This is a genomic window from Sporacetigenium sp. TC11 (assembly GCF_058146105.1).
On sequence record NZ_JBYVNY010000007.1, the window covers coordinates 1 to 57,671 of the forward strand.

At 29.0% G+C, this 57,671-nt stretch carries 60 protein-coding genes and 1 pseudogene (1 of these 61 running past the window's edge); 16 read left to right on the plus strand and 45 right to left on the minus strand.

Annotated elements, in window-relative coordinates; genetic code table 11:
* Positions 1 to 273: 273 nt before the first annotated feature.
* Together ACUSRV_RS10945 and ACUSRV_RS10950 are read right to left on the minus strand one after the other, a co-directional pair.
* Positions 274 to 1,215 (minus strand): ABC transporter substrate-binding protein, encoded by a 942-nt coding sequence (locus ACUSRV_RS10945; RefSeq protein WP_490141997.1) that lies wholly within the window; start codon positions 1,213 to 1,215, stop codon positions 274 to 276.
* 20 nt (positions 1,216 to 1,235) lie between these two features.
* Positions 1,236 to 1,988: a polysaccharide deacetylase family protein gene (locus ACUSRV_RS10950; protein WP_490141998.1), complete on the minus strand. Its 753-nt coding sequence runs from the start codon at positions 1,986 to 1,988 to the stop codon at positions 1,236 to 1,238.
* 398 nt (positions 1,989 to 2,386) lie between these two features.
* Between ACUSRV_RS10950 and ACUSRV_RS10955 the strand changes: the two genes are divergently transcribed.
* Positions 2,387 to 3,061, plus strand: coding sequence for a CAP domain-containing protein (locus ACUSRV_RS10955; protein WP_490141999.1), 675 nt, complete (start codon positions 2,387 to 2,389; stop codon positions 3,059 to 3,061).
* A gap of 84 nt (positions 3,062 to 3,145) precedes the next feature.
* Here ACUSRV_RS10955 and ACUSRV_RS10960 read toward each other — a convergent pair whose 3' ends face one another.
* From ACUSRV_RS10960 to ACUSRV_RS10985, 6 genes are all read right to left on the minus strand, one after another.
* Positions 3,146 to 3,706, minus strand: coding sequence for a DUF2812 domain-containing protein (locus ACUSRV_RS10960; RefSeq protein ID WP_490142000.1), 561 nt, complete (start codon positions 3,704 to 3,706; stop codon positions 3,146 to 3,148).
* Complete coding sequence (locus ACUSRV_RS10965; RefSeq protein WP_490142001.1) at positions 3,703 to 4,032, minus strand: PadR family transcriptional regulator; 330 nt, start codon at positions 4,030 to 4,032, stop codon at positions 3,703 to 3,705. Before ACUSRV_RS10965 ends, ACUSRV_RS10960 begins: the two co-directional genes overlap by 4 nt.
* A gap of 168 nt (positions 4,033 to 4,200) precedes the next feature.
* The gene (locus ACUSRV_RS10970; protein ID WP_490142002.1) at positions 4,201 to 5,862 is read right to left on the minus strand and encodes a S8 family serine peptidase; all 1,662 of its coding nucleotides are present in this window, start codon (positions 5,860 to 5,862) and stop codon (positions 4,201 to 4,203) included.
* Between the two features lie 162 nt (positions 5,863 to 6,024).
* The gene (locus tag ACUSRV_RS10975) at positions 6,025 to 7,812 is read right to left on the minus strand and encodes an aminopeptidase P family protein (protein ID WP_490142003.1); all 1,788 of its coding nucleotides are present in this window, start codon (positions 7,810 to 7,812) and stop codon (positions 6,025 to 6,027) included.
* A gap of 261 nt (positions 7,813 to 8,073) precedes the next feature.
* Positions 8,074 to 9,453: a peptide MFS transporter gene (locus ACUSRV_RS10980; protein ID WP_490142004.1), complete on the minus strand. Its 1,380-nt coding sequence runs from the start codon at positions 9,451 to 9,453 to the stop codon at positions 8,074 to 8,076.
* Between the two features lie 524 nt (positions 9,454 to 9,977).
* Complete coding sequence (locus ACUSRV_RS10985; RefSeq protein ID WP_490142005.1) at positions 9,978 to 11,171, minus strand: glycosyltransferase; 1,194 nt, start codon at positions 11,169 to 11,171, stop codon at positions 9,978 to 9,980.
* Positions 11,172 to 11,364: 193 nt separating this feature from the next.
* Between ACUSRV_RS10985 and ACUSRV_RS10990 the strand changes: the two genes are divergently transcribed.
* Genes ACUSRV_RS10990 through ACUSRV_RS11000 form a run of 3 tightly spaced genes read left to right on the plus strand, consistent with a single transcriptional unit; the run spans position 11,365 to position 12,033 of the window.
* Entirely contained in the window at positions 11,365 to 11,583 is a 219-nt protein-coding gene (locus ACUSRV_RS10990; RefSeq protein ID WP_490142006.1) for a DUF1659 domain-containing protein, read from the plus strand.
* Between the two features lie 32 nt (positions 11,584 to 11,615).
* Positions 11,616 to 11,837 carry a DUF2922 domain-containing protein gene (locus ACUSRV_RS10995; protein ID WP_490142007.1) on the plus strand — a complete coding sequence of 74 codons (222 nt, stop codon included), beginning with the start codon at positions 11,616 to 11,618 and terminating at the stop codon, positions 11,835 to 11,837.
* Between the two features lie 52 nt (positions 11,838 to 11,889).
* Positions 11,890 to 12,033 (plus strand): YvrJ family protein, encoded by a 144-nt coding sequence (locus tag ACUSRV_RS11000; RefSeq protein ID WP_490142008.1) that lies wholly within the window; start codon positions 11,890 to 11,892, stop codon positions 12,031 to 12,033.
* 44 nt (positions 12,034 to 12,077) lie between these two features.
* Here ACUSRV_RS11000 and ACUSRV_RS11005 read toward each other — a convergent pair whose 3' ends face one another.
* From ACUSRV_RS11005 to ACUSRV_RS11015, 3 genes are all read right to left on the minus strand, one after another.
* Complete coding sequence (locus ACUSRV_RS11005) at positions 12,078 to 12,938, minus strand: hypothetical protein (RefSeq protein ID WP_490142009.1); 861 nt, start codon at positions 12,936 to 12,938, stop codon at positions 12,078 to 12,080.
* Between the two features lie 266 nt (positions 12,939 to 13,204).
* The gene (locus ACUSRV_RS11010; protein ID WP_490142010.1) at positions 13,205 to 13,417 is read right to left on the minus strand and encodes a hypothetical protein; all 213 of its coding nucleotides are present in this window, start codon (positions 13,415 to 13,417) and stop codon (positions 13,205 to 13,207) included.
* 157 nt (positions 13,418 to 13,574) lie between these two features.
* Entirely contained in the window at positions 13,575 to 13,790 is a 216-nt protein-coding gene (locus tag ACUSRV_RS11015; protein ID WP_490142011.1) for a winged helix-turn-helix transcriptional regulator, read from the minus strand.
* Positions 13,791 to 13,887: 97 nt separating this feature from the next.
* Here ACUSRV_RS11015 and ACUSRV_RS11020 point away from each other — a divergent pair, with 97 nt between their 5' ends.
* Together ACUSRV_RS11020 and ACUSRV_RS11025 are read left to right on the plus strand one after the other, a co-directional pair.
* On the plus strand, positions 13,888 to 14,247 hold the full coding sequence (locus tag ACUSRV_RS11020; protein ID WP_490142012.1) for a hypothetical protein: 360 nt from the start codon (positions 13,888 to 13,890) through the stop codon (positions 14,245 to 14,247).
* Positions 14,248 to 14,394: 147 nt separating this feature from the next.
* On the plus strand, positions 14,395 to 14,829 hold the full coding sequence (locus tag ACUSRV_RS11025; RefSeq protein ID WP_490142013.1) for a hypothetical protein: 435 nt from the start codon (positions 14,395 to 14,397) through the stop codon (positions 14,827 to 14,829).
* 190 nt (positions 14,830 to 15,019) lie between these two features.
* Here the strand turns inward: ACUSRV_RS11025 and ACUSRV_RS11030 are convergent, their stop codons facing one another.
* A complete protein-coding gene (locus ACUSRV_RS11030) occupies positions 15,020 to 15,397 on the minus strand; it encodes a winged helix-turn-helix transcriptional regulator (protein ID WP_490142014.1) in 378 nt (125 codons plus the stop codon).
* 109 nt (positions 15,398 to 15,506) lie between these two features.
* Here ACUSRV_RS11030 and ACUSRV_RS11035 point away from each other — a divergent pair, with 109 nt between their 5' ends.
* Positions 15,507 to 16,148 carry a lactate utilization protein gene (locus tag ACUSRV_RS11035; RefSeq protein ID WP_490142015.1) on the plus strand — a complete coding sequence of 214 codons (642 nt, stop codon included), beginning with the start codon at positions 15,507 to 15,509 and terminating at the stop codon, positions 16,146 to 16,148.
* A 141-nt stretch (positions 16,149 to 16,289) separates the two neighbouring features.
* Here ACUSRV_RS11035 and ACUSRV_RS11040 read toward each other — a convergent pair whose 3' ends face one another.
* Positions 16,290 to 16,922: a manganese efflux pump MntP gene (locus ACUSRV_RS11040; protein ID WP_490142016.1), complete on the minus strand. Its 633-nt coding sequence runs from the start codon at positions 16,920 to 16,922 to the stop codon at positions 16,290 to 16,292.
* An 872-nt stretch (positions 16,923 to 17,794) separates the two neighbouring features.
* Here ACUSRV_RS11040 and ACUSRV_RS11045 point away from each other — a divergent pair.
* Both ACUSRV_RS11045 and ACUSRV_RS11050 read left to right on the plus strand, forming a co-directional pair.
* A complete protein-coding gene (locus ACUSRV_RS11045) occupies positions 17,795 to 18,445 on the plus strand; it encodes a YidC/Oxa1 family membrane protein insertase (RefSeq protein ID WP_490142017.1) in 651 nt (216 codons plus the stop codon).
* A gap of 168 nt (positions 18,446 to 18,613) precedes the next feature.
* Positions 18,614 to 18,712: pseudogene (locus ACUSRV_RS11050) on the plus strand (IS3 family transposase); the annotation flags it as partial.
* 52 nt (positions 18,713 to 18,764) lie between these two features.
* Here the strand turns inward: ACUSRV_RS11050 and ACUSRV_RS11055 are convergent.
* The 13 genes from ACUSRV_RS11055 to ACUSRV_RS11115 all read right to left on the minus strand — a co-directional run bounded on the left by ACUSRV_RS11055 (position 18,765) and on the right by ACUSRV_RS11115 (position 29,985).
* Positions 18,765 to 20,075: a hemolysin family protein gene (locus ACUSRV_RS11055; protein WP_490142018.1), complete on the minus strand. Its 1,311-nt coding sequence runs from the start codon at positions 20,073 to 20,075 to the stop codon at positions 18,765 to 18,767.
* Between the two features lie 137 nt (positions 20,076 to 20,212).
* Complete coding sequence (locus ACUSRV_RS11060) at positions 20,213 to 20,500, minus strand: metal-sensing transcriptional repressor (RefSeq protein WP_490142019.1); 288 nt, start codon at positions 20,498 to 20,500, stop codon at positions 20,213 to 20,215.
* Between the two features lie 30 nt (positions 20,501 to 20,530).
* Complete coding sequence (locus ACUSRV_RS11065) at positions 20,531 to 21,859, minus strand: MATE family efflux transporter (RefSeq protein WP_490142020.1); 1,329 nt, start codon at positions 21,857 to 21,859, stop codon at positions 20,531 to 20,533.
* Positions 21,860 to 22,148: 289 nt separating this feature from the next.
* A complete protein-coding gene (locus tag ACUSRV_RS11070; RefSeq protein WP_490142021.1) occupies positions 22,149 to 23,111 on the minus strand; it encodes a glycerophosphodiester phosphodiesterase family protein in 963 nt (320 codons plus the stop codon).
* Positions 23,112 to 23,375: 264 nt separating this feature from the next.
* On the minus strand, positions 23,376 to 23,732 hold the full coding sequence (locus ACUSRV_RS11075) for a hypothetical protein (protein WP_490142022.1): 357 nt from the start codon (positions 23,730 to 23,732) through the stop codon (positions 23,376 to 23,378).
* Positions 23,733 to 23,835: 103 nt separating this feature from the next.
* Positions 23,836 to 24,204 carry a hypothetical protein gene (locus tag ACUSRV_RS11080; RefSeq protein ID WP_490142023.1) on the minus strand — a complete coding sequence of 123 codons (369 nt, stop codon included), beginning with the start codon at positions 24,202 to 24,204 and terminating at the stop codon, positions 23,836 to 23,838.
* 274 nt (positions 24,205 to 24,478) lie between these two features.
* A complete protein-coding gene (locus ACUSRV_RS11085) occupies positions 24,479 to 24,958 on the minus strand; it encodes a putative immunity protein (protein ID WP_490142024.1) in 480 nt (159 codons plus the stop codon).
* A 187-nt stretch (positions 24,959 to 25,145) separates the two neighbouring features.
* Positions 25,146 to 25,403 (minus strand): Mor transcription activator family protein, encoded by a 258-nt coding sequence (locus ACUSRV_RS11090; protein WP_490142025.1) that lies wholly within the window; start codon positions 25,401 to 25,403, stop codon positions 25,146 to 25,148.
* A 25-nt stretch (positions 25,404 to 25,428) separates the two neighbouring features.
* Positions 25,429 to 26,211 (minus strand): ATP-binding protein, encoded by a 783-nt coding sequence (locus ACUSRV_RS11095; RefSeq protein WP_490142143.1) that lies wholly within the window; start codon positions 26,209 to 26,211, stop codon positions 25,429 to 25,431.
* Complete coding sequence (locus ACUSRV_RS11100) at positions 26,102 to 27,031, minus strand: DnaD domain protein (RefSeq protein WP_490142026.1); 930 nt, start codon at positions 27,029 to 27,031, stop codon at positions 26,102 to 26,104. The genes ACUSRV_RS11095 and ACUSRV_RS11100 overlap by 110 nt, the downstream gene beginning before the upstream one ends.
* A 782-nt stretch (positions 27,032 to 27,813) precedes the next feature.
* Positions 27,814 to 28,077 carry an oleate hydratase gene (locus ACUSRV_RS11105; protein ID WP_490142027.1) on the minus strand — a complete coding sequence of 88 codons (264 nt, stop codon included), beginning with the start codon at positions 28,075 to 28,077 and terminating at the stop codon, positions 27,814 to 27,816.
* Positions 28,078 to 28,513: 436 nt separating this feature from the next.
* Entirely contained in the window at positions 28,514 to 29,023 is a 510-nt protein-coding gene (locus ACUSRV_RS11110; RefSeq protein ID WP_490142028.1) for a TDE2712 family protein, read from the minus strand.
* Positions 29,024 to 29,388: 365 nt separating this feature from the next.
* Entirely contained in the window at positions 29,389 to 29,985 is a 597-nt protein-coding gene (locus ACUSRV_RS11115) for a hypothetical protein (RefSeq protein WP_490142029.1), read from the minus strand.
* 441 nt (positions 29,986 to 30,426) lie between these two features.
* Here ACUSRV_RS11115 and ACUSRV_RS11120 point away from each other — a divergent pair, with 441 nt between their 5' ends.
* A complete protein-coding gene (locus tag ACUSRV_RS11120) occupies positions 30,427 to 31,089 on the plus strand; it encodes a DUF4397 domain-containing protein (RefSeq protein ID WP_490142144.1) in 663 nt (220 codons plus the stop codon).
* Between the two features lie 45 nt (positions 31,090 to 31,134).
* On the opposite strand, the gene ACUSRV_RS11125 is transcribed toward ACUSRV_RS11120, so the two are convergent.
* From ACUSRV_RS11125 to ACUSRV_RS11135, 3 genes are all read right to left on the minus strand, one after another.
* Positions 31,135 to 31,704: a hypothetical protein gene (locus ACUSRV_RS11125; protein ID WP_490142030.1), complete on the minus strand. Its 570-nt coding sequence runs from the start codon at positions 31,702 to 31,704 to the stop codon at positions 31,135 to 31,137.
* A gap of 58 nt (positions 31,705 to 31,762) precedes the next feature.
* A complete protein-coding gene (locus ACUSRV_RS11130; protein ID WP_490142031.1) occupies positions 31,763 to 31,960 on the minus strand; it encodes a hypothetical protein in 198 nt (65 codons plus the stop codon).
* Between the two features lie 259 nt (positions 31,961 to 32,219).
* The gene (locus ACUSRV_RS11135; protein WP_490142032.1) at positions 32,220 to 32,924 is read right to left on the minus strand and encodes a DUF6946 family protein; all 705 of its coding nucleotides are present in this window, start codon (positions 32,922 to 32,924) and stop codon (positions 32,220 to 32,222) included.
* A gap of 359 nt (positions 32,925 to 33,283) precedes the next feature.
* Between ACUSRV_RS11135 and ACUSRV_RS11140 the strand changes: the two genes are divergently transcribed.
* Positions 33,284 to 33,757 (plus strand): hypothetical protein, encoded by a 474-nt coding sequence (locus ACUSRV_RS11140; RefSeq protein WP_490142033.1) that lies wholly within the window; start codon positions 33,284 to 33,286, stop codon positions 33,755 to 33,757.
* A 279-nt stretch (positions 33,758 to 34,036) separates the two neighbouring features.
* Here the strand turns inward: ACUSRV_RS11140 and ACUSRV_RS11145 are convergent, their stop codons facing one another.
* The 4 genes from ACUSRV_RS11145 to ACUSRV_RS11160 all read right to left on the minus strand — a co-directional run bounded on the left by ACUSRV_RS11145 (position 34,037) and on the right by ACUSRV_RS11160 (position 40,551).
* Complete coding sequence (locus tag ACUSRV_RS11145; protein ID WP_490142034.1) at positions 34,037 to 35,149, minus strand: type I restriction endonuclease; 1,113 nt, start codon at positions 35,147 to 35,149, stop codon at positions 34,037 to 34,039.
* Positions 35,150 to 35,292: 143 nt separating this feature from the next.
* Entirely contained in the window at positions 35,293 to 36,405 is a 1,113-nt protein-coding gene (locus ACUSRV_RS11150; protein WP_490142035.1) for an SIR2 family protein, read from the minus strand.
* A 165-nt stretch (positions 36,406 to 36,570) separates the two neighbouring features.
* Positions 36,571 to 36,744, minus strand: coding sequence for a hypothetical protein (locus ACUSRV_RS11155; protein WP_490142036.1), 174 nt, complete (start codon positions 36,742 to 36,744; stop codon positions 36,571 to 36,573).
* Positions 36,745 to 37,203: 459 nt separating this feature from the next.
* Entirely contained in the window at positions 37,204 to 40,551 is a 3,348-nt protein-coding gene (locus tag ACUSRV_RS11160) for a DEAD/DEAH box helicase family protein (protein WP_490142037.1), read from the minus strand.
* A gap of 228 nt (positions 40,552 to 40,779) precedes the next feature.
* Between ACUSRV_RS11160 and ACUSRV_RS11165 the strand changes: the two genes are divergently transcribed.
* Positions 40,780 to 41,460 (plus strand): SIMPL domain-containing protein, encoded by a 681-nt coding sequence (locus ACUSRV_RS11165; protein ID WP_490142038.1) that lies wholly within the window; start codon positions 40,780 to 40,782, stop codon positions 41,458 to 41,460.
* A 149-nt stretch (positions 41,461 to 41,609) separates the two neighbouring features.
* Here ACUSRV_RS11165 and ACUSRV_RS11170 read toward each other — a convergent pair whose 3' ends face one another.
* The 4 genes from ACUSRV_RS11170 to ACUSRV_RS11185 form a co-directional block, all read right to left on the minus strand.
* The gene (locus ACUSRV_RS11170) at positions 41,610 to 42,788 is read right to left on the minus strand and encodes a restriction endonuclease subunit S (RefSeq protein ID WP_490142039.1); all 1,179 of its coding nucleotides are present in this window, start codon (positions 42,786 to 42,788) and stop codon (positions 41,610 to 41,612) included.
* 4 nt (positions 42,789 to 42,792) lie between these two features.
* Complete coding sequence (locus ACUSRV_RS11175) at positions 42,793 to 44,253, minus strand: type I restriction-modification system subunit M (protein WP_490142040.1); 1,461 nt, start codon at positions 44,251 to 44,253, stop codon at positions 42,793 to 42,795.
* Between the two features lie 141 nt (positions 44,254 to 44,394).
* Positions 44,395 to 47,595: a hypothetical protein gene (locus ACUSRV_RS11180; protein WP_490142041.1), complete on the minus strand. Its 3,201-nt coding sequence runs from the start codon at positions 47,593 to 47,595 to the stop codon at positions 44,395 to 44,397.
* A gap of 125 nt (positions 47,596 to 47,720) precedes the next feature.
* Positions 47,721 to 48,194 (minus strand): hypothetical protein, encoded by a 474-nt coding sequence (locus tag ACUSRV_RS11185; RefSeq protein ID WP_490142042.1) that lies wholly within the window; start codon positions 48,192 to 48,194, stop codon positions 47,721 to 47,723.
* A gap of 219 nt (positions 48,195 to 48,413) precedes the next feature.
* Here ACUSRV_RS11185 and ACUSRV_RS11190 point away from each other — a divergent pair, with 219 nt between their 5' ends.
* Positions 48,414 to 49,136, plus strand: coding sequence for a uracil-DNA glycosylase family protein (locus tag ACUSRV_RS11190; protein ID WP_490142043.1), 723 nt, complete (start codon positions 48,414 to 48,416; stop codon positions 49,134 to 49,136).
* Between the two features lie 51 nt (positions 49,137 to 49,187).
* On the opposite strand, the gene ACUSRV_RS11195 is transcribed toward ACUSRV_RS11190, so the two are convergent.
* The 6 genes from ACUSRV_RS11195 to ACUSRV_RS11220 form a co-directional block, all read right to left on the minus strand.
* On the minus strand, positions 49,188 to 50,051 hold the full coding sequence (locus tag ACUSRV_RS11195; RefSeq protein WP_490142044.1) for a DegV family protein: 864 nt from the start codon (positions 50,049 to 50,051) through the stop codon (positions 49,188 to 49,190).
* A gap of 139 nt (positions 50,052 to 50,190) precedes the next feature.
* Entirely contained in the window at positions 50,191 to 50,412 is a 222-nt protein-coding gene (locus tag ACUSRV_RS11200) for a YdbC family protein (RefSeq protein ID WP_490142045.1), read from the minus strand.
* Positions 50,413 to 50,476: 64 nt separating this feature from the next.
* Positions 50,477 to 51,016 carry a DUF1697 domain-containing protein gene (locus tag ACUSRV_RS11205; RefSeq protein WP_490142046.1) on the minus strand — a complete coding sequence of 180 codons (540 nt, stop codon included), beginning with the start codon at positions 51,014 to 51,016 and terminating at the stop codon, positions 50,477 to 50,479.
* 20 nt (positions 51,017 to 51,036) lie between these two features.
* The gene (locus ACUSRV_RS11210; protein WP_490142047.1) at positions 51,037 to 51,678 is read right to left on the minus strand and encodes a Vat family streptogramin A O-acetyltransferase; all 642 of its coding nucleotides are present in this window, start codon (positions 51,676 to 51,678) and stop codon (positions 51,037 to 51,039) included.
* A gap of 10 nt (positions 51,679 to 51,688) precedes the next feature.
* Positions 51,689 to 52,576, minus strand: a complete 888-nt coding sequence (locus tag ACUSRV_RS11215) for a Vgb family protein (protein ID WP_490142048.1) — start codon at positions 52,574 to 52,576, stop codon at positions 51,689 to 51,691.
* A gap of 357 nt (positions 52,577 to 52,933) precedes the next feature.
* Positions 52,934 to 53,341, minus strand: coding sequence for a DUF3221 domain-containing protein (locus ACUSRV_RS11220; protein WP_490142049.1), 408 nt, complete (start codon positions 53,339 to 53,341; stop codon positions 52,934 to 52,936).
* Between the two features lie 206 nt (positions 53,342 to 53,547).
* On the opposite strand from ACUSRV_RS11220, the gene ACUSRV_RS11225 reads away from it, so the two are divergent.
* Entirely contained in the window at positions 53,548 to 54,318 is a 771-nt protein-coding gene (locus tag ACUSRV_RS11225) for a class I SAM-dependent methyltransferase (protein ID WP_490142050.1), read from the plus strand.
* A 125-nt stretch (positions 54,319 to 54,443) separates the two neighbouring features.
* Here the strand turns inward: ACUSRV_RS11225 and ACUSRV_RS11230 are convergent, their stop codons facing one another.
* Complete coding sequence (locus ACUSRV_RS11230) at positions 54,444 to 55,151, minus strand: DUF4397 domain-containing protein (protein WP_490142051.1); 708 nt, start codon at positions 55,149 to 55,151, stop codon at positions 54,444 to 54,446.
* 277 nt (positions 55,152 to 55,428) lie between these two features.
* Here ACUSRV_RS11230 and ACUSRV_RS11235 point away from each other — a divergent pair, with 277 nt between their 5' ends.
* Positions 55,429 to 55,887, plus strand: coding sequence for a DUF2975 domain-containing protein (locus tag ACUSRV_RS11235; RefSeq protein WP_490142052.1), 459 nt, complete (start codon positions 55,429 to 55,431; stop codon positions 55,885 to 55,887).
* Between the two features lie 244 nt (positions 55,888 to 56,131).
* On the opposite strand, the gene ACUSRV_RS11240 is transcribed toward ACUSRV_RS11235, so the two are convergent.
* On the minus strand, positions 56,132 to 56,896 hold the full coding sequence (locus tag ACUSRV_RS11240) for an epoxyqueuosine reductase (RefSeq protein WP_490142053.1): 765 nt from the start codon (positions 56,894 to 56,896) through the stop codon (positions 56,132 to 56,134).
* A gap of 235 nt (positions 56,897 to 57,131) precedes the next feature.
* Here ACUSRV_RS11240 and ACUSRV_RS11245 point away from each other — a divergent pair, with 235 nt between their 5' ends.
* On the plus strand, positions 57,132 to 57,671 hold the beginning of the coding sequence (locus ACUSRV_RS11245; protein ID WP_490142054.1) for a Na+/H+ antiporter NhaC family protein. Its footprint extends 855 nt past the window's final position; only the first 540 of its 1,395 coding nucleotides appear in the window; it begins with the start codon at positions 57,132 to 57,134; its stop codon lies off the right edge, out of view.

The window sequence follows — 57,671 nt, forward strand, 5'->3', positions numbered from 1 at the left end:
TTGTTCACATTGATAACAGAACATTGGATTTGGCTCAACCTTTATTGGTGTAGCAGTTGTATTAGTTTCTTCTTTTTTATTTTTAAATAATCCAAACATTATTAAATTCCTCCCTGTTTTCTTTTTTTATTTGCTGTATCTTATGTTTATAATATATATCAAATTACAATGTTTTTCTGTAACGTAAGTTACAAATATACAATTTTTAGAAATTATCTATAAAAAATAATCCCCCAGACATCATTTGTCTGAGGGAATATATAATTGTTTAATTTACTTTATAAAAGAAAAGTTACTTACATCTTCTAATTTATAGTCCTTTTTAACTAAACCTTTTGATTTAGTCCATTTTAATACATCATTAAAGCCTTCATTTGTGATTTCTTCAGCCTTACTATATTCTACATCTCCACCTAAATATTTATCTATTCCTTCAGGGAAACCATATTGTTTTAAAACTTTACTATATTCACTAGGGTCAGCAGTATTAATATACTCTACGGCATTATTATAAGCTTTATAAAATGCTTTTACTTCCTCTGGATTATTACTTAAAGTTTTTTCATTGAATAAAAGTGTTCCTGCCTTTATACCATATTCTTCAGAAGATGCTAGAACATGAGCTCCTTTTGAAGCTAATAAAGTTGCTTGAGGTTCAGTAAAAATAACACCATCAATTTTATCAGCTAATAAAGCTTCTAATCTTGCATTAAATTGAGGAATGGAAACAACCTTATATTCTATATTATTTTTCTCTGCCATTTTGTCCATGATATACTCAAGTACAAAGTTTGGTACAATTGAAACGTCTTTACCATCAAGTTTTTCAAAGCTATCTATTCCTGAGTTTGGCGATGTTAATAATTTAAAATCTTCGTTAATATCTGATGTAATTTTCATATTTAATCCAGCCTCATGGAAAGCTAATGAAGTCATTATATCTCCTATAGTTGCGTCAATTTCACCAGCTTGTACAGCTATGTTGCGATCATTAGGAGCAAAGAAAGGCATTACTTCAACACTTACCCCTTCTTTTTCGAAAAATCCTTGCTCTTTAGCTATAATTATAGGAATAGCTGATTCAGCAGGTAACGTTCCAAACTTTAATGTATAATCTAATTTTTCTTTTGTAGCTTCCTCTTTTTTTGTTTGACACCCAACAGTTAAGCTTGCTATCATTGCTAAAATAATTGCTAGTACTAATGTTTTTTTCAATGTAATTCCTCCTATGTTTATTAATATTGAGTATTAAATATACTTTTAAACTTCTCAAGGTCATAATCTAATAAAACACCATTTCTATATAACTTATATGGATTTGTTTCTTTAGTATTTATTCCACCTTGAGTTGTAAAAGACAATAAAAAACCTATTTCCTTTAGCCATTCTATATTTTCTTCCTTATAGAATCCAAATGGATAAGCAAAAACATGCTTAGTATCAACGTACTCTTCGCACTCCTCAATATCCTTAATAAATGTGTCTTTATCTACACTATATAATGCTGTTATATTATCCTTTTTTGTATGTAGGGCCTTAGTGTGATTAGCAAATTCAAATACGTCTCTCATTTGGTCTAATTCTTCCATTGATAAACATACAGATTGATTATTTAAATTGTTTTGTACTTTATCAAATATCCAATCTTTTACCATAAAGCCTACTGCATGAAAATTGTACTTCTTTAATATAGGATAAGCATTAAGTAAAGCAGACTTGTACATATCATCAAAGGTAAGTAGTACAGATTTTTCAGGTAAAACCTTATCATTGTAATAAAAATCTATAACATCCTTTAGTGACAACGTCACATAACCCTCTTCATATAAGTATAGCATTTGCTTTTCAAAGTTCTCTAAATAAGCAAATAAAACAGGAGGCAAAACATCTTCATAGTCCTGCTGAACTTTAATACCCTTGTATGAAGCATAATCAAAGTCATTTCTACTAACGATTTCATGATACATTAAAACGGTAAATCCTTTCATAATATCCTCCTTCTTAAATCCTTCAATTGCCATAAAATCCCACATTCTATTTTATCATTATACCCTATTTCCTGAAAGCTTTTTCACCAAGAGACAATAATATACCAAACACTATTATCTCTTTATTCTTAAATATATCATATAGTATGGATTTGATGCGTCTTTGTAAATTAGTTAATTTGATTTTGTCTCACTTTTTCACCCCTTGGGCATTGATATATATAGATTTTATCTACTGGAAGAATTTGTGGGTTTGAAAATATAAAACCACATGCTATACTATGTCTATCGCAAAAGTTACAAAACGGTTACAAAATAACATTAAACAAAAAATTCTTAAATTAAATTATAGATATGAATTTATTCAATTAACTCTAAATCATAAGGAGGATACAACCATGATAAAAAGAGCTAAAAAAATATTATCATATACAATGTTAGGTATGTTATTAACACTTCCAATGGCAAACAGCGCAGACGCTTTATCTAATACAACAACTACTTCTTACAACACTTATTTACAACAATACTTCAGTAAATATTCTAAAACTCCTACTACAACTACAGTAAAGCAACCAACTACAACTACTAACACAACAACAACTTCTCCAGCACCAGCCCCTACTACTACAAACACTACTACAACTGCACCTACTACAACTACTACTACGGCTCCAACAGGTGACTTTAGTGCTTATCAACAAGAGGTATTAAATATAGTAAATAAAGAAAGAGCTTCAAAAGGATTAAGTGCTCTTAAGTTTAATGCTGAATTATCAAAAGTTGCTACTACAAAATCACAAGACATGATAGATAAAGGTTACTTTGATCATAATTCACCAACTTACGGTTCACCATTTGATATGATGAAAAAGTTTGGTATAACTTATAAAACTGCTGGTGAAAACATAGCTATGGGCCAAAAGACTCCACAAGAAGTTATGACTGCTTGGATGAACTCTGAAGGGCATAGAAAAAATATACTAAACTCAAGCTTTACTGAAATAGGTATAGGTATAGCTAAAGATAAAAACGGTAGATTATATTGGACTCAAATGTTTATAGGTAGATAATAATCATAGTTAAATATAAGTAACACAAAAAAGATAGGGTTTTTAATTAAAAACCCTATCTTTTTATTTATAGAAGTAAGTTTTTTACTCATTTAAAATTTTCTGTTTCTTTAATATTTTAATTTTTTTCCTTAAGCCTATTCCCAGTGATAATAACAAAAAGCCTAGTAAAATCACAATTATACCTAAGATAAGATTAGTATATTGAATTCCAAATCCTCCATAGTTTTGAATATTTGTCAAACCAATATGAACATTTGAAATACCTATAAAGAATTCAGCAAATGCAAGTATAAACCAAAACTTACTAATATTGTTGTAATGATCTATCTTTGAATCAGTATCAGTATAAAGTTCAAATTCTCCATCAGATGATTTTTTTCTAAGATAAACCCAACGCATATACTTTGCAACACACTCTATCCCAGTTTCATCTAAAAAGTTAAGGTATTTCATACTTTCAGGATGACTTGGAAGTTCCTTTAATAATTCAATTCTATAAATATACTCTCCTTTTTCAACATCTTCAAAAGTATATTTACACCATGAGTAATTTGTAAGCGCTAACCCCTTTGACGCCATTTCATTGAGCCATTTTTCTTCTTTTTCAAAATCAACATAGGCCTTTCTTATAATATGTTTCACTTAGTTATTCCCCCTGTAATTTTTTTGCCATTTATAATCAATTCCTCAAGACGAATCATTTCGTTTTCAACTGCATCTTTACCTAAAAGTGTAACAATATATTCTTTTTTGCGAGAATCGCCACTTTCATCGATTGGTTCTATCCAATTCTTTTTTAGGAGTGTGTTAATTGCTCCATATAATGTTCCTGCTCCAAGATTTACTCTACCATTACTTATTTCTTTAACATTTTGCATAATTCCATACCCATGTAATGGATTATACAAAGATAGTAAAATATAAAATACTACTTCTGTTAAAGGGGCTTTTTCTGTATTTGCTCCCATAACTTCCACCTCCGTATTACGCCAAACGATATATCGTTCTACGTAATATTATTATATCACTTCGCGATATATTTGTGCATAAAAAATAGAATTTTATTTAAAGGCTATGTTAGATAAAATTGTTTATATAGGCACAAAATAAAAAGGCTTACCTCTTGGTAGCCTCTTTTATCTAAATTGGTCAAACATTCCCCTAATATCCAATAATCCATAACCATAAGACACATTTGGATATGTTATATCTGGAAACTTTCTAGCTCCTTGCAACATAAATGATTTTATCTTTTGAACAAATGCTACATTAGGATTAGCTCCATCAACTAATATATATTGCAAAAATAATGCAACTGCTCCAGAAGCATGTGCTCCCGCTGCACTACTTCCTGTTATATTACTGTATCCTCCACCTGGATAAGTAGATATTATATTAACCCCTGGACCTACAATATCTGGCTTTAACTTTTCGAGTCTTGTTGGACCTCTAGATGAAGATTGCCATATACTGTTATTTACAGTATTATATGTTCCAACTGTAATCATTTCATTTGACGATGAAGGATAGTTAATCGTTCCAAAAGGGTCTGCTTCTGAAAATTTAGTTCCAGACTGTAATAGAGACCTATTTGGTAAATACATATCATAATGCCCATCAACTATATAGTCTCCACTTAATCTAATGGTCCATATTCCCGGTTTTATATCTCTTAAAGTTATTAGTGCTAACTGATCACCAGAGAAAAAATCAGGATATTGATAAAAAATTTCATATGTTGTAAGTTCATAATCAAATATTCCAGTAACTGTAAATAAGTCTCTAACTGTTGATGTTTCACTTATTTCTCCTGATGGTGATATTATTGATACAGATATCTTATCAGGTCTTTTTCCCCAAAATTGAATCTGTAAATCTCTTTCATTTGCTCCAACTTCTACTAATACATCTCTATTTTCCCCTTGTATTATAGTCCCTGAATAATGTGTTTGCGTATTCCCTTCATTTCCAGCTGCAGCTATAGTAGCTACACCTTTATCTTCATAAAATAGTAAATTCTCAAATATAGTTCTTCCAGATACCCCACCAAAATTACTTCCTAAAGATATATTAATAACTAATGGCCTTCCCAGTTCTAATGATTTAAAGTATGCATAGTATATCCCTGCCATTAAATCAACCTTACTATAATACCCATTAGTTTCTGTTAATTTTACTATTATTAATTCTGCACCTGGTGCTACACCTACATATTGAGGATTTACTCTGCCTCTTCCAGCTGTTATTCCAGCCACTAAGGTCCCATGTCCCTTTGTATCTTGTGATAAAGATGAATCATTATTTTCTATAGCTTGATTTATATCATTATTATTATATTCCGCTCCGAATAAAAATGGCTGTGGAGGATTTCCAGCTATTGTTTGGTCCCAAAGATAAGCTATTTTAGACGTTCCATCTTCATATATAAAGTCTGGATGTAGGTAATCTATTCCTGTATCTATAATTGCTATTAGTACTCCCTCACCAGTCAAAGGATTGTATGGATTATTATGAAAAAACAGCCCACCTATTTCTCCTATAACACTAACACCCGTAACTGTAGTTTCTTGTCTTTCTCCAAGTAAAACCATAGGTAAATCACTATCTACATAGTCTATCTCTCGTATTTGTAGTAAATCCCTAAGGCTCACTTCTGTTTCGGTATAAAGTATACCTACAATAGCACTTAATCTAACGAATCGATGGTTAACTCCAAGATTAGAAAGTCCTGCTTCTATATCCCCTGTGTAAGATATGAAGTACTTTGTAAGAGTAGGTACTATGTATCTCGATATCACTTTATCCCCCCTCTTCCATATATATCATATATTATATATATGTTTTTTTAGACACTATTATAATAAATAAACATATTATTAAGCTTTTTAATGTTTGTACAGAAGCTACATTTTAGTATAAACAAGTAAAAGCCAAGAGAATATACTCTCTCGGCTTTAATATTAAATTGCTCTAGTATATTTTTTAAGGAATTCTCTATCTTCATCACCTAAATAAGATGATAACTTCTCATATACAGTTTTATGATATGCATTTAGTTCATCTTTTTCTCTATCAGTTAAAAGTGTAACATCAATTGAATCAAGATCAAATGGTATATATGTTATAGATTCAAAGCAAAGGAATTGACCATACTCATTTTTTGTATGTTCTACAACTAAAATATCATTTTCTAATCTTATACCATGAGAACCTTCAATATATAATCCTGGTTCATTTGTCATAAGCATACCTGGTTTTAATGGAGTTATTGAATTAGGAATAAACTTCCAGTTAAAGCCAGCAGGTGGTTCATGTATATTTCCAAGATAACCTAATCCATGTCCTGTACCATGGTTGAAATTAAGTACTCTTTCCCAAAGTGGTTGTCTTGCTAATATATCTAAATTAGCACCACAGCATCCTTCTAAGAATATAGCTCTTGCAAGACCTAAATGACCTTTTAAAACTAAAGTGAAATCATGTTTTAACTCTTCGCTTACTTCTCCAATTGCATAAGTTCTAGTAATATCTGTTGAACCTTCCATATATCCTGCACCTGTATCAGATAAATAGAAATTTCCTGCTTCAAGTTTTAAATTAGTTTCTGGAGATGCTTCATAATGTGGCATTGCTGCATGTTTACCAAAACCACTTATAGGTGCAAACGATTGCCATAAATAGTTTGGTTGTTCCATGCGAAGTTCTTCAAGTTTGTCTTGTGCACTAAGTTCTGTTATTTCTGTGTTCAAAGCGTTTTCCTTTAGCCAACGCATAAACTTAACATGAACAATTGAATCCTTAAGCTGAGCTTCTTTTATGTTTTTAATTTCTATTTCATTTTTAATTGCTTTGAAAAGAATTGTAGGATTAGCTTTTTTTACAATCTTTACATTATCAGATATATTTGATACTAGTGCGTAATTAATTCTTTGATCGTCAATTAAAATAGTGTCTTCTTTTGAAAAACCTTTTACATCTTCATAAATATCATTATAAGGTTTAATTTCTACATTATTTTCTTTAAGCTTTTCCTTTATTTCATCACTAACTTTAGATTCTTCTATGTATAAAGTAGCTTTATCATTATATACAATAGAATAGCTAAGGATTAAAGGGAAGAACTTAACATCATTTCCTCTTATATTATAAAGCCATCCTATATCATCAAGAGTACCTATAATATGGGCAGTTGCTTTATTTTCTTTCATATATTCTCTAACTCTTTTTAGTTTAGATTCTGTAGATTCTCCTGAATATTTTTCATCAAGATAAAATACAGGTTCTTTTGAAATAGGAGGTCTATCAGCCCAAACTTCATTTACTAAATCAACATTATAAACTATCTTAGCATTTTTATCTTGAATAATTGATTCATAAGTATTTCCTTCGTTATAAGAAACAACTCTACCATCAAAACCTAAAACTCCATTTTCTGGAGTTGCCTTTTCTAAGTATTCGTTAATAGTAGGAACACCTGATTCTCCCATTTTTCTAAGTTCTACACCAGAATCCTTAAGTTGGCTTGCTGCTTGTATAAAGTATCTACCATCTGTCCAAAGACCATCTTCTTCTTGTGTAAAAATAGCTGTACCAGCTGAACCTGTAAAACCAGTTATGAAAGCTCTTGCTTTAAAATGTTCTCCTACATACTCACTTTGATGAAAGTCAGCAGTTGGAACAACATAAACATCAATATTATTTTCTTTCATAAATTCTCTAAGTTTAGAAACTCTTTTTGCTACATCCATTTTTTATCCCTCCAATTCACCATATAACAAGGAGCTTTTTAACTCCCTCTTAATACTAAAAATGTGATAGATTAATTCTAAGTATTGATAATTTATTATCAACGCTTATACTATACTACACTGTCAGTAGTTTATCAAATTAATTTTCCAAATTATTCTAATCTAAGAATCACTAAATGCCGCTAAACTAGGTAATTAAAAAAGACTACCGAAAACGGTAGTCTTTCTGTATAAAATTAATTAGTTAGGCTCAACTTCGCCTTATATGTTTTGAGGAGTTACTTCATCTTCTTCTACAAGTTTGTTTAGCTTCTTATCTAAACTCCATAATACAACACCACATCCAATTACTACAGCTGCAACTACAGAGTATGCAGGTGCAAATGAGAACTTTGATAAGTACTCATATAAATATCCATATGATTTACCAGCAATAAATACTGCAAATGGCCATACACCCATCATTAAACCTAATACTTGAGTAGGTGAGAATTTACTTATAAATGAGTTTCCAAGTGGTGAGAATACCATTTCTCCAAGAGATAATAATAAACCAAACACTAATATCCACATTAAGTTTGCTTGACCATCGCCTCTTACAACTTCTGCTAAAGCCATTACTACGAATGATGCTCCAAGTAATAACATACCTAGTGCAGTTTTCTTGAACATACTTAAGTCGCCTTTAGGAGACTTTGCCATTTTGCCCCATACCCCAGCTAGTATTGGTCCAAGAGTTATACAAGCAAGTGCATTTAATGAATCGAACCAAGCAGATGGAACTGTAAAGTTTCCTATCATCCAGTTTGCTTTGTTAGCATAATCAAAATCTGGTCCCCAGTGATAATATACTGGCATGTATGCTAGATACCAAACTACCCAGAATACTACAGAGAATGCTGTAACAAGTACTATTGCTCCAACTCTTGACTTTTCTTTTTTAGTTAAAGGTTTAGCTTCAACTTTTTCTACTTTTTTATCTGATTTTTGGTCAACTTCTTCAGCTTTAAATGGTTTTTTACCAACATCACCAAAAGTAGCATTTCCACCTATTACAAACAATAATGTATCTAAGAATAATAGCGCACCACATATTAAGAATGTAACTCCAAATCCTGCAGAGTAAGCTATGAAAGAAACAATAGTTGTTCCTATGAATGAACCTAAATTAACGAATGAGTACTGTAAACTAAATGCACCATCAAGATCTTCTTTATTATCGAATAATCTACCATTTATTCCTGATACGTTTCCTTTAAATAATCCTGTACCTATTGACACAAGTGCGATCATTACCCATACAAGTGTAGGTGATGATTGTGCAGATGCTTGCCATCCAGCCACATATCCAAGTCCCATAAGCGCTGTACCTATTGGAACACATAATCTTGGGCTTAACCATTTATCAGCTATAAATCCGCCAAGAATAGGTGTTAAGTAAGTAAACGCTACTAGGTTTGCAGACATTTTTGCTCCATCAGCAGGTGTTAATCCAAGACCACCTGTTGCTACAGAAGCAACTATAAATATCCCAATCAACCATTTTGAAGAATAGAATGCCATACGTTCAAACATGAAAGATAAGGCACAAACGTAGAATCCCAAAGGATACTTCTTTTTTGCTTTTACTGTGTTTTCCATATTTCTCCCCCTAAGCTTTTGTCTTTTGACTTATGTTGATATTTTTTTAACCAAATCAGTTTGAATCCCCCTTGGTTAAATAATTTATATCTCAGTAATAACTTACCAGAAATCGCTTTCCTTGTCAATATTAAGGTGTTTTTGTTGTAACAATACTTTATATAGTCTAAATATTGTCATAATTTTAAAAAATGATAGTAATTAAATTTTAATTTCAAATTATGCATTTTTAATACTCCTCGAAATTTGTTAAATTTAATTCAAGGTTATATTATGAAATAAAAAACAAGCTCCAAAATGATTAATATAACCATTTTGAAGCCCTTTATAGTAACATCGAATATACTTATTTTCAGCTTTAGAATAATCCTTTTTTATACAAAACTGAATTTTATGCTCTAACAAGAAGTCATCTAATTTATCATTCTTTGACTATTTTCATATTTGCTTTTGTATCAACACTATATAATTAATTTTTCTAAAAAATATTACTTAATCGGCACCTTTATTTTGTCTATTTTATTCTATAGTATTGACTGTATAAGTTCTGCAGCTTTCATTGCTCCATCAATTTTAATATTCTGATAATCAACATTCTTTCCTAAGTTTTCTATTACAGCTTTTGAAAGAGTGCTTTCGTCCGTTTCCGTAAAGCTCATTTTAACTCCTGCCCCAAGCCTTTCTAGTTTATCAGAAACGAGTTTTTGTTCATAATGCTCTGCCAAAGGAAAATACAGAAAATTCTTGTTCAAGGCGACAAGTTCTGTAGTCGTAGTTCCTCCACCCTGCACAATGGCAAGATCACATGCGGCAAAATGTTCATACAGATTTGGTACATAACCCTTTATCATAATTCCTTCAGTTATCATAATTGAATCAGGATCAATACGTGGCCCACATATCAAAACCATCTGAAGTTCAGGCAACTTATCCTTTAAAATCTTGTAGGTACGTGAACATAGATTTAAAAGGTCCACTCCAATGGCAGTTCCACCTATAGAACATATGATAAGAGGACCTTCCCCATACCCTAGTCGATTTTTTACCTCTGCAGTATTATTATAATCCCTTGGGTTAAAGGCCAGAATGTTACCCAAAAACTTATAATGCTTTTGGGCATGTTTTCTGAAGTTTGGCAAGAATAATCCATAGGATTTATCTGCAATATCTTCTACATTTCCTACAAACAAAGACAGATCTTCCACCCATGGAGTACGATTACCTGTAACCCAAGCGAAATTCCAAAAGTATGTACCCATTTTCTCAAAGGGATTTTTTGTTGTAGCATCGAATCCAAAAAAATCGTAAATCATAACGAAAGGGGCTTTCTTCTTAATACCAGGAAATAATAAGAAAGCTATTATTAATTCGTAAGCTTCATCAGCTATAATTAAATCGAATTTTTTCTCTTTTGTAAGCTTTCTTGTTACAAGGATACTTTTTCTCCACTCAAGTAGCACACTAAATAAATACTTATTTACATTCAATCCGTACCCATCAGACACCTTTTCTGCTAAATAACTGTCTTTACCTAGCAGTTCACATTCTGGCAATAGATACTCGCCTGCTTCTTCTATAACTCTTCGTGCAGGTTCTCCAGCCAGCCAGGAAATTTCTATATTAGGGTTTTTCTTTTTAATTTCTCTTGCAATTGCCAAATCTCTAGCTGCATGGCCAAGACCTATGGAACTGCTGAGAAATAGTATATTCTTTTTCATCGCTCTTTCCCTCATTTCTAAGCATAAACCTTCTATATTAATATACGTGAATTATAACATAAAATAAATACTTGTTATAACATTGTCCATGGTAACTTCACTTTATTAAACTAATTTTCAAAACTACTTTTCTGTTTACTATATTTAATCCCCTATATAATTAACTTAACTTAAAGGAAAGGAGGTAGGTAAAATGGCTGTAGAAATAAACAATCTTTCTTCTTTAAAGATAAAATTATCTTTAGGACTTGATGGTGATGGTAAAGCCATAACTAGATCTAAAACATTTGGTGCCCTAAAGCACAATGCATTAACTGATGATGTTTTAGCTGTTGCAAATGCACTTGTTGGTCTTCAACCACACGATTTAATGGATGTTTTAAAAGTAGATAACACATCTATATCTGCGTAGTAATTTAATAATTTAGGGAAGGAGGTGATTTTATGGTTAAAACTAGATTGGTTATGACTTTTGTTGATGCGCTAGGTCAAAATATATCTATGTCACTAGATGATCCTAGAGTTGATGTAACACAAGCTGAAATAACTGCTGCTATGAATTTAATAGTTGAGAAGAATGTTTTTAAGCCAAAAGGCTCTGATTTAGTTGGAATTGTTGAAGCTAAAATAATAGCTACTGATACTACTGAGTTTGAATTAGCATAGATAAAAGCCCTTTTTAAGGGCTTTTTTAGTACAATAAAAGGAGGTAAATAATATGGACTACATAAGAACTCTTATAGCTGACGTTGGATTTCCTATTGCTGTATCAATGTATCTTTTGGTACGAATAGAACAAAAGCTTCAAATGCTATCTGATAGTATTAATGATTTATCCAAAAATATTTCATCTTTTAAATAACACAAAAAAGATAGGGTTTTTAATTAAAAAACCTATCTTTTTATTTATAAAAATTTAAGAATTTCATTTAATAAACGCTCTTGATCATCTAAACTTTCTACATATGTTACAACACCTGTATGTAACTTGTTGCTTTTATTTATTAAACCTCTATCACTTGTTGTCTTAAGTGTGAATTTTTCATCATCTGTATAAGATACCTTCAAAACCTTATTTTTTTCTTTTATAAAATCTACACTAATACCAGCTTTATGATTTTCAAAATGATACGATATAGCATTTAATGATTTATCCTCACTTAACTCATATTCATCTACAACAGGTTTGAATCCAAGTGACTTTTCAACATCTAATATTGTTAAATCATTTAATGTAGCTATGCTTTGAGCAATTTTATGATATTCTTTCTCGTAATCATCGTACTCATTATCTAAAACTCTACATATATTTTCATATGATTTAATATCATTTCTAATTATAACAACCATTAATACGGTTTTTTGATCATAACTCTCATTAGGATTTATTGGTGTATATCCCATTGCTATAGATCCTTTATCATCTTTTACTTCATATAAAGAGTGTACCATGACTTTCCCATTCTGACTGGTATAAGTAATAGTTAAAGTTTCATTACCATCTTTATAAATATATGACTGTTGTTCATAATCACGTCCATCTCTATTTTCTGTTTCTCTTCTGACTTCTTTACCTTTTTTATAATCATATCCAGCTAATACCTTTTTTACATAACTCTCAGTTACTTCATCTCCACTATCAACCTTTCTTGCAATTTCAAAATGCCCATTCCTTAGAGAACTAGCAGGTTTAACTCTTTGTAACGAATATCCTGCCATTAGTAAAGGTAGCAGTATTATCACTAAAATTAAACTTCCTTTTTTCATGTGTATCCCCCAAAAATATTCTGATATATTTGTACATTTCCCATCATTATAAAACTAACAATATCAATATAATACCATACTATTCCTACATTATCTGTAAATCACCTTTATTGTCTTTGTATTTTATAAAGGATTTGAGTATAGCATGTCGAAATGTAAACTTTATTAATTGATACAAAATAAATGAATATGATTAAAGGAGAAGATATATTTCTTCTCCTTTTACTTCATAGTATATTAATACTTTGAAGTAATATTAAGACTTATTATTTTTTATTTACTAGTACGTCTACTAATCCAAAAACAAATATTAATATACCTATTATTATAAATGAATGTATAAATCCATTTAACATAGGTATATATTCACCAGCTAAGTTTCTATTATAATAAACTGTATTAACTGTTTTGTACCCTAAAGGTGTACTTAAAAGGATTATAGTAAGTCCTACTAAAAAATATTTGATTTGATATTTCATAAGTTTTCCCCATATAATTTAGAATTTAACTAATTCACATTATTATACAACTATGTAAAGATATCTTAAAATAACTCTATTTTTATTAGTTTTTACTAGATTTCTTTAAATACGAAATTAAAACTTATATCGATAGGTGCCATAATTATCTTTTAAATTATTTGTAGTATTTATTAATATAATCATCACCCCAAACTCTCAAGACCTCTAAAATATTAGTAAAACTCTCTCCTGTTTCACTTAAAGAATATTCTGCTTTAGGAGGAACTTCATCATATATTGTCTTTATGATTAATTTGTCCTCTACAAGTTCATTTAACTGTTTAGACAATACTCCCTTGGATGCACAATGAATGTATAAGTTTAAATGCATTATAAGTAATGTTATATTTAGTATATAATCAAACTATAATTTATTACACAGTTGTATAACTATGTGACTATAAAAATAATTTAAGGGGATAAGGTATATGAATGAAAAATCAATAAAAGTTTTAATGCTTTTGGTTTATTCTGTCCCATATGTATATTTAGCCATGAAAGTTGACGCTACTTCTGGCACCATGATATTCTATGGGTTTATGATATTATGTTTTGGAATCCTTTGTAGGACTGCTATTAGAACGAATAATCCTATCATACTTATTATTGGGAACATTTTAAGTTTTATTTCATCATATTTATTTACTTCAAGAAACCTACCATCAGAAGAATGGAGTTGGTATTTTAAGCCCACTACTCCTATTGGCCTTTTATTAATAATAACAATTGTTTCTTTTATAATACAAATTTTATTTATATTTAATTTTAATAAAAATAAGAAAAATTAGTACAATAATAGATAATTATAGAAATTAATGAATATTATTTATATATTACTCAGTAGTATAAAACTATATACTTTGCTTAATTTATTATGAGCACTTAATAAACTAAATATAATTTAGTAAGGTCAATGTAAAAAAGGGGTGATTTTATTGGAAACTGAAAACATAAAAAGGAAAAAATCTTTTTTAAAATACTTTATGCTTGTTCTAGCATTAGTCAGTCTATTTAGTAGTGCTATTAACGTGTACAACTTAAATAAACAAAGGGGATATTATATAGGAAAAATTGAAAGTATAGAACATAAAGACGAAATTACCACAGTAGAAGTTTCACCCATCACAAGTAATCGTTATTTCGCTAATGAAATTAAATCAAATCACAAGATAGAATATGCAGATAATATTGTAATTTCAGGATTAAGAGACCGAAATAAAGATAGGAAAAAACTTTATTTGGGGCAATTGGGAGAAGCTATCGAAAATTTAAAAGTAGGAGATACTATTATATTTAAAGCTAGGAATTACGATAAAAATAATTATAAGTTAGAAATCGATGAACTGGCGGTAGATCTTACATTAGAATAACTTTTCCTTCTGTATTCAAAAATTGCTTCGCAATATTTATATACTACGAAGCAAAAAGAGGAGAATTAATTTATCAAGAGTATATAAAAACTATTCATTAGTTTTTATGAATACTTAGTCTGTTTTAGAGTTTCTTTTACATGAGCATGCAAACATAGCATGCTTCAGTGTATCCCATCACTGCAAGCATTTATCTTTTTCTTTGGCTAGCAGTCTGTAAAGTCATATCCTCTGTTGTCATCCTCTCTTTTCCCCAATTAAAAATAATTTCCAATGCAGGCACAAGTTGTAAGCCGTTATCCGTTAATGAATACTCTACTCGGGGTGGGATTTGGTTAAATTCGACTCTGTTCACAAGCCCATCTGCTTCCAAACTTTGCAATGACCTTGTAAGCATAATATTCGTAATCCCTACTAGACTTCTTTTAAGTTCATTATAACGCATAGTTTTATTTTGATATAATTTCCATACTATTGGTAGTCTCCATTTTCCACCGATAATTTCCATAGCATATATCATCACGCAGTTTCTTCCATTAATAACTTCTTGCTCTTTATTCTCTGACATGGAATCCTCCTTTGTAGGGCACAATAATGTGCGTACTTGTATATTTGTTCCCTAGTATTTATACTGATTATAACACTAAATACATCAAAAGAAAAAGGAGAGATGAGAAATGAAGCAAACGCCACAACAGGAAAGAAATCAAAAATTAGGTGAAAGTTTGGTAAAGGCATTAAATAGTCGTCAGTTTTGGGCATGCTATTGTCCAAATAAAGAAGATGCAGTACAACAGGCATTAGCATTGATACCTGATGGTAACAGTGTTACTTGGGGCGGTTCTGATACTATTCGTGCAATTGGCTTAACTCAAAAGGTAAAAGAAGGAAATTATATAGTCCATGATAGGGATACAGTTCCATCTGAAAACTGGCCTGATTATGCAAAAGAACATTATTTTTCGGACACATATTTAACTAGTGTAAATGCAGTAAGTGAGGATGGTCAACTCTGTCTAATTGATGGAACAGGAAATCGAGCAGCTTCACTTATTTTTGGACCTAAAAATATTATTGTAATTGTTGGAATAAATAAAGTTGTTAAAACAGCTGAAGATGCAATGAAACGCGTGAGAAATATTGCTGCTCCAATAAACTGCCAACGCTTTGCCAATGCAAAAACACCATGTAGAATAACTGGACAATGTTCAGACTGTAAATCACCAGATTCTATATGTGCATCTATGGTTACATTAAGGATTTGTAAACCAAAAGACAAAATCAAAGTAATTATTGTAGGAGAAAATTTAGGCTATTAATTTTATTATTGGTAGTTGTTATCGCTATATTTATCCTAAATAAAAAGGTATTGATTCTTTAGTCAATACCTAATTGATGAATAATACTATATTTAATTTCAAAACTATATTAAAACACAGCCTCTAAGAAAAATATTTACCCTAAAAGTTGATTACTACTATATGATCAAGAAAAATTTTAATACCCATAAGTATTAAAATTAATCCACCTAAAAATTCTGCTTTTGATTTATATATTACACCGAATACATTTCCTAACTTTACGCCTATCATTGAAAGTGTAAAAGTAATAACTCCAATAAAGAAAATCGCTGAAGCAATATTTACTTTTAGAAATGCAAGTGTTACTCCTATCGCTAGAGCATCAATACTTGTTGCTATTGCTAATATAGACATGTTTTTAAAATTAAGAGAATAATCCCTATCAGTAAGAAAGTTATAGGCTTTAGTAAAACTATTAAAACTATACTTAATCAAAGATATATTTGTAATTTCACATTTGCTTATTCTCGACTCTCTAATCATTTTTATACCTATAAATCCAAGTAATATAAGTGCTATCCAGTGGTCAATAGATGTTATTTTCTCTTGAAATTGTACTCCTAGAAAATATCCTGCTAAAGGCATTACAGCTTGAAATACTCCAAAGTATAGGCCCACAACTCCTGCTTTTTTAATATTGATTTTTTTCATAGACAAGCCTTTACAAATGGATACTGCAAAAGCATCCATAGACACACCTACTGCAATAATAAATAACTCAATCAAACCCATGCTTTCCCCCCTCCCTTTATTGTCTAAATTTTTAATACAATAAAAAGCCTACTCACAGTCTTTTTCTGCAGATAAGCCTCATATATTTTCTTTACTTTTTAAGTTCTTTTCTAAATAAATATTAAAATCTATAATTTTCTCTTTCCTGATATAGCTTTTTTTAAGTTATTTATGCTTATTAATAATTTTGAAGTTTTTTTATTTTTAACAGCTATTATAATCACTTATATATAATGTATTCAAATTATATAATCTTAATAACAATTATCTAATTTTAAGCAACTCTCATAATATACAGCAAAACTCTATAGTCTGTATATATAATAAGGAGTCCTATTTGCTATTGAAAACTAAGATAGAAATTTAAAAGGCTACTTCCTATTGAAGTAACCTTTATGTATTAGCTTTTATTATTGTTATTTACAGTTATTATTTCTGTTTTCGTTGTTAAATTCATTATTTCTTTATGGTTAAAAACTTAATTATATTATTTGAGTTGTAATTTATAATAGTATTGAATATACTATTAACTAGTATAAATATTTAATTGAAAAATCCAATGAGATACAATTTATTGTGAGGTGAAGTAATGAAGTTAGATATAAATATCACGTTATACATATTAATTTATATAACATTATTATTATCAATAATTGGATGTCTGACTTACTTCTATAAAGAAATTTTATATCATAAAATTAAGTATATTTTTATAAAAAGTGTATTTTTAAATAGATTTGAATACTTAGAGAGATTACTTCCAAAACAGTATTTTGTATTTCAGAAGTATGATATTTGGAGATATTGTAGTCTATTTTAATTTGAAATGAATATTTTATAATCCAAATTTTTAATAAAAAGGAGAAAATAAAATGAATTTCATTTCAAATACATTACAAAGTTTGTTAAATATATTATTCAGTTTTACAGGGGATTTAGGAGTGGCCATAGTAGTTATAACTTTAATGGTAAAATTAATATTAATGCCACTATCAATAAAACAAAGATTTTCTATGAAAAAACAACAAGCCTTGGCAGAAAAAACAAATCAAATAAAAGAACAGTATAAAAATAATACTAAAGAACTTGAAAAACAACTTCAGTTACACTCAGCAGAAAGTGTGAAAAGTATGTTAGGATATTCTACTCTGTTATTACAAATGCCAGTTATATATTCTTTATATTACACATTCTCAAATATGCCCAAAGAATTTTCAACAGTCATAATTCCTTGGATTAATAATTTGAATATGCCTGATAATTTTTTTATAATACCTTGTATATACACATTAACTATGCTCGCTCCAAGTTTAATAGATTATATTCCATATTTTAAGACCAGTTCTCAAGTAGCTTTTAATAAACATATGGCTACTATGACAACTATAATTAGCTTTGTATTAACTGTTAGAACACCAGTTGCACTTGGGCTATATTTTATAACCAGTGCTATTTATACTCTAATTGAAGATATATGTTTTAGAATATACTTTAATTATAAAAATAAATTAATATTAGAATAAAGAAAGCACTCTTAGGGGTGCTTTTTTGTTCTAATAATATACACTTAAAAACTATCGTTATATCTAATATGCTATTTACAAAAGAGTCATTACTGTTAAGTTTTGACACCTAATATATAGCAAGGAGGAGAAATATTTATCCTCCTTTGACTGCATAGTATATGAATTATAAATCAATATATAGATTTTTACAATACAAGAAGATTTCAAGAAAAATTAAAAGGCCTGGCTCCGATGGAATATCGGAATCAGACCTTAGTCGCATAATTTTTATTTTTTCACCTGTCTACTTGAAAAGGGGTAGTTCAAATTAAAAACCCTATCTTTTTAGATACATTCTTACTTTTCCGATTCTTTTTTCTTTTACTTCTTCTATTTCAAAAACTAGATCTTCATGTTCTATAACTCTAGATTCTTCATTAGTAGGTATTCTACCTATAAGATCTACAACAAATCCTCCAATGGTATCTGAGTGTTCAGATTTCAAATCTAAATCAAGATAATCATTTACATCTTCTATAGATAATAATCCATCTACTAAATAGGTATTATTATCTATTTGTTTAATCTCTGGTTCATTTTCGTCGTATTCATCAACTATATTACCCATAACCTCTTCAATTAAGTCCTCTATGGCTACTATTCCTGAAAATCCACCATATTCATCTATTATAATAGCCATATGATTTTTAGAACCTTGAAGATCCTTAAATAAAACATCTATATCTTTTGTTTCTGGAACAAAATATGGTTCTCTTAGTATTGGCTTTATATTTATATTTTCAAATCCATGTTTGTGAGCTTCTATAAAAAAATCTTTTATATTTAAAATTCCTATTATATTATCTGTATTATCTTCATAAACAGGAATTCTTGAAAATTTTTCTTCTAAGAATCCTTCTACAAATTTGTCTATAGGATCATTTATTTCTACTGTAAATACCTCTTGTCTTGGAGTCATCACTTCTTTTGCTATTTTTTCATCAAAATCAAATATACCCTCTAACATTTCTTTTTCTGTTTCATTTATAACTCCATGCTCTTGGCCTACTTCAATCATTGATTTTAATTCTTCTCTTGAGACTTTTTCATCTAAACCCTCTATATCAAGTCTCACAATTCTAAGGAGTAAGTTAGTTGATCCTGAAAGTAATTTTATAAATGGTCTTGCAATTTTAGATATAATAACTATTGGTTTAACTGAAAACATTGCAATAGGCTCAGACATCTGTAGTGCAATTCTCTTAGGGAATAACTCACCAAATACTAATGTTACGTAAGATAAAGCTATAGTAATTGTAACAATTGCAATTTGAGAACTATATGGTATACCTATATTTCTTAGAAAATTTGCTAAATCATCAGACATTCCTGTAGATGCAAATGCACTGGCAAAAAATCCTGCCAAAGTTATGCCAACTTGTATTGTAGATAAAAAATTAGTAGGTTCTTCAAAAAGCTTTTCAAGCATTATAGCTTTTTTATTTCCTTCATCTGCAAGTCTTCTAATCTTGTTTTTGTTTAATGAAACTATAGCCATTTCTGCTGAAGCAAAAAAAGCGTTTACTAAAGTTAAAAATAAAATAATTAAAATTTGAATAGCTATATTCTGACTAGGACCAGGATCCATTTAGTATTACCTCCTAAAAATAATTACATATTTATATCAATATATTATAATAATAAGCTAATCATGCAAGTGCCCTACATACCTTAAAGATATATGTCTTTATATGTTTAGTATATCCTTACTGATTTATTATTCTATCACTTCACAAATTTATCAATTGCATTTTTTAAATCTTCAAGTGCCTTTTTATCTCCTGTTTCAATTGCATCAACAACACAATTTTCAATGTGGTCTTGTAAAATTATTTTACCAATGTTATTTATTGCTGACTTCACAGCAGAAATCTGTATTAAAACTTCACTACATTCTCTTTTTTCTTCAACCATTTTTTTTACAGACTCTAAATGCCCAATAGCTCTTGAAAGTCTATTTACTACAGCTTTAGTATTTTTATGTTCATGAATATGTTCATTATTTTCGTTCATATCATTATTCTCCTTTTATTAATACATTGATTATATAACTATTTTCTCCCAATTTCCCCTTAAGAAACGTTTAAATAAAATAATTCCCCTAATTGTAATATCAAGAGCATAGGCCATCCATACGCCTACTAAACCAAACCCCAATACCACACCAAGTAAATAACCTACGCCTACTCTAATTCCCCAAATTCCTATTAACGTTGCATACATAGGAAACTTAGTATCTCCAGCACCTTGCAACGCACTAGTGAATATTTGTGTAATAGCTGCGAAAGGTTGGAATAAAGCAATTAATCTTAATACTTTTATAACCATTTCTTGCACTTCTTTTGTATCTGTAAAAATACTTGCAAACTGTGGTGCAAAGATAAAAAATACAATTCCAATACAAGCCATAAAAATAATAGTTATAATATTAGCTACAAAAACCATTTCTTTAGATTTTTTAATATTATCCTCGCCAAGCGTTATTCCAACTAGAGTAGCTGTAGCAACACCAAATCCAACAGCAGGTATATAGGAATAGCTTTCAATATTTCCAGCTATATTATGTGCTACATATGCTGATATACCAATAGAAATAATCATACTATTATAAACCAGCTGACCTAATCTCATAATTAATTTTTCAATTCCTGCTGGTACTCCTATTTTTACAATAGAATTAATAGTTTCTTTTTCAATCTTCCAATTATTTAACCGAAGATTAATTCCATTTTTATTTCTTTTTAATTTTATTATAAGAATTACAACATTTAGAATGCGGGAAATTGTTGTAGCTAACCCTATTCCAATAATACCTAATCCTATATTTATGAAGATAAAGTTTAAAGATATATTTAACACATTTGCAATTCCAGTAGCTACCATTGGTGTTTTAGTGTCCTTTGTAGCTCTTAAACAGCTAGATAAAATAATTGATAAACAAAGAAATATTGATGGAACTACAACAACCATATAATAGGGTATTGCGTAATTTAATATTTTATCAGAAGCACCTGATAATATTAATATTTGCTTATAGGATATTAGATTGATTAGCCCAACTATTAAACCAATAATTCCACCTAATAAAAAGGATTGTTTTATTGCAGAATTTACTTTATCAATGTCTTTTCTTCCAAAATTCCTAGATACAACAGCACTTGTACCTACGCTAATTGCTATAAAAAATGTAATAAATACATTAACTATTAAATTCGTAACGCCAATTCCTGCAATTGCACTATCATTAATTTTACCTGCAAAATAAGTATCCACAGTTCCTAAAAGAGTTTGAAGAATACTTTCAATAACTACAGGTATAGCTAAAGTACAAATAGTGATAATATTATTTTTGTTTTTTCTAAAATAATTCATTACCCCTCCTCCAATTATCCCCCCATGGGGGATAATTAAATTATATCATTACTATTTAAACTTTTCAAATTATATATTTAATTACAACTCTAAACATTTTTTAATATGAAGTAAAAAATTCGCTACGCTCATGTCCCCAATGACCTTGAAAAACAGGGATCTTGCTCAAGTTTAGCAATTGGAAACTAAAAAACACCTCAATATAAATTGAGGTGTTTAACCTTAGATAGATATATACTTAGTATATGAATAGAAAAATGTATTATTTGCACTATGATAATATAATAATCTATTTACTTGAAATAGTATCAATTCGATTCGTCCAAACATATCCATTGTATCCTTTTGGAATTTTCTCTAGAGATTCAAGAGTATCAAATCCTTCTGACCATTCTCCATTACCTTCTACTATAACAACCCTTGTATTAACAGATTCCATTCTCTCTACAAATTTATTTGGCCAACCCCATAAGTATTTAGCATAATTTAAAGGTATATGAATTTCCATATTATTTAGCTCTTTTGGTGTATATCCAGACCATCCTAATAGCTCATATCTAATTAATGCCTTCTTTAAAAGCTTCGTAGAAAGAACTCTTATACTGCTATTTTGTTCTCTTAAGTACATTAATCCATCATGATTTCCATAAACAGTTATTTTAGACAACCTTTCCTTAGGCATATTTTCTAAATATGTCCATAGTATTTCTCCAGTTTCCAAATCACTCTCTTTCATATGTATTAATAACTCTTTATCTTTAAAAGTTTCTAAGACTTCACTAAGTTCGGGCATTAGACCAATACCCTTTCCTCTAAATGGATAAGTTTTTCCATTGTCTGCTGTATATCCATAACCGATGTCTAATTTTCTTAGTTCCTTCATTGTATAGTCATTTATAGTACCTTTTCCATTAGTTCTCATTGATAAATCATAATCATGAAAAACTGCTAATTGCCCATTTTTTGTTCTTTGAATATCAAGCTCCACTACATCTGCACCATATTCATAAGCTGCTTCCATCGACATTATTGTGTTTTCTAAATATTCATGTTCCGGCTCGTAAATAATTTCTGCTGTATTAGTATCCCACTCCACTTGAGAAACATCAAATGTCTGAGCTACTCCTCTATGTGCAAGTAATTTATAACTATCTGTTTTAGACATAAACATACTTGTATTATTTGCCCATAGAGATAATATAACAATGCCTATAATTGATAATACAATCCATCTCTTTTTAATCTTATTCATCGAATGTTTCTCCTATATAATCATATTACTTCTTAATTCTATACAACTGTGTCTTTCCTCAATTCTACACAATATTGATATAACTTTCAAATATCTAATAAGTGTAAGTATAAAAAACTTAGGCTCTGTTAGACAATTATGTGATAAATAAAGAATAAAAATAACTGTATCCTAGTGTTTACAATATATATACGCTAAGATACAGTTATTAATTAAATTTAAAACTAAATAATTCGCAATTTATAAAGAATGTATAACAATTATCTATTCTTCTACATCTATTAAATATCCAAAAAATTCTTCATGCAAAGCAATATTCTTCTTTAGAGATTTATTTGTTTCTTGCTCTATTAAGTCTACAGTATAATCATCCGCTAATTTATCACCTCCATCAATCATTACTAAAACAGAATGAATAACCCCTTTTATAACTTCATCAATAACCTTTTCATAGGCATCTCTCTCATTATCAGTTGTAATTTTACTCTGAAGGATTTTATATTGTTCCTCACATTCAGACCATATTAAATCAGTATTAGGACTCAATCCTTCAATACTAGATTTAACCCAGTAGTCTTTTATATCTTTTAGATTTTCAAATAACAACTCTTGCTTATCCATATTCTATCTCCCATTTGTGTTGTAGTTTTATACAACTGCGTAGTATATAAAAGTTATGAACTTATTTTATATGTTTTACTTATAGAAACTATAATTAAAAAAACTATTTATTATTCCACTCATAATCAGATTTTAAATTATCCGGTATTTCTGTTACATTTATCTCTTTCATTAACATAGAACTGTCCATTTCTCCAGATTTATAAAATGAAATTATCCAATCATCAGTAGAATAGCCTTTATATTCATAAACTTGGTCTTTCCTATCTCCATTAACTCTACCAATTTGTGCTCCTTGTTCGATATTGTCAACAGCACAAAAAGGAATATAAGTTCTATTTCCCCAAACAATTGCAACATAATCATTATTTTCTTGGGTTGTCATATTTTCTAATTTCTTATTACTCTGACCACATGAACTTAACATAATAGCTATTAAACACAGACTTATAAAATATATCAATTTTTTCATTTAACACCTCCATAAATTCAAATTTATTTATATAGCAATTAGTTCTCAGTTTTATACTACTGCATAGTATAAAATTGCTATTCATTAATATTGATATTTATGTAATTTAATATATAGTAGATTAAATATGATGTTATCACAGGTAGAATTATCGCAATAAAACTTATTCCAAAGCCGTTTTTATGAAATGTTAATACTCTTAATATTAATTTCATTTCCTATTGTACTCACAATCTCTCCGATAAATCTGAATTCATAATGCTAAATCTTTTTATTAAACACTCTTTATTAATTCAATTTGGATTTTTCTTTCTTTTCTTACTTCCTCTAAATTTTTAGGATACATTAAATTTATTAAAGTTATTGCATACTCTGATGCTATCAATGCATGTCTCTTAACGTGAGGAATAAGAGTAACTTGTCCCACAACTCTCAAGACTTTAGCTTTTACTGGATCTTTCTCTACACGTGCCAAATCAGGTATCATGGCAGCTGCTTGTCTAGTCTCTTGGTATGTAGCTTTTTCTTCTTGCCATCTTCTGCTAACATCAATACATTCATTAATTGCATCACACGGTTGCACATTTGTAAGACTTAATATATGTTGTACTAACAATAGACCATAACGTGAGATTTCTTTTTTGCTTTTACTTTCAAACACTGCAATAAGTTCATCTTTTAATTCAGGAATATCATCAATTTTTTTTATTATTCCTACATTACTCATATCACTAGTTTCTTTCTTATTTCGCATAATTACACCTCTTTAAATTTCTGTTTTCAGGCCAGTCAGAATATATAAATAGTCTTTGGTTTTCATTTATATACAACTGTATCTTTACTCAATTCTACACAATATTGATATAACTTTCAAATATCTAATAAGTGTAAATATAAAAAACGTATTATTTCAATTGTAATAATACGTTTTTATATTTGTTTTACATATTACCTACTATCTTTCGTACTTGTACCTCGCTTATATCAAACTTCCTTGCAAGTTCTTTATAATTCCATCCATCAAACTTTTCCCTAATAACTCTGTTTCTAATAGGCTTAACAAGTGAATTTTCTGTAGGAATATATATAGAAATTCCGCCACATAGCCTACATAACTTAATAAAATTATCAATACCTATTTCATCAACTATATCTTTTAGTGATTCTGGTACATCAATCTTTGTCAAATCCTCTAGCATATTATCCCTCCAGTAAATATACTGATTAACCTCCGTAAATCCTATAATTTAATTTCTTTCCCTTTATTTCTACTAGGTATTCTTTGCTCATTTCTATAATTCTACTGCCTATTGCCTCGTCTATTTCTATAAGATCATCTAATAATTTTTCAGTACTTACTATAATTGGTTTGTTTGTTAGATATCTATAATTAATAAGTTCAAACATAATATTTATATCTGACTTAGTAATACTTCCTTTGAACAAATCGTCAATTAAAAGGACCTTAGCTTCTTTGTATCTTTTTAGTTCCCTATTGTAATTTTCTTCATCCAAAATACTTTGTTTTATCCTAGTTATAGTGTCTCTATATGGCATATACACAACCCCTATGGAATCTTTCATAAGATTATTTGCTATTGCTATTGATAAATGTGTTTTGCCACTACCTACCTGACCCATAAATATTATAGAGTTTTTTCTAGTATCTTTTATTTTTTCAAAGTTATAACAATAACTCTTTGCCTTTGCAAATGCCTCTGTTAGCTGCAAATCAATACTATAGTCAAAGTTATCAAATGTCTTTTTTCTAAATTCCTCATTTATTCCACTATTTTTCAAAATACTCTCACTTAATCTTAACTCCCTACAATCACAGGGAATTGCTGTATTATCTACTAAAATAAAAGTCATATCCCTACAATTAGTGCATTTATACCTAACTTTCTTCAAGTAGTCTTCTTGCTTGTTCAAGTTGTTCTTTTGTTGGTTTTCTGTAAAGTTCTTGGTCTTCTGACTTAAGTTCTTCAAGATATCTGTTTTTTGCATTGTTGCTATTATTTGTTCCATTGTCATTACCCCCTGTATTTTTGACACTTACCTCATAAGCTTTTAAATCACTATATGTTTTTATATTTTTACTTTCCCACTGTTTCAAAATCCCACTCACATATCCTTTGTTACATCTTCCATTATTAGTTGCAATTTCTATAGCTCTTTTAAATAACTTAATATCTACATACTTACTTATATCAATTAGCCATTCACTTACTACCCCATTAACAAGGCCTATATTTTGTTCATAAAGTCTAGCAAACCTTTTTATTATATGCTTTTGTTCTTCTTTTTGTTCTTCTTTTTCTTTATCTTCTTCTTTTTCTTCTTCTTTTTCTTGTCCCAATTTTGAAGACGATTCGTATAACGATTCGTGGTACGTATCGTCTTCTAATTTTATATATCTATCAAACACTGTTTTTATTTCTGGTCTTTCTATATTTTCACCTACATAATTTATTAATGACTTACCCTTTACAGCTTTAAGCTCTTTTTCTATACAATCCATAAATGGCTTTCCACCTCTATCTAAATTGTACTTACCCCAGTTTTTTATTGCTATTTCCCTTGTATCTTCATTGTATATTATTAATTTATGGTGTTTTTCAAATCTATCAATAAGAGCATTAACACTTTCTGTTGAGTATCCAATTTCAAATGATATTTGCTTTTTTGTTATAGAATATATCCCTATTTGGGTTGTGTTTGGATTTGTAAGTAAATATAAAAAGAATATTTTATCTTCTGGTGTCAACTCTTCTAATACTTTAGGATCTCTCCAAAATTCTGTATGTACTTTCCTAAATACAGCCATCTTATTTCCCCCTAATTATAAGTAATGAATTAAATTACTAAATACTTATTTTAAATAATACAATAGATTTCCATAAAATACAAGAACATATGTTCGCATTTTCCATTGTACTCCTAATAGCAGATTATCCCCACACTATTATTCTCAAAAGAACTATTATAGTAAATAGGTATAGTTTAGTAGTATAATCTTAATGCAAAATGTTTATATCTGTTGATTTATCTAAAGTTATATCAAACATAAGTTTACATATACAATAATATTTTTTGCTAAATTAATTTACTAAATTTTTTATACAATATAAATAGCCCCTTGGATTAGCAAGGAGCCTATTTTGGTAAAAGGGTATTAAATTTTAAAATTTCATTTACTATACTTAAATCTCTCATATTTGTTACTACTTATTAATTTTTTGTTTATCAATAAGTACAAATTGATTTAGCAGTATATAAGCACCAACTCCCTATACTATCTAATATCTTTAAGTTAATCGTACTTATTTTGGTGTACCCACTTACATTTAAAACATATAACATCTAAGAGAAAGCTATCAATAAGATGGCTCTTTCAACATTATATTATTTAATTTCAGTTCTTGTTCTTATCACTTAATATACTCTATTCTTTATATTATCTAATTTTAGAGGTTATTAATCGTTGACTACGAATTTTCGTTGAAATATAATATATTTATATTGTAACGAAAGGGGATACTGTTTATGTCACAAACCACAAAAAGAGCTTTGGCGGCATCATTAAAGAAATTAATGAATACTATTCCCTTATCTAAAATCACAAGTTCTATTCGGTTCTTCTATTGAATGTATCTTTCCGTATAAATCCCAAGTACATTCATAGTGTTCTTCCATCTCTCTTCCACCACGAATTATGTACCCAGCTTTAACATTTCCACAGCCATCCATATGACCATCTCTAATCAGATATGCAGCTGCTGCAAGAGATGCTATACCTCCTCCAACTAAATATGCTTTTTTCTTTTCAACTCCTTTTAGTTTTACTGTATTGATGTTTTGAAAATTCCCCATAATACTTCCACCTTTATTTTATATTTCTTTACTAATAAGGATAGTTAAGGTTTAATATAGTATAAATAATCAATACATATCAAGTGTGAAAAGTTGCAACATATGTTATCATTTGTGTAAATTATTTTTATCTATTTTTTTAAAAGAAGTCATGTGGAAGATGAAATCCTTAATTGCTATTTCGTATTTTATTTGAAATAGTATGAGTTAAACAGATATTTCAATATGCCTATTATAAAAATCTATATTTGGGTATCTTGGTAAATTGTATTGACCATTTTTTAGAGTTTCGCCTAAACTTTTTATGTAATCATTAATATAAATATTTAAAGCAATATAAACGAAAGGTTGTATCTTTTGTGATACAACCTTTCGTTTATTATAATGAACAAATATAAGAAATAAATTGGATTTATATGTAGTTTATCGCCCCTAGTTATATACTAAGAAGCTTTTCTTCTATATATTCCTTAAACGGTTTACCTGCTATTGTTACTGGGCCTTCTCCAAATAAATCTACTGTTATATTAAAGAAATTGATTATTATTTTATTTCCATCAATATAATATTCATCCATATGTCCTGGAATAAATATTACCTCATATTCTTCCTTACTTAATTTATCTTTCATGTAATCTAAATTAAGCTGCTTTACTGGTGCCATCATCATATTTGTAAATCCTAAATCTTCAAGCATCCACATATTTTTATTCCAGAATCTACTTTCCTTTTTTGTTGGTTTATTTAGAAGCTCTCTGTTTGATATTGCTGAAAGTACCTTTCTTACAGAGTCCTTTGTAAAGTCTTCATCATATAGATATTTCATGTCCGTTTGATCAGCTAATCCCATAAAAAATGAATCTGCTATCTTTTCTCTTTGATGTACTGAATCCCAAATATAAAGCATCATTTCTAATATCTCACTTTTAATTACAATTTTAGCCAAGTTAAATCCCCCTTTTTATTTTAATATTTTTATTTATGTTTGAACTACTCTATGCTTGAATTAACCTAAAGTTTCCGTTCCCATCAGCCCCCCTGATTGGCTTGTGAATAGAAACAACTCTGTGTGTTTCATTGCTTGGTTATTTCAAGTACCAACCTTATATATTATGTTTTGAAAGTTCTAACATATTACCAATATAACACAAAATTAAGAAAAGGTGGCTTAAGAAAAATTTCTACCTAAATACATAAATATCTAAAAGCACCTTTTGAATTATATCTTTATCTGGTGCATAAAGAGAATATTGGTTAAATATATAGAAAAAATAGCTGTATAAAGTACTTATACAGCTATTTGTATATTGATTATGTTACTGGTGATGATTGTTGACGTATTTCTATAGAGTTAATTCCACAAGTAGGGTATAAAAAAATTCTATTGCTTTTAATAGCGAACACTATATTTGTATCGGCTTTTATTATTTGAGTTCTAGTAAAGGCATTAGTATTAGTAATTGGAAAATTAAAATCAGTATCTAAGGTAAAGCAAAGTAAATCTGTATTATTTGTATCTTTAAAGCAATCTATAACTTCTACTATGCTATCTATACAACAACAAGGATTTATGTCACAAGTTAAACTTATAAAGTTGCTTATTTTTTCGCTAAGTTGCATAAGGATACTAGCATTAGCAATGGCATTCATAGTGTTAAATCTAACTATATTACATATGCAAATAAAAACATTAGGTTCAGATGCCATATTATCAGATAGATATACTGTGTCTTTAGTTATCTTATATATATAACCTCTAAAGCTTTTATTTCTAGTAACTATTATTACTAATATATCTTTTCTTTCGAATAATTGTAACATGTTTCTCAATGTTTCTATGCTAGGGCAGTTGTCACATCGAGGGGCTCTATCACAAAACTTGCAGTCTCTTATCAAATCTTCACTCAATTAATATCCTCCCTTCAATTATAATTTAAGATAGGAAATGTTCTCTAAACTTTCTTACAAGCTTTAAACTGTTTTAGGTCTTTTAGGATGGCAAATTGTTTTATATGCTTTATTCTCTTTAATTTATTTGCATTTGAGAAATATTTAACTATTCAATATCAATATATGTGGACAGGTTACAATTTGACACTAAAAAGTAAACATTATTTAAACTCTTAACCAGAAATATTATCGCTTCTAATTTATCTATGTATAAAAATATGCACATTATAAACTGTTCTATTATAAAACGCTCTAAAACTTTTAAGGATTTAACACTGTGCATAATAAATTCATATAATTATAATTATGACACTACATTTTATAAACTAGTATTTTAAATATAATTAAAGGAGTGATATTATTAGTCGTCAAACAACATATGAGCTGGCAAATCCATGTATAGACAATCAAACCTCACTACTTAGAACATTTAATGCTATACCAAGTTTAACAGTAGATATTCGTATAAACGATGTTCCTAGAACTACTAATTTAGAATATGCAGAACTTACCCAATATCTATCAACTAGACTTGGTCCACGTAATCTAAAAGTATATGAAACTCAAACTGAAAATCTTTTATATGAAGCAAGGGATTTTGATATACCTAGTGGACAGTTAATAACTCAGTTAATATATGGAAGCGCAAGTAACTTTAAATTTGTACCAATAATAGATGATATTAATGAAGGTATATCACCTGATCAGACAAAGACTAGATTTTATAACTTAACTAATTATAGTATGACCTCTACTCTTTCTTCCTCCTCTGGTTCATCAACAATTGTTTTAGACTCTGGTAGTGGTTCTAATTATACACAAATAGATCCCGGTTCATATTCTTGGGAACTCACTATGCCTAATCAACGCCCAAAGACTATAAATATAAATTTTAAACAAGGTAGAATATATACAGTATATATTATTAACAATATGAGTCCCGATACCCAAGGTTATGACCAAATTAATATTCCACAAGTTGTATTAGTAGTAGATGGAAATACTTTGTTTACTAAATGTATTTTTTTTGTAGCAAAAAAAAATAAGCATCAGATATACTAATGCTTATTCCTAATTTATTATTTCGTATATCTCTGTTTTTGAATATCATATATTAATATATTCAAATAGTGTACTTCCTCTATGAGGCTCTAGTATATAATCTTTACCTAAAATAAATTTTAAATCTTTTAAGCGATAACCTTTAAGCTTAGTTTTAGACATATCAAAAACATATGTAGCATTAATAGAATCATTATTTGAAATATAATCGTTTAACTTGTACTGAGTTTCTATGTTAGGAGAATCTAGTCTTATAAGAGCCCCTTCTCTTTGTCTTCCACCTTTAGGTCCTACTATCTCAATACCAAATCCCTCCATATAATCAAAACTTTCAATAGATATAGGTTTATCGCCTTCAAATCTATAAGTAAAATCTACAAATATTTGCCCACTTTCATCCTCATATATATTGTTTAAAGTGAAAAAAAGCTTTTCATCAGGATGTTCTCTATTTTCACACTCAAATAATAAAAATTCATCCTTAAGTTCAATATCTTTATCATATCGTCTATCAGGTTTCCCTTCTCCGTTTAGAACTGAACTAATAAATGAAATCCCCTGCATAAACAATAAAACTACAACTATATTAAGTACTAAATCTTTTATTTTCTTCATTTTAATCTCCCTAAATAATTGTATACTTTCTTCTATTATTCTTTGTCTATTTTCAGATTTAGCTTTTACCTTTTCCTTCTACTTTTACATCTATTTTTACTTCCTTTAATAAGTTTTGTATTTTCTTTTCTTGGAGATTTATTATTCTTGTAGTTTCAATATCTCTAAAAATTGCGTATGTTGTAACCATAATTAACAAAGCAGTCAGTCCAAATATTATCACATTTTTAATTGTATCAATTTTAATATTATCCATGCATATCCCCTCCCCCTATTTAATACTTTATAAATATATAATAACATATAAAAAAGCAGAGTACTTTTATTAACCAAAAGCACCCTACTTTTTTATCATTAATTTTACTTTTTCTTTGCCCAAAACCATTTATTTGTATCTACTATTCGTCTTTGTATTTATCTTTGTAGTTAGAACTTATCAAAGAAATGAAATTACTATAATAAAGATTTTTTTATGTTCTCAATTGATATTTCATACTTTCTTTGAAGTAAATATATTAAACATCTATTTCAATATGTTTAATGTAAAAATCTATATCTGAATACCCTGGTAGATTATATTGACCTTTTCCTAGAGTCTTGCCTAAACTACTTGCAAAATCATTAATGTCATGTATATTTGCTTGTACCTTTTTAGGATTATAATTCCCAACTTTCTTAAATGTAACAATAATTAATACCGCATTTGAGGCCTTTAAATTTTTTGCTTCAATTAATGTTCCCACTGTTGCAGTTAGTAGTTGATAACGCACGTCTACTCCGCATGTATAACATCCATAAACATCATTATACAAGCTTTCTATTCTATTTCTTTTATTATCTGATATATCTTTAGATAATTCTTTTGAAACAAGATTACCCAATGATTCGTCAGCTTTAGCTTCAATTCCTACCACCCATTTACTGTCTTGTACAAGTAGCAAATCATGATTACGGCCTTCCCCTTTTCCTGTAAGTCTAGTAACTCTTTCAGGTTCCCCAGTAAAAATACTATCTTGATTACAACCTAATTCAAGTAATATTTCTTCAATTTCTTTTGGTATATATCCATTAGCTTCAAGGATATACTTTGCTAATTCTTTAGCACTTCTCCCATCTTTCCATTGAATATCCTCTTTCTTAGGTGATGCAAACTCTTTCCAATCATCTAATGAATTAATATCATTAGCCCCTTTTCTTAAATGTAATTCATATCTTCCCACAGACTTCCTCCCCTGTAACATATTTATGTAATTATATTTTAACTGTTTATTTGTAAGTTGTAACGCTTTATTCAATATAATAACAAATACTATTTCTTAATATAAAGAATTGAAAAAGAAGTTACTCTAAATTTTCTAAAATAACTCCTTATAACATTTTAAAAATATTATTGGCTTCATCTCTAGTCTCCCCCTAGTATGTCATATTATTGGCTATGTTTTAAATGAGTGTTGAGAATGGATATAGTTTTGTTTTTAAAATATGAAATAAGTCGGCCTTTTTTGTTTTCATGAAATAAATAAACGGTATTTGTGGGATATTAATTATATAAATCATACTTATGGTAGAGGTGTTTGAAATGGGTAAAAAGGTATATATTGGTGCAGTACTAATATTAATGATTTCTGTTATATTTATGTCAAAAAATTCAAACCACGTAGATACATTTAGTATAATTGATGAATCAGACTATGCTACATTTGTTGAAGATTGGTTTAATAAGTATAAGAAATTTAACCCCGATGTGCTTAGCCAAGATATTGGAAAAGATATTTCTAATATCGAGTTTGAATACGATAGACTGAGAGCATTCTACAAATTTTTAGAAACCTATAACTTTGAGGAATCTTTAGTTCCAGAAGAATACAAAGTTTTTCATACTAAATTAAAGACTCTAGTGATTTCAGCTTTATATGATACAGATCAAATAATGCAAGGATTAGTTCAGTCAAATAGTAGATTAATTGAGAATGGCAAAAAATCTTTGCTTAAAACAGTTTTACTGATAAATGTGATTAAAGAAGAATTTGAAAATTTAAATAATGAGTCCTAATATGTAAAGGATATACTTAATTTCAACACTGTATTAAAACAAAGCCTTTTATTAAAATCTCTATAATTTACCTATTTAGATTTGTTATTTAAATTATAGTACACATTTCAAACTAGTCCAATAAACATTGGCATACATGAAGGAAGGGTCTTCCTCTTTAATAGGCGACCCTTCCTTCAGTAAATATATTATTGTATCTTAATTATTTTTATTTCTGTACTATCTGTTTTTCTTTTCTTATCCGTGGTTATCTATGAAAATAAGTATTTTGGCTAATTTTTAGTTTTCAGCTAGTTGCACATCTATATATTTATGTAACGCCCCTATAATTTCTGTTTTATACTTATATATATCGTTTATATTATCAATATAAATTCTATTTCCATCATTAAATACCATAGACTGTTTATTCCCACCTAAATATAATCTGCATATCCATTTTCTAGTATTGTTTTGATATAGTATATTGAAATATTTTTCAACATCTTTATTGGTTATATCATTAGGGTCAACAACTTCACTTAGTATACTCTTTATTATGTAGAAACTTTCAAGTTCTTCTTGTGTTGTTACGATTTTGTTAGTATTCTTGCTTTCCTCATCAATATCAATACTGGCTTCTGCTAGTTTAGTTGAATCGGTTCTAGTAGTTTTAATCTCTACATCAACTTGCTCTTCTGTGTTCAGTATACTCTTCAATCTATCGCTCATAAAATCATTTATGAACTGTTGAAAAGACTTCTTTACTGTTGGTCTAAATTTTTCAATTACGTTTTGTGTTTTTACTCCATTATAAAATTCATTTATTATAAATCTTATAAACTCATCAGAAGGATTGTTTAACTCTTTATTCATCTTTGATTTTATTAAACTTGTATATTTTAATTCTGATGCTGTATCGAATATAGTATCTATATCAAAGTTCTCTTTTTTAAATTTCTTTAATTCTTGTATAAATACATCATTTAAATCTAGTATATTTAGTTCTAGAAAAGGACTTTCATCCATTTTGTTACGTTCTTCTAAGTCAGTATAAAACTTATATATTAATCCATTTGTTAAAATTGCAAATCTAGCATCTGTTGATGTAAAATATCTAAACAATTGTGCATCGTGTTTTGTTAAATCGTCATCTACACTCTTAGCTTCTATTAGTATTACAGGCTTATTATTTTCCATTATCGCGTAGTCTACTTTTTCACCTTTTTTAGTTCCAACGTCTGCAGTGAATTCCGGAATAAATTCATCTGGATTAAATACGTCGTAATCTAATAATTGAAAAAATGGCATTATTAATGCCGTCTTTGTTGCTTCTTCTGTTGCCAAGTTATTTCTAACTTTTTCTGCCCTCTTACTAAATTGTTTTAGCTTATCCGAAAAATCCATGTTCATATCTTAAAACTCCCCCTGTTTTATTTACTACTAAAAATTTACTTCTATATATTAAGTATATAGATACACAATGGATATTATACGCTTTACTATATATCCAAAGCTATATTGTAAATGCTTACAAGAGGCAAATGATTCGCTCCTTACTTGATGTTAGGATTCATTTTCTTTTCAAACTGTGATAATACACCTACTCCTAATACAAATTCTATCTTATCAATATTTTTATCATCTTCTAGTCCAATAACTTTCATTTTTTCAGTAGGTTCATTACTTAAAACTAAATCATATATATCCTTTTTTAGACTTCGTAAAATTGGTGCTGAATATTTAGACTTATTTTCTAACATAGCTCTATATAATACTTTAAAATCATTTATCTTTATTTTAGTCATTTCAATATACTTATTATCATCAAACACTATGCAATGAGTAGAAATACCTTCGTCTTTACCAGTAGTGTCCCATTCTACAAAGATTAATCTACGCTTTAACTTTAATAAATTCTCTTCTGATAAACAACTTGCAATATCCTTTAGGATATTTTTTATATTATCATCGCGTATAGAATAACCCATAAAAATTATAGGATATTCTAAAAATAATGTTAATATTTTGGCTGCCAAATATTTGTTTTTTTCATTAAATACTTTATAGTCATCTTCATCAATAACAATAGATTCAGGTTTTGAACAACATCCATGAACTTTATAAATTTCTCCTATACCTTGTAATGGCGAGAATATAAGTTCCTCTTGTCCTATAAACACCTCATAATTCTCAATTATACTTTCCAATAACTGATCATAATTAGTTGTTATTACCCCTGATATACTCTTTCTGGATACTTGTTTAAATAATTCTACCTCTTCCTTAAATTCACTTACTATTTTATCAGCATTATCTTTTATATATTTTGCAATCTCTATTTTTAGTGGTGATGTACCTAGCTTTATATCTTCACTATATAGACTTCTTGTTTCTTTAAACTCCTCTTTTGTATACCATTTATTTATTAGATCTTTTCCTATTAAAGCAGCTATCTTTTGATATATCCCTATTTCAAGTTCCATAGCCTTTGCTTTTTGCATATACATATCAAATCCATATTCGCTATCTATTGCTTTATGTGCCATAATTCTTAGAAGTCCTGGCCAATCTGCTAAACCAAGATATCTTCTAGAAATCCCAGCCCCTACAAATAATATTGGTGTAGTATTACTTTCCATTAAAATCTCTTTTATCTTTTCTTGCATTTTATCAACTTCCCTAATATTTATAATATTTTTTATCACTAAAAACATATTCAATTATAGTTGTATTTATAACACAAAAAAACACCCTCATTTAGATGGTGCTTATATCAATACTATGAAACTATTTAACAATTTCTTAAAAACTCTTAACTCATCAACTATGTTCTATATATTCTTTTTATTAGTTAAGTATTCTTTTAGTTCCTTAAAAGGTAATAATAAACACTCAATCAGAAATTTTATCGCTTCTAATATCTCTCTATCCTGTTCTTTTTCACGTTCTATTGACCTATCTATTATTTTAGAGATATCGTCTATTACTTTCTCCATCTTATCCATAATATACCCTTCTTATTTTATCAATAATTCCAATTGGTTTTGATATAGTTTACTTTTCTATATTTAACATCCATATCCTTTTTAATGGTATTTCAGCTTTAATGTCTTCGCTTAACTTCTCATAGTTCTCAAGTATTTGTTCTATAATTTTCTTAGAATCCCATAGCCTTAACTTAAAAAACTGCTTAGGAATATATAAGGTAATTGTACAAGAAATCGTGATGATGATCAAATATACAATTTATGGAATGATATTAGAAAATACATATTTGACCAAGGTCTACAATTAGGTGTCCATGCTCCATTGCCAGAATAGTATATAATTTACTAATGTAATAAAAATAGCCTATGTTTTTAATCTAGGCTATTTTTATTACTATCTAAAACGTTATCTATCAAAATGTTTAAGTAGTGTACTTCCTTCGTGAGGTCGTACTACATATCCAAATAATATCTTACTTATATTACTTCCTCGGAATTTTTCTTTATATCAGCAATGATACTCATAATCTTTCTAGCATCATCCATATTATTCTTAAACAACTGAGTTATATTGCCTACACTTCTAAATGGATCTTCCGTTAAAACGATGTTATCTTCTATTAACCCATTTACAACAACATAATCAACTATTAACTTTATAAAGTGTATCTGAGTAGTATTTAGATTTTCATTATTTAAAAACTCAGAAAAAGCTTCATTAGCAGCTACTCTATCAAGCCCTACAATTTTTCTAACTAACTTACCAAGTGGCATATCTCCAAACTCTTTTTCATAATCGGATACAGTACCTAACTGATTCCACATTAAATCTTCTAGTGTTTGAATATCTTGCTTAGTCAGTTTCTTATTATTTCTAAGCTTAAATACAGTCATATCATCTTTATGCTCTTTTAAGTAATGCTCTACCTTTTTTCTGTAGTTCTTTAAATCATTTGCATTATAGATAGCTCCATTACTTACTTCAGCAACAATCATATCATTAAATCCAGTATAATAAGACTCTTGACCTTCTTTTTGTAAGTATTTTAATAAGTCTCTTAATGCTTCTCTTACACTGTCAAGTTCAAATATATCTATATCTTCCCAGAACTCTTCACTTTTTACCTTTTCTATAGTATACCTTTGTGCTTGTACTTCAGGGATAGTACCCAGCTTTGATAACGCTTCTGCTGTTTGTATAACACCTTTTATAGGTTTTGTAGCATTATTTCCTTGAAGATTTGCAAGCTGTATAGTATACATAACAAGGTCAAATCTCTTTGCCAACTCATCACTATCATAGGTCGTTATAAGTGGTGCTATATTCGATTTTATCTCACCCACACTAATTGTATTTAATGCATTCCATAATTCTTTGTTTCTATATTTATGAACGTACTTTAGATTCATTCTTACCCTAAAGCTTTCATCATGTAAGCTATTTATATCTGCAAACACTCCATCTAATAGTTCTTTTCTGTAATCTTGATATTCATCAGTTAAATATTTAATATCTTGTAATTCCCTTATTAAATCTACCTTAATATTAAATATCTTCTCTATTAAAGTCTCAGTACTTGAACTTTCATATCCCTTTGGGTTTGCTCTAAAGAATTCAAAGTTATTACAGAAATCAAATATTAAAAATTCCTTTTTATCTATTCCAACTCCAAGTAAGTCAGGGCATAATCTTGTACCCCTACCAATCATCTGCCAAAACTTTGTCTTAGACTTTACCTTTTTAAAGAATATTAGATTTAAAATCTCAGGAATATCTATACCTGTATCTAACATATCAACAGATACTGCTATTTGAGGCATTTTATTTTTATCACTAAAATCATCTATTAAAGTATCTACGTAGTTAATACTATAATCTATAACCCTTGCAAAATCTCCCCCAAGCCTTGGATAAAGTATTTTAAATCTATCTACTATAGCCTGTGCATGTTTATGACTTTTAGCAAATATTATAGTCTTTCCAAGTTTGTCTCCGCCTTCAATTTTTAGACCTTTATCCATTAATTTATTTAATACCAAGTCTATAGTATCAGCATTAAACAACCAATTATTTATAGCAGAGTTAGAAATCTCCTCTCCTATAGTTTCATCATCATCAAAGGTCTCCTCGTACTCTTCTTTTTCTTCCTCTGATAATTCATCATACCTTATTCCATCTTCCATAATCTTAGACTTAACTTCTAGTGTTTTATAATCTACAAGATATCCATCCTCTACTGCTTTTTCTAACTCATAAGCATAAGTAGGAACACCATTTTCTAAGTCAAATATAGAATAAGTATTTTTATCTATTTCATCCTTAGGAGTAGCTGTAAGTCCTAAAAGATAAGAATCAAAATACTCAAATATTGCTTTATATTTTTTATAAATACTTCTATGAGATTCATCAATTATAATTAAATCAAAATGACCTGGAGTAAATAACCTCTTACCATCCTTTGATTTTGTATCATCTATAGAATTCATCATAGTAGGATAAGTTGAAAATATCATTCTTGCTTCTTCAGGATTATCCTTATTATCTAATAAATTACAAAGAGCTAAATCTGGTAATAACTTAGAAAAGTTCTTTTTAGCTTGTTTAACTAAAGCCTTTCTATCTGCTAAAAACAGTATGTTCTTTGCCCAGTTGTGTCTTGTAAGTACATCAACTATAGAAATAGCAGTTCTAGTTTTCCCAGTACCTGTACCTGCAACTATAAGACATTTTCTATTTCTCTTTTCTAAAGCTTCACATACAGATAATACTGATTCCTTTTGATAATATCGATTAGATATTTCATCTTTTATATGAACATTATTAAAAGGCTTTTTGCTACTTCTTCTATCTACCATAAGTTGAAGTTCAGCCTTTTTGAAGAAGCCATAAACCCTTCTTTCAGAGTATCCATTGTAATCATCCCACATAAAAGTTTCAAAACCATTTGTAAAAAAGATTACAGGTCTTTGATTAAACTGCTTTTCCAAACAATCTGCATAAAGCTTAGCCTGTTGTTGACCAACCTTAGGATCTTTGCTACTTCTCTTTGCCTCAACTACAGCTAGTGGCTTTCCGTTGTTTCCATATAATACATAATCTACATAACCTAATCCCGAATTATTTGGCATCCCACTAACTTCAAGTTCTTCTACTATATCTTTGTTAAACTCCCAACCAGACAACTTTAGCTCAACATCAATATATCTTTTTCTAGTTTCAAACTCACTTATTTCATCTATATTAAAGTCGTAATTTTCTGTGTTAGACTTTCTCTTTTGAGTAAGCTCTTTTCTTAACTCTGTATTTTGTTTTATAATTTCTTCTAGTTTTTTATCCTTAGAGCTTAACTTTTCATAAAGGTCTTTTAGCTCCTCTGGTCTAGTTCTTTTATCTTCACCCTCTAATAATAAGCTTTCATCAAACTCCCCTGCTGTATAATCGTCAGCATAGCAATAATCTATCCATGATATAAACTGATGTAGGTTGTGAAGAGATAAAATTGCCTCTTCTCTACTTATGTTTGCATTGGTGTGTACTGCTACATTTCCAAGTTTTATTATATATTTTAAAAGAGGTAACATATCTGAGTCTATTAGCATTAAAAAGTTGTTGTCGTGGATTAAGCTTGATAAATTATCTTGATATGGTAATCTTAAATCTTCATCAAAACTATATACCCATTTTACAGCAAGTTCTAATGCTCTTCTTGATAGTATAGCAGTAGTTGCTGGACTATCAAGAATGCTCTTTTCAGCCTCTAAACATGCCTGAGTGAAACTTTTAAATGTTTCTTTTTCATTTAAAAATCCAAAATTTCCTCCCATACTTCTCCCCCATATGTAAACTTATTATAGTTTAATTATACCATAATTTATATATATAGAAATATCATGATGCTTCTAAATTAATATCCAGAGTAATTTTAAAACCTTGAAATTACGAGTAATTATATTATTTCGTTGACTAAAAAGTCAATTAAGTCTTTTTTTAATCATAACTTGTCCTTTTATATCATATATTTTTATTAAGTTTATATACTAAGGAGGAAACCTATGATACCTTATATGAATATGTATCCAATGCAAAACCAAATGTGTAATACTTTCAATGAAGGGACTATGTCTTCAAATGGAGTGGGAACTATAAAAGCTAAACCTGACATGGCTATTTTAACAATCGGAGTTACTACAGAGTATAAGGACGTTAAAGTTGCTCAAAATGAAAATAACGAAATAATCAACAACATATTAAGTGATTTGTATAATATAGGAATAAATAGAGAAGATATTCAAACAGTAGATATAAGTATAAGAAAAGCATACGATTATGGAGATGGTAAACAAACATTTAGAGGTTATGAGGTAGTACATATACTTAAAATAGTGATCAGAGATATAAATTTAGTGGGACAAGCTTATTCTTTAGCAGTTGAAAATGGCACTAATAGCGATATTACTATAAACTTTACAGCTTCTAATATTGAAAAATATTATGACAGAGCTTTAGTATTAGCAGTTAAAGATGCTGTAAACAAAGGAAAATTAATGGCCAATACCTTAGGTGTTAGAATTAAAAAAGTTCCTAGCAATATATCTGAAGTAGTTATGTCTCAAACACCTAGACCAAATCCTTATTCCTTTGCTGTTATGGACGCAAAAGAAATTAGTACTCCTATATCTGAAGGTGTATTAGAAGTGAGAGCAGAGGTTAATGCAGTATTTTGTACATATTAAAAGTCGCTTTGCCCATGCCTTAATCAGCATTGAAAATCAGGACCTCGCTCAAGTTTATTATATTATACCTTATCCTCATACCAGATAAATTATAATATCCTTGTAATTAAAAAACCTCTATCAAGTTATGAATTGATAGAGGCACCATTTTAATTTAATTCTCCTTTAAATGCTTTTTGCATTAGTGAATTAAAGTTATCTTCTAACTCTTTTAAGTTACTTTCCATTTTAAATTTCAATTTGTCTACTTGATTAGTGAAGTCTGCAAATTTGTTTTGAAATTCAATAGGAGGAATTGGCATATTAAATCCTTTTAATTGTTCTTTATTTACTTTTGGTATATTGGTTCTTGCACTAAAAGCAAGTATATAGTTTAAAAAGAACTCACTTCTAAGTACATACCCTAAATAATTTCGATTTGAAACTCCATCTATACATAAAATCGGATATGAGTCAGCTGAACATAAACCTTTAAAGTTTGGTAATGCGACTTTATTCAAATTAGGCCTTATTTTACTATAAATAATGTGCCTTTCATCGAAAATGTATTTACCACTTTTTATATTGCTATCTTTAACAAGTTTGTACTCTAACATATTACCTGTATTTTTTTCAATACTATCTATTCCAATATGAGGATAATATTGATATTTTTCAAAATCCTTAGTCATACTTGTGTCTATTACTGCAAACTCGTGAAAATTTAATATTTTCCACTTTTTAGGGTTAACTTTTAGGTCACCAAACATCTCGATAAATCTTGATTTAACTAATTCATCTAATTCTTCTATTTGAGCTTTTCTTTTATCTATTAATTCTTGAGCTTTGTCTAAAACAGCAGAGATTTTTTCCTGGATATTTTTTGGTGGTATATCTACTTGAGTTTCTTTTAAATAATCATTAAGCTTTAAGTTTATTATCCCAGTAGTTTGATTCTGATATTTCATCACTTTTCTCTTATTATATAAATCTTTAAGCATATACAATGCGAACTTACTATCTATCATATCTTTAGGTCTTAGTACTGATGTAAAGTTATTACAGTAATATATTTCAGATGTATCTTCCTCAAAAATAACTACTCTCCCTACAGGTTGAGTAGGACCACCACCTGATTTTTCAATTATTATATCTCCATACTTCAATCTTTTATTTTTATGTTTTTCTATATCTATGTTTCTCTCTACTATATTTTCTAAACTTAATCTTCCTATGTTAGTAAAATTTGTAGTTCTGATTACTTTTACTCCATCTTCTCCTTCTTCTACCTCTAATCCCCATTCTCCACTAATGGGTTTTTCAAATAATTCTGCTAAAGTATATTTCATATCATTAACCCTCTATCATTCTTTCTAATTCTTCTAACCCTTGTACTATTTCTTTTTCAAGTGCTTTAACTCTATCTAAAATAACACTAGGAGCATCATAGACTACTTCCTCATACTCTATTTCCTTATATTTATTAATAGATAAATCATAGTCATTGTTTCTTATCTCTTCAACATCCACAAAGAAAGACTTCTCTATTCTCTTTCTTTCAACTTCATTTTCTAAGTTGTTAAATCTTGCAACTATATCATCTATATCATTAGCCTCTATAGGATTTCTCTTATCATCCAGGCTATATCCATCAGCTTTCATATCATAGAACCATACCTTATCAGTTCCACCAGTGCCAGTTTTCGTAAATATCATTATTGCTGTAGATACTCCAGCATATGGCTTAAATACACCACTTGGCATTGATATTATTGCTTCTAGTTTGTGATTTTCAACTATCTCTTTTCTTATAGATTTATGTCCACCTGTAGATCCAAATAAAACTCCATCCGGAACTATTGATGCACATCTTCCACCTGTTTTTAATATTTTTAAAAATAGAGCTAAGAATAAAAGTTCAGTCTTTTTAGTTTTAGTTATTTTCAATAAATCTGCACTTACTGCTTCATAGTCTAAACTTCCCTTAAAAGGAGGATTAGCTAATACTAATGTGAATTTATCTTCATCAGTATTTACCTCTGATAATGAGTCCTTATATTCTATATTTGGATTGTCAACTCCATGAAGCATCATATTCATGGCACCTATTCTAAGCATAGTTCTATCCATATCAAATCCATAGAACATATCATTATTAAAATGTTCTTTTAATCCTTGTACTAAAAATAAGTCATTGTGATTATCTCTTAAATATTGTTGTGCTGAAACTAAAAAACCTGCAGAACCTGCAGCAGGGTCTACTATTTTATCTTCTGGTGTTGGTTTCATAAGTCTAACTATCATATCTATTATGTGTCTAGGTGTTCTAAACTGTCCATTTGTTCCTGCTGTAGCCACTTTTGACAGTAAGTATTCGTAAAGGTCTCCCTTTGTATCCTTGTCTTGTTCCATATTTATTGTATCTATTCCATCTACTATTTTTGATAGCATTAATGGTGTAGGTATTTTAAATATTGCATCTCCCATATATTTTGCATATGCTGATTCATTATTTCCATGAAGGTTTTTAATAAATGGGAATACTTCTTCAGCCATTACTTTATACATTTCGCTTGCTTCAAAGTTTTTAAAGTTATTCCATCTTAGATGTTGTTTGTCATTTGGAAATGTTCCTTCAAATGGTAGTCCTAAAAATATAGCTTCGCTTTCGTGTATTGTTTCGTTATCATCTAATCCTTTTATAAATAATAGGTATGTGAATTGCTCTATTACTTCTAATGGGTTTGTTATTCCTCCTGTCCAGAAGGTTTCCCATATTTTATCTACTTTGCTTCTTAATTCGCCTGTTATCATTTGTCTTCCCCCAAGTCTTTTTGAATACTATTGTGTGCTATAATACTATTATATCAGAAAAGGAACTAGTAATCTTACTAATTCCTTTGTCGTGTATTTTGTAGTAAACCTAGTCTATTAATGTGCATCTATTTCCTTTTATTATTCTTTAACTAGTATTCTAGCACCTTGAGCACTTTTACTTGGAATGAAATCAAACCACTCATAAATTTGGATAATTACCCTTTCTTGAAGGTACAATGATTGTATTTTCTTATCTCCCATCTTTGTTAGCCAATCAGGGGCATTTGCTAAAATTTCAATTTCTTTCTTAGATCCCTTAATTATCTCTTGGACATCAATAGCAAAATATTCAATTACGTTTTGTTGGTGTATCTCATTATTCGTAGGCGAATACTGTACAAGTTTACCTATTCTAGATATATCAATAATGAGAATCTCAGAATAATCATCGTCATTAAATACTTCGTAAATAGGAATATTATAATCTTTATATTTATATATTCCTTCAAGCTCTTTTGCATATTTACTTGCTTTATTTTGTGGAAAATCTCTATGCCATTTAGGAATATATGTATTAAAATCAAATTTCCTTTCAAAAAATTCATGCCTTGCATGATTAACTGATATAAATATTAATTTGGACATATCCGCAATACTATCCAAATAATCTTCAAATTCACTTTCATTAATTACATCTATTACCTCATTTACATTTTTGATGATGGTTCTATTTTCACCATGGGTTAAACTTCTTCCAAAATCAAATCCATCATCTATACCCATAAAATGAATATGTGAGTCAACATCATCAGCAAAAAAAGCTGATTTATCGAAAAAGGTATTGATTCCAAATTTTTTATTATTTCCCGTTAACACCTTATCCATTTTAAATTCTATTAATCCATAGAAACTTAAAATATTCCTTATCCCATCTGAAGATTTAACATTCTTTATTACATTAACTTTGAATTCTTTAACTTTATCTTCAGAAATTCGCGTAGCTCTTTTCTTTTGTAATTCAATTTCTTCTTGTTCTTTTCTTACTTTTATTAATAACATTTTAAGTTGATTGCACTTTTGAATTGCTTCTTCGGATAATACTCCAATCCATTCTTCTCTTTGAGATTCTATAGTGTCGATAATTTTAATTAAATCCCCTGTATCTTGTAATAGTAATGTTAAATCTCTAGAACTTGGTAACTTCATATTGTTAATTTGAGCCTCCGACTTATTCGCCAAATTTCTCAAAGATATTATTGCGTATAGTACTTCTAATTTCCCTACAATATCAATACTGTATACTTCATAGTCATCATGATTAACAATTTCCCAGTTACTCCATCCCCATTCTCGTTCTTTATCAAATGTGTAAATGTTTATAAACAATTGTGTTGTTTCATATATATCAGATGGCAAATTAATTAAGATATTTTCAAGAAACTCACGAATTTTCTCATCTTTTGAATTTCTGTATTCATAAAACATCCAACTTCCAAGGCCAAATAACAATTCTTTTTTTAAATTTCCAACCAAATCATATAGGCTAGTCTCATGTTCTAAACTTTTAATATAATATTCTCTATCTAGTCCTTTAAAAAGTGTTAACATCTTTTTTAAAAATATTTCAAAGCTACGTTTGTCTCTATTATCATAACTTTGTTTTAATAAATTTTGAAATACTTTTAATGAATAAAATGCAAAATCTTTAAAATCAGTTTTAGAAAATTCTTCTTCTTTATATAAGTGAACAAGATAAAAATCTGATAACTCAGTAATATAACGCCAACTTCTATCAATCATAAAGTTCGCTAATTCTTCATTTTCATCTAAGCGTTTATAAGCCTTGGTATACATTAACTGTGGATAGTGAATGAAACTTTGATAAATCAAATGATCTCTGTATTTGATTGAAAGTTGTGCTAATGAAATTGGTGCATATGCTGTACTTCTAATAATATCTATATCATTAGATTCCATAGCCTTATTATATATTTCCCTAATATCACTTGAAATCCAATCTAGAGGTTTCAACCTTTCTCCAAAAAAAGTTGTTCTTTCATCTTCAGCTTGTTCTTTAGAGAAACCTCCACCATACCGCTCCATGTATTTAAATAGTTCCTCTATTAGCTCAGCATATATTTTAAGAGTTTTATTTAACTCATCTTTTCTTTCAGATACAATTGAATTTATACATCTCTGTTTTAATGTAGATATTTCAAATCTGGCTTCCTCTTCATTATCTTCAATTTTTTTTATTATAAATATATATTTAATGTTCTTGTTAAGTCTATTGAGTAATTTATGATCACCTTCAACTATATCTTTTCTGATTTCTAATATAGTTGTTTCTTTAGTTATTTTAGAATCTGCTAATACTCTAACTATTATTAACGGACTGTCTGTTTCACGTTTGGTATTTGATGATACTTCTAAATCACTTCCATATTTAGTTATTATTGGTTTTAATACTGATGATTCATTAAATATTGTATTAATTAATGCCTCTAATTCTTTAAAATTTATATCAACAAGTTTTCCTTCCGTTTGGGCTTTAACTTTAAAATATTTATTTTTTTCTATAAATCCAAACGGCGTTATAGAAATAGCCCCATTGTAACTTTCACTTAATTCTTTTCCAATGGTAAACAGTTTGTTATTACTTATTCTTTTAATAATTTCAGCATTCCATATCTTTATAAAATTCTTTTTTAATACTTCAGTAAAAACTTTGATTTTAGCATTTTCTAAATCATTGGCTCTAATCAATATTTCTACTGTACTATAAATAGAATATATTGTCGTTAGGGCTAAACTTCCTACAACAATATAAATTATGTAATTTAAATCTCCAGTCAATAAAATTAAGAAAACAAAAATCTCACTCGCTAATAATGGGAAAAATCTACTTTTGTATAGAAGGACTCTAGCTCTATCTGGGTCATCTTTATCCATCAAACTTTGAGCTACAAAAAATGCTAGACCTATTAAAACAGCTCCTATTCCAGTATTTATTGAAACTAAATTCTGAAACATAGGCGTATGACCTTTAACTACCGGGATCTTAATTTCATTTAAAATTTCAATTTTTAAAAATGGTAATATTAAGGATGATGCGTTTATGTTACATAATAACACAGCAATTAAAAAGAGTAAAAACAACTTCATGAAAGAACTTACAGATGGGATCCATAAAGGTTTGCCCTTTTCTTTAAGTAAATTTCTAGGTTTCATATTATTTTTCAAGTCATCTTTTACAACTTCACTTAAAGTTGAATAATTTTTATAAGAATAAGTACTGTTACATTTCATTCTAAACAGTGTCATCTTTATATTTCTCATAATATATTCCCTCACTGATATTAAGTTAATATCACTATTAACTTAATCCTAATTTTTATTTCCATTTATTTTATCATTTTTATTCATTTAGGCCTATACTACTGATATTAAATTATGAATGAGTGTTAATTTGCAATAAAAACGTTAAAATTAAATATTTCAGTTTCGTTAAAATCTACCATCAACTCATAATTACCTTCTTTAGAAACAGAATCAGTTAAAATTACATTCTCTTTAGGAATTGATGTATTATTATATACATAATCACCAGTAGAATTATCTTTTAACATAACTGTAATAGGATATTCAGTATCAGTTTCAATTTTTAGAATTTGTCCTTCTTTTAAATCAATATTAAAAGAGTTCTTTGCACCTGCACTTAAACCACCCTTAGCTAATTCACTTTTATAATAAGTAGAGTTTGCCCCTTTTTTGCCTGGTTCTTTTAAGTTTACTTTAACTTCTAGGATTTGAGTTTCATTTTGACCCTTATTTTCAACTTTGATAGTAGTCTTATCTGAACTTATTTCATTTGTTGAACATCCTGTTACCCCTAAGAACAAAGTTAAAATTACAATTGCTGTAGTTATTAATTTCATATTTATTATAAGTTCCCCTCTTCTATAAATTTCTAATACTTCTCATTTATCTAAAATACATTTGTTCCCAAATCTTATTATAAGTTAATTCACATTGTGTTTCTATAACTATCTTGAATTACCACGCTATATCTATACTCCTTTATTAAGTAAGTAGTATGTTATACTAGCTATATAAGATTAATACAATATAAATTAGTTATAATAAGGGGGATAATAATGTTAGAACCATACATGGAATTTATTAGGGCTCTACCAGTAAAAGAACAATACGAGAAAGAAGATTTAATGGTAGAAGAGTTATTAATAAAAAGAAAAGATAATATAGAAGTTTATTGGGCTCCATTTGATTATATAAATCCATCTGCAAAAATTGCTTTGGTAGGAATAACTCCTGGTTGGACACAAATGCAAAATTCGTTTAAATACTTAATAAATAATTTAGACAAAGAGTCTACATATGACTTATTGAAAAATTGTAAAAATGAAGCTAGTTTTAGTGGACCTATGAGACAAACTCTTGTACAAATGTTAAATGCAATTGGATTACATGAATTTTTAAATATTGGTTGTTGCTCTCAACTATTCAAAGAAGAAAGTACTTTAGTACATAATACATCTTTACTAAGATATCCCGTTTATGTTAATGGGAAAAACTATACAGGCAGTAGCCCTAAAATGTTAAAGAAAGATATATTACTTAATATGATAGAAGATATTTTCGTTGAAGAATTAAAATCTCTAGATAAAGATGTTGTAATTGTTCCTATGGGCAAAAATGTTTCTCAAGTTCTAGAATATCTTCAAGAAAACAATAAGATTAATAATAAAAATATTTTATTTAACTTTCCACATCCTTCAGGAGCTAACCGTGGCCAACATAAGAAGTTCTTTAATGAAGATATTGAGTATTTTAAAGCTAAGGTATCTTCATTAAGGTAGCAAATATAACAAAAAGGAGCCCAGATGGACTCCTTTTACTCTGTATCATTACTATTTTTCTACAAAGAACATAGAAATGGCACCTAATCCAACATGTGTACCAACGGATACTCCCATTTGCATAATATGGATGTCCCCAGAAAAATTAGTATCTAATTGAAGTTTGACTTTAAGATTTTCGGCAACTTTAATATCTGATGTATAGCCAACTATAATAAAATCTGTCATTTCTGGGTCATTTCTTTTTATAAACTCCTGAGTGTAATGCTTAAGTACTTTTTTCAGTCCTCTTTCCTTTGCGACTATAGCCCCTTTTCCATTCTTCATAGACATAATTGGCTTTAGCTTTAAGATTTTCCCTATTAAAGCACTTGCATTAGTCAGTCTGCCACTCTTTAGTAAATGATCTAAATCATCCACAGAAAGAAAATGTTTTATCTTTTTCTTATAATTTTCATTAAAAGCAATTAATTCTTCAAAGGATGCTCCTTGTTCCCTCATCATAGCACTCTTCATGATTAGCCAACCGCTTCCGTGGCTCATACATTTTGAATCTACTACATGTATCTTTACGTCTGACTCCAGGTTTTCTTCAAAGAAATAATCTTTGGCTATTATAGCTGATTGATACGCACCACTCGTTCCACTGGACATACATATACATAGTATTTCCTTATTACCAGCCTCAACAGCTTGTTTAATTATTTGCAGATATTCCGCTGGACTTGGCATACCTGTAGTGGGAAACTCGGGTAGTGCTTCTAACATTCCATAGAATTCATCTGGTTGAATATCTACCCTGTCTTTATATATTTTATCCCCTATATTTATAGTTAAAGGGGCCAAGCTGATATTGTACATTTTCAGTACTTCATCAGATAAATCACATGTTGAATCAGCCATAATTTTTATCATTAATATCCTCCAAGATGAAATATATACTGCTATATTTTGTTATATATAAATATATATTAACACATAACAATATTTAAATTTACATATTTTTATCTATACATCAAAAAGGAGCCCATATGGACTCCTTTTGTTATTATTACTATATATCCAATTTATTTAATATCTCTTTAAGAGCTCTTATTTCCTCAAAACTTAAAGTTACACCTTTTCCCATTTTGTCGTGGTTTGGTGACCATTCTCTTAAATCGTATTTAGGTTTGTTTCCATTCCAACTTACAAGGTTTAGTTCTTTCTTCCATCCCTTTGGTGACTCTGATATACTTCCTAATTCTTCTTGTATTTCAAACTTAATATCTGCCATTGTTATCCCTCCGTATCTAGTTTCTTTCCGTACTCGAATTGAGTACGGAAGATTAATTTCATATTTATTTTAAGTTTCCCTTCTCCATAGATTTTGCTAAGTTATCGAGCTTGTTTATAGTGTTCCAGTTACGTACAGTGGCTGGTACATCCAACTTCTGAAGATTATTAGCAAGCTTTGAATTACGAATACTATTACGAAATAAAAGAAAGACATCCCGTCCCACGATTTTGTACTCTTCGCTTTCATTTTGATAAACGTTCAAACGCTCAATGTTTTCTTTGGAAGGAGCATGAGTTAACAGTGATACATATAGACTTTCTTCCTTTGAGAATGGGCAATTCAGGATAATCTGTTCTAACTCTTCAGCCGTTCTCAAAACAACATATACTGAAAGTCCAAAGCTCTCCTCAATTTCACGCTCAATTTTCTTTCTAAGTGATTCCTCATCTTCCTTTGATTTGAATAATACATTACCACTTTGAATATATGTTTTCACATCATAAAGCGCGATTTCTTCAAATACTTTTTTCAACTCGGCCATCTTAATAATATTCTTTCCACCTACGTTAATTCCGCGCAATAGTGCTATATATATAGTCATAATGTACGCTCCCCTTCGTTTTACTTTATATTCTTTATCTTATCTAAATCAGCACTACATAATATCTCTAAGTTAGAAAATATCTTTTCTTTTGGCCAATCCCACCACTTAAACTCTAAAAGATATGATATTAGTTCATCATCAAATCTTTTGCGAATAACTTTAATTGGATTTCCTCCAGCTATACAATATGGTGGAACATCTTTTGTAACAACTGAATTAGATGCTATAATAGCTCCATCTCCAATTTTAACCCCTGGCATTACAGTAACATCTTGACCAATCCATACATCATTTCCTACAATAGTATCTCCTTTGTATGGCAAATCGTCAAGAGTTGGAGTTGCTTTTTCCCAACCACTTCCCATTATATTAAATGGATATGTTGTTACGCTATTCATTCTATGATTTGCTCCATTCATAACAAACTCTACTCCCTTAGCAATGGCGCAAAACTTACCTATAATTAGCTTATCACCTATAAATTCGTAATGGTGTGTTACATGCTTTTCAAAATTCTCTACATCATTGTCATCAGAGTAATATGTATAATCTCCTACTATTATATTAGGATTTTTTATAACGTTTTTTATGAAACATACACTCTTTATATTTTCATTTGGATAAATATCATTTGGATTTGGACCTATATTATTATACATAAAAATCTCCTTATAATATTATTAATTGACCTATTTTATTGCATTCCTTAGCAAACCAAATAGCTTTGTCTGGACCTTCTACTATACTATGAGGTTCAGAATTTGGTGTAGGAATTTCATATTCAGTAATTTCTCCACCTATTGTAATTCTTCCTATTTGATTGCTTCCCCATTGAGTAAACCAAAGAGCTTTATCGCTACCTGCAATTATTGCATGTGGTTTGGCATTTGCAGTTTTTAGATCATATTCAGTAATCTCTCCACTGGTTGTAATTCTACCTATTTTATTACCCATTATTTCTACAAACCACAATGCACCATCAGGTCCATTGGCAATTCCTACTGGACCAGAACTTATTGTCGGTATAGGATATTCACTAATCTCTCCAGATACTGTTATTCTACCTATTTTGTTTCCTTGATTTTCTGTGAACCAAAGAGCTCCATCGTCTCCACATACTATAGAAGATGGATATGACCCAGCATTAGGTAGCTCGTATTCTATAATTTCTCCCGAACTTGAAATTCTACCTATTTTATTCCCTGTAAGTTCAGTAAACCACATTGCACCATCAGGTCCTTCAGTTATCCCAAAAGGTCCTGATTCAGATGTAGGAATACTATATTCAACAATCTCACCTTTTGTTGTAATTTTGCCTATTTTACTAGCTTTATATTCTGTAAACCATAAGTCTTTATTTACTCCTGAAACTATGACAGAAAGCCCAGCATCCTCTGTTGGAACAATGTATTCTTTTATTTCACCTTTTACAGTAATTCTTCCAATTTTATTTCCTTTGTTTTGAGTAAACCACATAGCTTCATCAGTACCTACAGTAATTCCATAAGGCCCTGATTGTGGTGTACTAACTAAGTATTCATTAATCTTTATGTTCATAATATTTATCTCCTTTTATATCTATATTTTGTAATTAAAGGCATAAAAAAACCTCCCAGAATACTGGAGAGGATGTGAAGATTCCTATATCAAATAATATCCTTAAATATTATGAAGCCTACTAAAATTAATAAAAGTTAGTATCTCAAAAATATATTAATATTCTTATAAGGTATATTATTAGCTTAACAACCCACTCCAGCGTATAACAAAAAAACACAGACATTGTGCTCATTTTATTATAAAGTTATGCTTGAAAGTGAATTAATAAATCATAGCTAATATAATACCTCCCATTAAAAAATTATATACAAATTATAGCAATATTAGATTTTACTTGTCAACATAAAGAGGAAACTAATTTGACGAGAATATTTTAATGCTTTTTGCCACCCCTAAAACTGGATCACTGAGGTTTACAGGGCCATTAAATATAACCTCAACAGTATCCCCTTCTTTTATCTCCGTATAATCCGTAGTTTTATCAACTCCATCTTTTAATATCTCTGTATCTCTGTTTACCGTCACCATTGCTTTGTCGTATTCAGTATCATTTTCTAGATTACCTTCTACAAGAAATGTATATCCATCTTTACCAACTACAATATCCTTTACTATACCTCTTACTCCTATTTTTTTAGCTTCAGTAATACTCTCTGGTGCTTTTTCTATATCAGTTGTTGTATTTGTACTACACCCAACTAGTGATAAACAACTAATAGTTACTAAAAATCCAACGATAAGTTTATTAAATTTAATTTTCATATTAATTTCTCCTCTTTGTTTGATTGATTTCATATATATATCTTAATATAGTCTTCCATAATAATAAACTTTCTAATCATTTTGAATAACTGAGTTATAATATTAATAGATTATAATAATGGGCTATTTGCATAGATTTATGTGTTAACTAATTCTATAATTAACTAAGGGAATAATTTATAAATTATAAAAGGGGGATTATAAATATGAATATAGTACAACACAATAGTATTGCTTGGGATAATCAAGTTAAAAGTGAGAATAAATGGACTATACCTGTAACTTCAACTGAAGTAGAAAAGGCAAAAAAAGGAGAATATACATTAGTTTTAACTCCGACAAAACCTGTTCCAAAAGAATGGATTGGTCAAATAGAAGGAAAAAATGTATTATGTCTTGCTTCTGGCGGTGGTCAACAAGGACCTATATTATCAGCATTAGGAGCTAATGTTACAGTTTTTGATAATAGTAAAGAACAACTAGCACAAGATAAAATGGTGAGTGATAGAGATAACCTATCTATTAGCTTAGAACAAGGAGACATGAGAGATTTATCAAGATTTGAAGATGAAACCTTTGATTTAATTTTCCATCCTGTATCTAACTGCTTTGTTAATGATATAGAAAAAGTTTGGAAGGAATGCTATAGAGTATTAAAAAAAGGAGGGACATTAATCTCTGGATTTGTAAATCCTCTTGTATTTATATTTGATTTATATGAATGGGAAAAAAATGATAAGTTAGTTGTTAATAAAAGTATCCCTTATTCTGATATAGAGCAACTTCCAAAGGATCAATTAGATGAAAGAATACGTACTAATGACACTTTGGAGTTTGGACATTCGCTACAAAGTCAAATGGGTGCTCAAATTGATGCTGGTTTTGTAATAGCTGGTTTTTATGAAGATAATTCTGGCGGTGGTTTATTAGATAGCCATATAGACACATTTATTGCAACTAAGGCTCTAAAATTATAATTTACAATAGAATATTATATATAAGATAAAAACAAGATATAGATTAATAAACATAGTTATTGAAAAATGACCTCCTTATGGTTAAGTGATCTACTTAATTAACCATAAGGAGGTTTTTTATTATATTATTTACATTTATCATATAAAGTATTTCCATCAACCATTAGTACTATTTGTGGGATATTAGCTTGAGCATAATCTGGAGAATTCGGATTCACGCTACTAATAACGTACAATGTGTATATTCTACCTGGATTAAATATCACTTTTATATTTCTTGGACGTTGGTTAGATGTTGAAATCTGAAAACTATAATCGCCTGGACTTACTTGATAGTACTCAGTACCTTCGCCTGAGACCAGGGCTCTACTTGTAAATCCTATAGATGGATTAAGTGTAAATGTTATAGGAGTAGAATCTAAATTATAAAATCTAACTTTTGTTTGATCAGGAGCTACATCTTCATTAATATCATCTATTATTGCTTCAAATTTTAAACTGTTTGTACCTCCATATAATGCACCTGTTAGTATTTGACCAGTAGGCATTTCAAAATTTGGAATTTCTAATAAAAGACTATTAGTTTGCGCATTATATATTTTTATATTGCGAGCTCCTGGTACAGTTGGAATATAGTTAGTAAGTTGATTATATGTTAAGTTTCGATATCTAGGTACATCGTTTATATGCATACTCAATACTACTCCTGGTACTGCGTCAAATAATCTAACTATTGAAGCTTGATAGTCTATACATTGGCTTAAGGAATCGTATACTGTTTGACGATTTATAATATTACCCCCTTTTTCAAATACAGTGCATATTATATCCATAGTTTAATATATTCGAATAATATTAATTTGTTAGCTTTTACACTTCTAAATTTTAAAACTTATTAGATTTTCTATTTTTCCTTCTAGCCTTCAACAAAAAAAATCAAGCTGCATTTGGATTACAAATGTGGCTTCTCGCCTTACTATTAACCTTTTTTTATTAAGATTCATAGAATGTGTCGATAAAAACATATTTCATTTTAATAAATATATATTGATAAACGATAAATGAGGTGTTAAAATAAACTTAACAATATAAATAAGTGAGGTGCTTTTTATGAAACTAAAAATACTTTTTTTAAAAATAGCTGTTTGTTTTCTTGCAATTCCGGCGCTTATGTTGTGTATACTGGGATTACCTTATTTATTTAGTAATCCAGTAAATCCAGAGTATGCCAACATAATATATCCTTTTTTAGCATGTGTATATCTAGCAGTGATACCATATTTCGTTGCACTATATCAAGCTTTAAGAATTTTAAGCGATATAGACAAGAATGTAGCCTTTTCTGAATTAACAGCTAAAGCTTTAAAAAAATTAAAATATTGTGCAATAGCAATTGGTTCCTTATGTGTTATAGCCATGCCATTTGTATTTCTACTTGCACAAGCAGATGATGCTCCAGGTCTCGTACTAATTGGAATGTTCATTACTGCTGTTCCAATTATAATTGCAGTTTTTACTGATATTCTTCAAAGGCTATTAAAAAATGTCCTAGATGTAAAATCAAACTAGGTTTTCAGATTTAGAGTAAATATACAAAGTGTATAACTGCAAACAAAGGAGTGTGTTATTTTTAAATAACACACTCCTTTGTTTATAAACTTCGCATTTTTAACTACAATAACCTTTATTAGATTGACTTCATTATTTTCTATAATTTACTTAATGATACTTTCAATAAAATAGTAACGGAGAATTTAACACGATTAACAGTATGATAGCACAAAGTTACTATACATAATTATACTATATATAACTATCCTTTTACTGGATTTTTTAATGAGCAAGGTAAATCTACTAAACATTTTCCACAAACAGTACATGAGCCAATATCTATATATTTTTTTGCGTTATTTGTACACATTTCAAAACATTTATTCCTATTAAAAGAATCTATCTTTAAAGCACCATTAACACATCTATCTATACACTTTTTACAAGTATTACTATTTTTATATAAACAGTATTCTATATCTTTTCTTTCAGTAGGTTCTATTTTAAGATTTGTTACAAAGGTTCCTAAATATCCACAGCAACCTTCATTTGTAATTAGTACGTGGTTTATTCCAAATTTACCAAGACCTGCAATATAAGCTACATGTTTGTGAGACCAATCATTTATTAATTTATTTTTATCAAAGTTGTATGATCCTGCCAAATTTATTGAATTATATCCTAATTTTTCTAATTCATCTTTAATAAAATTATTCAAATCAACAATTAAATTACTAGTTTCAACATATGATATAGCCCATTGCCTTGAGGATTCTACTTCGTGAATATTACTCTTAACTATATCTTCATCAAGAGGTACAAAATATGCAACTACCGTTTGTACATCTTCTAAAAAATCCTGAGGCAATGCATGAGACGGACTTACAATTTCCTTGAGTTGAAGAAACATTTTATCTTTTGGATCTGCATATGCTACAACAGGTTCTCTCCATTTTGTTCTCACGTCTTTAATAGTAGGATATAAACTTACAAATTCTTTTATTAAAGTTTCAATTTTATTTTTCATTTATATTTTATTCTCCTTAAATTAATTAATCAAAATTATGTATACTACTGCAAATTAAATTATAATTTATAATAAGTAAAAAGTATGTATCTTTAGTTACATATTCCAAACATTCATTTCATGAAGTACAGTTTGATCATATCATTAAGACTATACCCTTTTTAAAAATGTATAAATTGTACATATAATTCATACATTTTAATGTCCGGAAAATTTTACACAAGGGGGTAGTTTTATGGAAGAAAGCAAAAAAATACAGTTTTACGGTGGTGGATGGACATCTTTTTTACCTTTTTTAATTTTCTTAGTAGTAGCAATATATATATCTGTATTACAAGCACCTGATGTTAAAGGAATGTGGATAGGTGCATTACTTGGAATAATGATTACCTTTTTCTTAGCAAAGGATAGAATGCATTATGCTGAAGTCGTAATTGAAGGAATGGCAGATAAAACTGCTATAGTTCCTATAGCTTGTTGGATATTTGCAGGTGTATTCTCAGCAGTATTAAAAGACTCTGGTTTGGTAAACGGAATAATATGGGCAGCGTATAAACTTGGAGCGAGTGGAACTATATTTACAATAGTTACATTTTTAGCATCAGCTTTATTTGCAACTGCTGCTGGTACAGGGTTTGGTACTATAATGGCAGGTATGGCAGTTTTATATCCAGCTGGAGTTTTATTAGGAGCTAATCCAGCAGTTTTGGCTGGAGCTATAGTAAGTGGTGGTATATTTGGTGACAACTTAGCTCCTGTATCAGATACTACTATA

What these genes read in the sequence shown, in the direction of transcription:
- ACUSRV_RS10950 (WP_490141998.1), bottom strand. Translation starts at nt 1,988, where the DNA reads ATGAAAGGATTTACCGTTTTAATGTATCATGAAATCGTTAGTAGAAAT.
- ACUSRV_RS10955 (WP_490141999.1), top strand. Translation starts at nt 2,387, where the DNA reads ATGATAAAAAGAGCTAAAAAAATATTATCATATACAATGTTAGGTATG.
- ACUSRV_RS10965 (WP_490142001.1), bottom strand. Translation starts at nt 4,032, where the DNA reads ATGGGAGCAAATACAGAAAAAGCCCCTTTAACAGAAGTAGTATTTTAT.
- ACUSRV_RS10975 (WP_490142003.1), bottom strand. Translation starts at nt 7,812, where the DNA reads ATGGATGTAGCAAAAAGAGTTTCTAAACTTAGAGAATTTATGAAAGAA.
- ACUSRV_RS10980 (WP_490142004.1), bottom strand. Translation starts at nt 9,453, where the DNA reads ATGGAAAACACAGTAAAAGCAAAAAAGAAGTATCCTTTGGGATTCTAC.
- ACUSRV_RS10985 (WP_490142005.1), bottom strand. Translation starts at nt 11,171, where the DNA reads ATGAAAAAGAATATACTATTTCTCAGCAGTTCCATAGGTCTTGGCCAT.
- ACUSRV_RS10990 (WP_490142006.1), top strand. Translation starts at nt 11,365, where the DNA reads ATGGCTGTAGAAATAAACAATCTTTCTTCTTTAAAGATAAAATTATCT.
- ACUSRV_RS10995 (WP_490142007.1), top strand. Translation starts at nt 11,616, where the DNA reads ATGGTTAAAACTAGATTGGTTATGACTTTTGTTGATGCGCTAGGTCAA.
- ACUSRV_RS11000 (WP_490142008.1), top strand. Translation starts at nt 11,890, where the DNA reads ATGGACTACATAAGAACTCTTATAGCTGACGTTGGATTTCCTATTGCT.
- ACUSRV_RS11005 (WP_490142009.1), bottom strand. Translation starts at nt 12,938, where the DNA reads ATGAAAAAAGGAAGTTTAATTTTAGTGATAATACTGCTACCTTTACTA.
- ACUSRV_RS11010 (WP_490142010.1), bottom strand. Translation starts at nt 13,417, where the DNA reads ATGAAATATCAAATCAAATATTTTTTAGTAGGACTTACTATAATCCTT.
- ACUSRV_RS11015 (WP_490142011.1), bottom strand. Translation starts at nt 13,790, where the DNA reads ATGCATTTAAACTTATACATTCATTGTGCATCCAAGGGAGTATTGTCT.
- ACUSRV_RS11020 (WP_490142012.1), top strand. Translation starts at nt 13,888, where the DNA reads ATGAATGAAAAATCAATAAAAGTTTTAATGCTTTTGGTTTATTCTGTC.
- ACUSRV_RS11030 (WP_490142014.1), bottom strand. Translation starts at nt 15,397, where the DNA reads ATGTCAGAGAATAAAGAGCAAGAAGTTATTAATGGAAGAAACTGCGTG.
- ACUSRV_RS11035 (WP_490142015.1), top strand. Translation starts at nt 15,507, where the DNA reads ATGAAGCAAACGCCACAACAGGAAAGAAATCAAAAATTAGGTGAAAGT.
- ACUSRV_RS11040 (WP_490142016.1), bottom strand. Translation starts at nt 16,922, where the DNA reads ATGGGTTTGATTGAGTTATTTATTATTGCAGTAGGTGTGTCTATGGAT.
- ACUSRV_RS11045 (WP_490142017.1), top strand. Translation starts at nt 17,795, where the DNA reads ATGAATTTCATTTCAAATACATTACAAAGTTTGTTAAATATATTATTC.
- ACUSRV_RS11055 (WP_490142018.1), bottom strand. Translation starts at nt 20,075, where the DNA reads ATGGATCCTGGTCCTAGTCAGAATATAGCTATTCAAATTTTAATTATT.
- ACUSRV_RS11060 (WP_490142019.1), bottom strand. Translation starts at nt 20,500, where the DNA reads ATGAACGAAAATAATGAACATATTCATGAACATAAAAATACTAAAGCT.
- ACUSRV_RS11065 (WP_490142020.1), bottom strand. Translation starts at nt 21,859, where the DNA reads ATGAATTATTTTAGAAAAAACAAAAATAATATTATCACTATTTGTACT.
- ACUSRV_RS11070 (WP_490142021.1), bottom strand. Translation starts at nt 23,111, where the DNA reads ATGAATAAGATTAAAAAGAGATGGATTGTATTATCAATTATAGGCATT.
- ACUSRV_RS11075 (WP_490142022.1), bottom strand. Translation starts at nt 23,732, where the DNA reads ATGGATAAGCAAGAGTTGTTATTTGAAAATCTAAAAGATATAAAAGAC.
- ACUSRV_RS11080 (WP_490142023.1), bottom strand. Translation starts at nt 24,204, where the DNA reads ATGAAAAAATTGATATATTTTATAAGTCTGTGTTTAATAGCTATTATG.
- ACUSRV_RS11085 (WP_490142024.1), bottom strand. Translation starts at nt 24,958, where the DNA reads ATGCGAAATAAGAAAGAAACTAGTGATATGAGTAATGTAGGAATAATA.
- ACUSRV_RS11090 (WP_490142025.1), bottom strand. Translation starts at nt 25,403, where the DNA reads ATGCTAGAGGATTTGACAAAGATTGATGTACCAGAATCACTAAAAGAT.
- ACUSRV_RS11095 (WP_490142143.1), bottom strand. Translation starts at nt 26,211, where the DNA reads ATGCAAAAAACAGATATCTTGAAGAACTTAAGTCAGAAGACCAAGAAC.
- ACUSRV_RS11100 (WP_490142026.1), bottom strand. Translation starts at nt 27,031, where the DNA reads ATGGCTGTATTTAGGAAAGTACATACAGAATTTTGGAGAGATCCTAAA.
- ACUSRV_RS11105 (WP_490142027.1), bottom strand. Translation starts at nt 28,077, where the DNA reads ATGGGGAATTTTCAAAACATCAATACAGTAAAACTAAAAGGAGTTGAA.
- ACUSRV_RS11125 (WP_490142030.1), bottom strand. Translation starts at nt 31,704, where the DNA reads ATGAAGAAAATAAAAGATTTAGTACTTAATATAGTTGTAGTTTTATTG.
- ACUSRV_RS11130 (WP_490142031.1), bottom strand. Translation starts at nt 31,960, where the DNA reads ATGGATAATATTAAAATTGATACAATTAAAAATGTGATAATATTTGGA.
- ACUSRV_RS11140 (WP_490142033.1), top strand. Translation starts at nt 33,284, where the DNA reads ATGGGTAAAAAGGTATATATTGGTGCAGTACTAATATTAATGATTTCT.
- ACUSRV_RS11145 (WP_490142034.1), bottom strand. Translation starts at nt 35,149, where the DNA reads ATGAACATGGATTTTTCGGATAAGCTAAAACAATTTAGTAAGAGGGCA.
- ACUSRV_RS11150 (WP_490142035.1), bottom strand. Translation starts at nt 36,405, where the DNA reads ATGCAAGAAAAGATAAAAGAGATTTTAATGGAAAGTAATACTACACCA.
- ACUSRV_RS11155 (WP_490142036.1), bottom strand. Translation starts at nt 36,744, where the DNA reads ATGGATAAGATGGAGAAAGTAATAGACGATATCTCTAAAATAATAGAT.
- ACUSRV_RS11160 (WP_490142037.1), bottom strand. Translation starts at nt 40,551, where the DNA reads ATGGGAGGAAATTTTGGATTTTTAAATGAAAAAGAAACATTTAAAAGT.
- ACUSRV_RS11165 (WP_490142038.1), top strand. Translation starts at nt 40,780, where the DNA reads ATGATACCTTATATGAATATGTATCCAATGCAAAACCAAATGTGTAAT.
- ACUSRV_RS11170 (WP_490142039.1), bottom strand. Translation starts at nt 42,788, where the DNA reads ATGAAATATACTTTAGCAGAATTATTTGAAAAACCCATTAGTGGAGAA.
- ACUSRV_RS11175 (WP_490142040.1), bottom strand. Translation starts at nt 44,253, where the DNA reads ATGATAACAGGCGAATTAAGAAGCAAAGTAGATAAAATATGGGAAACC.
- ACUSRV_RS11180 (WP_490142041.1), bottom strand. Translation starts at nt 47,595, where the DNA reads ATGAGAAATATAAAGATGACACTGTTTAGAATGAAATGTAACAGTACT.
- ACUSRV_RS11185 (WP_490142042.1), bottom strand. Translation starts at nt 48,194, where the DNA reads ATGAAATTAATAACTACAGCAATTGTAATTTTAACTTTGTTCTTAGGG.
- ACUSRV_RS11190 (WP_490142043.1), top strand. Translation starts at nt 48,414, where the DNA reads ATGTTAGAACCATACATGGAATTTATTAGGGCTCTACCAGTAAAAGAA.
- ACUSRV_RS11195 (WP_490142044.1), bottom strand. Translation starts at nt 50,051, where the DNA reads ATGATAAAAATTATGGCTGATTCAACATGTGATTTATCTGATGAAGTA.
- ACUSRV_RS11200 (WP_490142045.1), bottom strand. Translation starts at nt 50,412, where the DNA reads ATGGCAGATATTAAGTTTGAAATACAAGAAGAATTAGGAAGTATATCA.
- ACUSRV_RS11205 (WP_490142046.1), bottom strand. Translation starts at nt 51,016, where the DNA reads ATGACTATATATATAGCACTATTGCGCGGAATTAACGTAGGTGGAAAG.
- ACUSRV_RS11210 (WP_490142047.1), bottom strand. Translation starts at nt 51,678, where the DNA reads ATGTATAATAATATAGGTCCAAATCCAAATGATATTTATCCAAATGAA.
- ACUSRV_RS11215 (WP_490142048.1), bottom strand. Translation starts at nt 52,576, where the DNA reads ATGAACATAAAGATTAATGAATACTTAGTTAGTACACCACAATCAGGG.
- ACUSRV_RS11220 (WP_490142049.1), bottom strand. Translation starts at nt 53,341, where the DNA reads ATGAAAATTAAATTTAATAAACTTATCGTTGGATTTTTAGTAACTATT.
- ACUSRV_RS11225 (WP_490142050.1), top strand. Translation starts at nt 53,548, where the DNA reads ATGAATATAGTACAACACAATAGTATTGCTTGGGATAATCAAGTTAAA.
- ACUSRV_RS11230 (WP_490142051.1), bottom strand. Translation starts at nt 55,151, where the DNA reads ATGGATATAATATGCACTGTATTTGAAAAAGGGGGTAATATTATAAAT.
- ACUSRV_RS11235 (WP_490142052.1), top strand. Translation starts at nt 55,429, where the DNA reads ATGAAACTAAAAATACTTTTTTTAAAAATAGCTGTTTGTTTTCTTGCA.
- ACUSRV_RS11240 (WP_490142053.1), bottom strand. Translation starts at nt 56,896, where the DNA reads ATGAAAAATAAAATTGAAACTTTAATAAAAGAATTTGTAAGTTTATAT.